Below are 57307 nucleotides of genomic sequence, written 5' to 3'. Positions count from 1 at the left end.
GCGAAGATCGACTTCGCGCTGGAGCTGGGCCAGCTGGTCGAGCTGCGGCTTGAGCGCCAGGACCTTCGCCTTTTGCGCCGTCACTTCAGCCTCGAGGCGTGACGCGTTGCCTTGGCTCGCCGAGGCGCTGCTGCCACCCTGCGAACGTGCCAGCGCGGTCTCACGCGCGAGCTGCTGCTGCAGGACCCTACGGCGTTCGGCGAGCGCGATATAGGTCGGATGCGACGTCCCAAGCTTCTGGCTCGCCGTCGCCAGCGAATCCTCGACACCGTTGAGCTGCGCCTTGATCGAGGTCACCGGGACGCTCTGATCGGCCCGGATGTCCTTGTTACTATCGACCATGCCCGCAGCGGTGCGCGCAGACAGCATCGCGCTCTGCATCGCTTCGAGCTTCATCGTTTCGGAATCGGCGCCTCCGGGCGCCATGACGATCCCGTTTTCACGTTCGTAAGCCGACTTCTTGGCTTCGGCACTGGCCAGCGCCTGCTGCGCCTTTTGTGCCTGATCGACGTACCAATCCGCCGAACGGCCTGCAGCGTCGGTGCGGAAACGGAGGCTGGCATCAATGTACGCCGACCGCAGTGCGCTGACGACGGTACGGGCAATGATCGGATTACCCGCCGTGTACGTGATCTCAAGGATATTGCTTCCCTGGACCAGTTCGGCATCGGTGCCCTCGATAATACCGCGCGCCTTGTACCGCCTGAAGTCCTCGGTGCCGTTCGAGTTCTTCTGATAGTCCTCGACCATCAGCGGGTTGCGTTCCCAGCCGAGCTTGTCGACGACATCACCGGCCACCCGGTAGTCGGTGATCAATTCGATCTGCGTCCGGGTGTACCCGCGCACGAAGCTCGACGCGATGACCTGTCCCGACACCGGATCAGGCTTGATCACGTCCATCAGAATACGTGCAGTCGCCGGATAGCGCGGCTTCAGGATGAAGCACAGCGCGAGAGCCGACGCCAATCCCACGAACAAGGTGATGACTATGATCATCCGGCGCGCCATCAAGATGCGCAGAAATTGAGCGATACTCATCCGACGCTACTCCTGCGCGCGATAATCGACCGATGTTAAAACAACCGCTCCTTGACGATATAAACATCACCCTTGCGTACGGGCTCGTCGATCGCAGCCTTCACTTCCTTACCACCACCCCGGATCAATGCAACTTTGCGTTCCGACCCTGATGAAGTTACGCCGCCGGCGATCGCCAGCGCCTCACGAAGGGTCATGTTCGGCGTGATCGCGAACGAACCCGGGTGGGCAATCTGGCCGTAGACGAAAAACGTATCCGCGTCGGGGACGAACAACGTGTCGCCCGGCGCGAGGATCAGGTTCTTGTCGGGACTGCCACGCACAAGCGCTTCGGTCTCAAGCCGGATTTCCTTGCTGTCGTTGGCGCGGCGCAGATAGATGTACGACGCGCCCTGCTCACGCAGCCAACCGGATTTAAGGAGCATCTCGAGCACGGTATACTGCTTGTCGAGCGGATAGACGCCCGGGGTCGCGACCTTGCCCGCGACGTTCACGGTCTTCGACACATAGGCGCTGACCTCGACGTTGACGAACGGGTCCTTGAAATAGCCGCCCTTGACGAGCTTTTCCTTAATCGTATCGGCGAGCTGGAGCTGCGTCGCGCCCTCTGCCTTGACGGTGCCGATCAACGGCATGACGATCGTCCCGTCTGCCTTGATCCGTGTGGTCACGCCGGCATCGGGCTGGCCATAGACCTGAACCGCGATCGTATCGTTCGGTCCGAGGACATATCCGTTATCCCTCGCCACAACCGGCGCATCCTTCGCCAATGCCGGCGCGCTCGCGGTCAACCACGCAGCGATGAGAGCGAGGCACAAGAGCAATAGGCGACGCATGTTCGGCTCCTTGAGACTAGACATGAACCGAGAGTGTGAGACTGACCCGGGTGCTGTCGTAGTTATACAGTCTTGGATTGGACGAGCGGAATATTTCGCTGACCTGGACGGCAATATCGTAGAGCGGCCTCGGCGTATAATTCATACCGACCCCGACAATCTTCGACGTGTCGCTCACTCGCGCTATTTCTCCCGGTATCGTGAAGGGCTGCTTATAGTTGTTGGCAGTTAACCCCACATTAGCGTGCGTCGAAATTGTGTTGCTCACGTCGTATGTAGCAGACAGCTGGAACGCATCGACGACCCGGAATAGCGCGCCGGACGACGAACTCGACAGCACGCTCCGCGATCCTACCGCCGCGAAGCTCAGCCGCGGCGAGGGATGATAGTTCAGACTGACGTCGTAAGCGGGCGCGCTATACGGCGACTGCCCGCCTTCGGGCCGCGCGGTGAGATAAGACAAGCCGATCGATCCGCTCAATTTCGCGCCGATCGGGCGGGAATAGGTCAGCCCGGCACGGTATGTCTTGACCCCGGTGTTGAGACCAACCGGGGAGATGGTCGAGCCGAGCGGGATCAACCGGTTGGGGTAGTCGATCGTCGAATAGCTGCCGTTGATCTGCAGCTGGCCAGGCCGAAAAACGCCGAGGCCGGCATACAGCGAGTAGACCATCGAATTGCTATTGGCGAAGCTGCGCAACTGCGATCCGTTATCGATCGTCGAACGGACCACACCGCCGCCGAACGACAGCCGTCCGCCAGGCGATCCGCAATTTGCATTCGCGCCGTAGGTCGCGAATATCTGGCGATTGTCGATCAACCGGCCGACGTCGTCGGGCGGGCCATCCACGATCACTGGCAACGTTGGGTCGAGCGGTATCGTCGAGAGATTGTTCGACGAATAAATCCCGTTCTGCCGGCTGCTATAGTTGCCGTTGACGACGGCGGTGCAACGCGAGCCGATGCTCTGGTTCAAAACACCACCGGCACCAAATCGATTGCGATCGAGATAGTGGTTATATTGGAAGAAATCGTGGCCGACGAGACCGGTCAGCGCGATCGTTCCGCGCCCCAGCCGGTGATTATAATCCAGCACACCCGCGGGCGAATAGCGGATGTCGTCGCTATGCCGGTTCGTAGCGCTCAGACTGCGCAGCTGATTGCTGTCGTAGAGCACCTCGCCCGTCGCCGTCGCCGACAGGCCAGCTGGAGCCGACAAGGCATCCGCGAACGCCGGCGTCGCGACAAGAACGGCACCAACCGCGGTGAGCAGCCCAACGCTGTATCTCAAGCTAAAACTCCTGCGACAGTCCATCCACCCGCCGTTCCGGTAGCAGTGCCGCGCCCTACCCGCAACTGCCTCACGATCACCATCCGGGCTTGCACTCCATCGGACAATTTGCGCAAGGAAGGGAAATTACCGGACGTTGTTAAAGTAGTGGTGGCATAGACGGCACGCTGCGGCCCGGCACGGTATCCGGGCTACCGGCGCGGGAGTTAAGACGGACATGGCAACTCTTTTTAAACGCTGGACGCGCGGCGCGGCGCCTGAAGCGGAACTATCGTCCGCTGCTTTTGCCGACGCGGCAGCACGTCAGCGTCCAGCCTTCCTCGACGCTTTATGGCTCGACGATGCGGCGCCGGTCCGCGAGTCAGACCTCCCGCGGTTCTCCGCCATGGCATCCGACGACGTCGAGGGTGTCGGCGAGGAGCCCACGCTTGCCCGGGCGCGGCTCGCACTGCGCGATACGCTCGGCGCATCGCAGCCGGTGACCACACGCGACCGCTTCTCAGGCCGCCACGATGCGCTGACCCAGCTGATCGCGGCGATTGAGCAGCAGCGCGTTCATGTTGTCGTGTACGGCGAGCGCGGCATCGGCAAAACCAGCCTCGCGCACGTCTTTGCCGACACCGCACGCGAGGCGCGCTATATCGTCCTGTACGGCAGCTGCGGGACCGACGGGCGCTTCGACGAGATTTTTCGGGCGTTCGCCGCGAAGATCCCGATGCTTTACCATCGCAGCGTTCTGCCGACGACGGTCGAGGTCGAGCAGGCTCTGAATTTCGACAGCCTGCTGCCCGCGGGCCCGTTCGGCCCGCGCGAAGTCAGCGACCTATTCTCCGATGTCGTCGGTACACGGGTCATTTTGATCCTCGACGAGTACGACCGGATCGCCGATCCGCACTTCCGCCGGGATGTTGCCGAACTGATCAAGAACCTCTCGGATCGGGCAGCGCGGGTGCAGCTCGTCGTGACCGGCGTCGCGTCGAACCTCGATGAGCTGATTGGCTTCGCGCCGTCGATCCGCCGTAACATCATCGGCCTGCCGATGCGTCCGCTCAATCTCGGCGAGGTCGCCGAGATCCTTCACCTCGGGCAGGATGCGGCAGGGCTTTATTTCACCGATGCCGCCGTTCAGATGATTTCGACGATGGCGAACGGATCGCCGTATCTCGTCCGGCTGCTCGGCCATCGCGCCGGGATCGCCGCGCTCGACCAGCGTCGCACGCAGATCGATCCGGCGCACGCCAAGCTCGCGGTCGAGCGCGTCCTGACTGAATGGAACGCGACGCTTCCCCGCCGCATCCAATCGCTGCTCGCCCGCGAAGAGGCGCGTGCGCAGTGGCCGCTGCTCGTCGCGGCGGCCGAAGCCGGAACGTATTCCGACGGCTGGTTCGTCGCCGCGGATGTCGCGGCCGAGATGCCGGGCGGCCCCAGTCCGGCGGCAATCGAAAGCGAACTGCGCAAACTTGCGACCGCGCATGAACTTCTCGAGAGTGAGGTCGTCGGCCCCGAGACGCGGTTCCGTTATCGTTTTCCGGGGGTTGCCTCGCTATTGTTGATGTCGGCGTCGCTGGCGCGGCTCGACGTCTAAGAGATCGGCTGGCGTCGCCCTATTGCAGTGCACCATAGCCCCGACTAGAGCGTTGCGGCGACGCATCGATAGGATGACATGACCGACGCTGGCCCATTCTGCGTGATCAGTGTCGGGAATTGTCTGCCGCTGGCATTGGGCGCCGGACGTTGGGTTTCGGCATGATCGACGGCCCCTTCCCGCGGCTCGGTGTCGTTCTGGTCAACTGGAACCGTTGGTCCGATACGATCGAGTGCCTCGAAACATTACTCCGGTCGACGATCCCGCTCCGGATCGTCGTGGTCGACAATGCGTCGAGCGACGGGTCGTCCGACCGCATCGCCGAGTGGGCGGCAGGCGCGACCCCCGCGAAGGCGCTGTCCCCGGTGTTTGCCGACATGTCGCAGCCGGGATGGCCCAAGCCGATCGTTTTGCGCCGCCTCGACGCCGAGGCGGCTGCTGCGGCGACCCCCGACACCTCGACCATCACGCTGATCGACGCGGGCGGCAATCTCGGCTTTGCCGGCGGCAACAATGTCGGACTGCGGTTCCTGTTTCGCGCCTCCTCGATTCGGCACGTCTGGCTGCTCAATAACGATACTGTCGTCGAGCCTGATGCGGCGATGGCGCTGCTCGCCCGGATGGAGGCAACGCACAAGATCGGCATGTGCGGCACGATCGTCCGCTATTATCATCGCCCCGATGTTGTTCAGGCGCTCAACGGCAGCCGCTTCAACCTGTTCACCGGGCAATCGCGGGGCATCGGCGAGGGCCAGCCGGGGTCGATGCCGTTCGATCCGGCGAAGGTTGCGCGCGAAACCGATTTCGTCCTCGGCGCGTCGCTCGGGGTTTCACGCGCTTTTTTCGAAACCGTCGGGCCGATGACCGAGGATTATTTCCTCTACTTCGAGGAGATTGACTGGGCGGCGCGCAACGCCGGCCGCTTCGCGATCGCCTTCGCCCATGGCGCAGTCGTCTACCATAAGGAGGGCGGATCGATCGGGTCGAGCGCGGTCAAGGGACGGCGGAGCGACGCATCGGACTATTATCTGCTGAGGTCGCGGCTCGGCTTTATCCGACGGCGAGCATTGTGGCTGCTCCCGCTCCACTGGGTGCTCGCGCTTGGCCAGATCGCACGGCGACTCTTGCGCTTGCAGCCGAAAAAGGCATTGGTCCTGTTGCGCGCCCTGCTAGGGCTGCAAATGAAAACCATTTCGAGGGGTTGAGGATGTCGATGAGCGGAAAAACGCGGATTGCGGCAAGTTTGGCGATCGTTGCGCTCGTTGCGGGCTGTAACCGCGGCGGCGAAACGCCCAAGGGCCAGGTCGTCGCGACGGTCAATGGTGACGACATCACGATCCACGAGCTGAACTCGGAACTCTCGCTCGCCCGTCCGCCCGCCGACGTTCCCCGCAAGACCGTCGAGCAGGTCGTCCTTGCGCGCGTCATCGAGCGCAAGATGCTCGCCGACGTCGCCCGCGAGCGCCAGCTCGACAAGAACCCGAACTTCATTCTCGCGCAGCGTCGCGTCGACGACGGCTTGCTCGTCCAGGCGCTGCAGAGCGACATCGCGAAAAAGGTGCCGGTCCCGACGCGCGAAGCCGCCGAGAAGTATATCGAAGCGCACCCTGACCAGTTCGGTCAGCGCAAGCTCTACACGATCGACCAGATCCAGTTCCTGCGTCCCGCCAACATTGCGTCGATCGGGCTCGAGCCCGCCAAGACGATGAGCGATGTCGCCGACGTGCTGACCAAGAACAAGATCGAATTCCGCCGCAACAACGCCGGGATCGATGCGCTCCAGGTCAACCCCGCCCTCGTCGCCGAAATCGGCAAGATCCTCGCCCGCAACCCGAACGAAGTCTTCATGTTCGCCGACCAGCCGCAGGGCGCACCGGCACCGATCATGTACGTCAACAAGGTCACCGACGTGAAGGTCCAGCCGTTCACCGGCGAGCCCGCCATCACCTTCGCGCAGCAGGTCCTCCAGCGCGAGAACATCCAGAAGGCGCTTGTCGACAACCTCGCGACCTTCAAGAAGGCGTCGGATCCGAAGATCAAGTACGCTGCCGGCTATGGTCCGCCGCCGGCACCCAAGGCCGTAGCAGCCCCGGTCACCGGCACCGGGTCGGTTCCCGCCGCCCCGGCACCCGCGCCGGCGTCTTAATCAGCCCATGGCGGGGCAACCATCCCCGCCAACGCGGAGTGTCGTTTTGGACCTTGCCCGGCCCATCCGGCACTTGATGCCCCACTTTGCCGCCAATCGGCTTGGCGGCCAGTCGGTGCTCGCGTTCGGCCTGAAGCTGTGGGGTGCGGTCGCGAGCTTCGGCTTGAACTGGCTGATCGCGCGCCACTTCGGTCCGGCAGGAAGCGGCGAGTTCGGTATCGCGCTGACGACGCTGACGATCACGTCATACTGTGTCCTCGCCGGGCTCGACACGATCGTCGTCCGGTCGGTTGCCGGTGATCTTGCCGAGCATAAGACAGGCGACGCGCGCGGCGTCGTCAAAACCGTCGCAACGGCGGTCGCAATCGCCGGGCCATTGGTCGCCGCGACGCTGTACGTCTTCCGCCAGCCGCTCGCGACGCACATTCTCCACCAGCCCGAGATGGCGACGATGCTCGGCATCATGATCTGGGCGGTCGTGCCGCTGACCCTCCAGCGGATCGCGTCGGCGGCATTGCGCGCGTCTGGCAACGTGATGCTGTCGCAAGTCATCGACGGTCCGGCCGGGACGACGCTCGCTGCGGTCGGCCTCGCGGTCGGCATCGCCGCCGGGATCGCGCAGAGCATATTGCTCCCCGCCGGACTTTACCTGACCGGGGTCCTCGCCGGATCGACAATCGGGTGGGTCGCGTTCCGCCGGATGTCGCACGGCTGGGCCGCGCCGGTCCCGCTCGCAGTCGTGCCGCTGATCGTCGCCGGCCTGCCGATCCTGCTATCGAACCTCAGCCAGCTGTTCACCGAATGGTACACCACGGTATCGCTCGGAGCCCACTGGCCGGTCGAGGTCGTCGGACAGTATCGCGCGGCGTGGCAGTTCGTCATGCTCGCCGGCCTCGTCCAGCTCGCCATGGAGGTGATCATCGGCCCGCGCATCGCCGCCGCCGCCCGCATCGGCGACACCGATGGCATTGCGCGGACCGCGCGGCGGATGGTCGGCCTCGTCCTTGTCCTCGCCGCCCCGCTGTTCATCGTGATCTTCGCCGCCCCCGGGTTCCTCCTCGGCATCTTCGGCCCGCGCTTCGTCGGCGGTGCGCTGGCATTGCAGATCCTCGGTGTCGGGCAGCTTGTCCGCCTTGCCTCTGGGCCGCTCGGGGTCATCCTCGTGATGACGGGCAACCAGCGCTGGGTGCTGGTCTATGCCGGAAGCGCGGTCGTTCTCTGTGTCGGCTTCGCGCTGTGGCTGACCCCGCTCTACGGCGCGGCGGGCGCGGCGGCGGCGACGGCCGCGGCGATCATCGGCCGCAACCTGATCGCGATCGCGGTCGTCCATTTCGTGCTTAGGATTAATCTTTTCCGCAAGCCCGCCGCGTGATCCCCTCCCCCGCACTCGACCGCGTTGCGCGCGGCCAGTTGTGCACCGGCTGCGGCCTGTGCGCGAGCCTCGCCGACGGCGCGATCGAGCTTACCACCGTCGCCCCCGGCTTCACCCGCCCGCGTCAGATCGCCGACATCGCCGCACCAGCCGAAGCCGCGATTGCCGCCGCCTGCCCCGCGCTGGTCATCGACAACCGCCCCGCCGCGCCGCACTACGACGCCTTGTGGGGACCTTGGTTCACGACCGCAACCGGCTACGCGACCGACGCCGCGCTCCGCCACCAGGCATCGTCGGGCGGTGTCATCTCGGCGCTTCTCGTCCACGCCCTCGCGACCGGCATGGTCGACTATGTCGTCGAGACCGGGATGGACGCGCACCGGCCGCTCGCCAACGTCACCGTCACCGGTCGCACCGCGAGCGAGGTCTTCGCCGCAGCGGGATCGCGCTACGCCAGCTCATCGCCGCTCGCGGGGACTGTGGCGCTGCTGGATGCCCCCGGGCGCTTCGCCTTCGTTGGCAAGCCGTGCGACGTCTCGGCGCTGCGCGCACTCGCCCGGATCGACCCGCGCGTAAATGCCAAGGTGCCGCTGATGCTCGCGTTCTTCTGCGCCGGCGTGCCGAGCGGCGATGGGGCGCGGCGCATCCTCAAAGCGATCGACGCGCCCGAAAACGAGGTCACCGCCTTCCGCTACCGCGGCGACGGCTGGCCCGGCAATGCCACCGCGACGCTCACCGATGGCACGACACGGAGCATCAGCTATCACGACAGCTGGGGCAAAATCCTGTCGAAGGAAGTCCAGTTCCGCTGCAAGATCTGCCCCGACGCGGTCGGCGGCGCGGCCGACGTCGCCTGCGCCGATGCTTGGTACGGCGACGAAAAAGGCTATCCCAGCTTTGCCGAGCAGGCGGGGCGAAGCCTTGTGATGACCCGCACCGCGTTCGGCGAGGCGCTGGTCCGCGCCGCCGTCGATGCCGGTGCGATCGTCACCGAGCCGCTCGATCCCGGCGAAATCGTCCGGATGCAGCCGTCGCAGGCGCGGCGGAAGCGCGAGCTGATCGCCCGGCTCGCTGCGGTGAGGGTTGCGGGCCGCCCGGTGCCCCGTTACCGCGGCGTCCGGCTGCTCGCGGCGGCGCGGCAGGCTTCGGTCGTACAGCATGCGCGCGCCTTCGCCGGTCTCGTTCGGCGGCTGGCCCTGCGGCGAACATAGGAGACGACGTGGCGCGACGTGGAATCATACTGGCTGGCGGTTCGGGGACGCGGCTGTATCCGTTGACCAAGCCGGTCAGCAAGCAGCTCATGCCGGTCTACGACAAGCCGATGATCTATTATCCGCTATCGGTGCTGATGCTCGCCGGCATTCGCGAGGTGCTGATCATCACCACCCCCGGCGACGCTACCGCGTTCCGCCACCTGCTCGGCGACGGCTCCGACTGGGGCATGACGATCGCCTATGCGGTCCAGCCGGAGCCGAAGGGCTTGGCGCAGGCGTATCATATCGGTGCCGAGTTTATTGGTGACGAGCCGTCGACGTTAATCCTCGGCGACAACATCTTCTACGGCCACGGCCTGCCCGAACTGCTCCACGCCGCCGACGCGCGGACCGACGGTGCGACGGTGTTCGGCTATTACGTCAAGGACCCGGCGGCGTACGGCGTCGTCTCGTTCGACGCGGAGGGTCGCGCGGCGACGATCGAGGAAAAGCCGGTCGCACCGAAATCGAATTATGCGGTGACCGGGCTGTATTTCTACGACGGCACCGCGGTCGCCCGGGCGCGCGACATCCGCCCGTCGCCGCGCGGTGAGCTCGAGATCACCGATCTCAACCGCGCCTATCTCGACGACGGCAAGCTCGCGGTCGAACTGATGGGGCGCGGCTTCGCGTGGCTCGACACCGGCACGCACGGTTCGCTCCTCGACGCCGGCCTGTACGTCCGGATCGTCGAGGAGCGCCAGGGGCTCAAGATCTGCTGTCCCGAGGAAATCGCGTGGCGGCAGGGCTTCATCGACGCCGAGCAACTCGCCCGGATTGCCGAGCCGCTGCGCAAGAGCGGCTACGGCGAATATCTGCTCGACCAGCTGAAGACCGCTGCATGAAGGTCGTCGACACCCCCCTGCCCGGCGTCAAGCTGATCGAGCCGCGCGTCTTCGGCGACGACCGCGGCTTCTTCCTCGAAAGCTGGAACGCGAAGACTTTCGCCGACGCCGGTCTCGATCTCGAGTTCGTCCAGGACAACCACAGCCGGTCGGCCAAGGGCGTGTTGCGCGGTCTGCATTATCAGCTCGACAATCCGCAGGGGAAACTCGTCCGCGTGACGATCGCGCGGGTGTTCGACGTCGCCGTCGACCTGCGCCGGTCCAGCCCCGATTTCGGGCGCTGGGTCGGCTACGAACTGTCGGCGGAGAACAAGTCGATGCTGTGGGTGCCTCCGGGCTTCGGTCACGGCTTCGTCGTCCTCAGCGACACCGCCGACTTCCTCTACAAGTGCACGACGCTCTACTCCCCGCCCGACGAGCGCGCGATCCGCTGGGACGACCCCGATCTCGCGATCGACTGGCGGCTCGACGGGATAACCCCGTTGCTGTCGGCGAAGGACGCCGTTGCATCGAGCTTCGCCGCTGCCGAGGTGTTCGCATGAGAGCACTGATCGCCGGATCGGGCGGGCAACTCGGTCGCGCTCTTCAGGCGACCGCGCCCGCCGGGGTCACCGTCATCGCCCCGCCCGAAGCCGGCTTCGACATCACCGATGCCGAGGCGGTTCGCGCCGTCGTCGCCGAGGCTCGCCCCGATGTCATCATTAACGCCGCAGCCTATACCGCCGTCGACAAGGCCGAGGCCGACGAAGCCGCCGCGCGCCGGGTCAACGTCAATGCGGTCGGGACGCTCGCCGCCGCCGCGCGGATCGCCGGGGCAGGCTTTGCGCACGTCTCGACCGACTTCGTCTTCGACGGCACCGCGCACCGCCCCTACTCGCCCGACGCTGCGCCGAACCCGCTCGGTGTGTACGGCCGGACCAAGCTCGATGGCGAACTTGCGGCAACCGAGTTCCACGCGAGCCCGCTGATCGTGCGGACGGCTTGGATCTATGCTGCGGTCGGCAACAACTTCGTCGCGACGATGCTGCGCCTGATGCGCGACCGCCCCGAAATCCGCGTGGTCGCCGATCAGATCGGGACGCCGACACACGTCCCGACGCTCGCGCGGACACTGTGGACGCTGATCGCCGGCGGTCACACCGGCACCTTCCACGCGACCGACGCGGGCGTCGCGTCTTGGTACGACTTTGCGGTCGCAATCCACGACGAGGCGCTGGCGCTCGGGCTGCTGACGACGCCGGTCGCGGTGCTGCCGATCCGGACCGAGGATTATCCGACCCCCGCGCGCCGCCCGGCGTTCGGGGTGCTCGACAAGACGACAACATGGGCGATCACGGGGCCGGCGCGGCACTGGCGCGCCGAACTGCGCGACTGCCTCGCGGCGATGAAGGACCCGACATGAAGCTGCTCGTCACCGGCGGGGCCGGCTTCATCGGGGCGAACTTCGTCCATTACTGGCGCGACCGTCACCCCGGCGATACCGTCGTCGTCCTTGATGCGCTGACCTATGCTGGTAACCGCGCGAGTCTCGCCGGGGTCGATGTCGATTTCGTCTCCGGCGATATCCGCGACGAGTCGCTCGTCGAAGGGCTGCTGCGCGAACGGGACATCGACACGCTTGTCCACTTCGCCGCCGAAAGCCACGTCGACCGCTCGATCCACGGCCCCGACGCATTCGTCGACACCAACATCCTCGGCACCCATAGCTTGTTGAAGGCGGCGCGGACCGTCTGGCTTAAGGGCAGCGGCACGCCGCATCGCTTTCACCACGTCTCGACCGACGAAGTCTATGGCACGTTGGCGGCGAATGATGCGGCGTTCAGCGAATCGACGCCGTACGCGCCCAATTCGCCATATTCGGCGACGAAGGCGGCGTCGGACCACCTCGTTCGTGCCTACCACCACACCTACGGCCTGCAGGTGACGACGTCGAACTGCTCGAATAATTACGGCCCGTATCAGTTTCCCGAGAAGCTGATCCCGCTGTTTCTGATCAACGCGCTGCATGGCCGGGCCTTGCCAATCTACGGCGACGGCCAGCAGATCCGCGACTGGCTCCACGTCGAGGACCATTGCCTTGGCATCGACCTCGTCATCGCCAAGGGCCGGGTCGGCGAGACGTATAATGTCGGCGGGGGAGCGGAGCTCGCCAACCTCACCGTGATCGACACGCTTTGCGCCGCGGTCGACGCCGCCTTCGCCGCCGACCCGTCGCTTGCCGCGCGCTTCCCCGACGCCGCCGCGGCTAAGGGCGCGCCGAGTGCAAGCCTCAAGACCACGGTCGCCGATCGCCCCGGCCACGATCGCCGCTACGCAATCGACGCGCGCAAGATCAGCGATGAGCTGGGCTACGCCCCGCAGCGCAGCTTCGCGCAGGGGTTCGCGGCGACGCTCGACTGGTATCTGGCGAACGAAGCCTGGTGGCGGAGCGTGATCGACGGCAGCTACCGCGACTGGGTCGCAACCAACTATAGCGCGCGGTAGAGCGCGAAGCGCGTCAGCCCGAAGTCAGCGTTCGCGCTGCGTTCGGGCTTGTGCGGGTGCTTGTGCGCGCGGCGAAGAGACCACCGCCCGCCGCCCGGCAAGCGGTGGTCTCCTTCTTATTTAGGGGTCGACGCTGTGACCGTGGTCGTCGTCGATGTATTGCCGGCGGCATCGGTGGTCTTCGTAACAGCCGTTTTGTGCGCGACCCGGTGATGGGCACGGTGCCGAGCGTGGTGGTGGACGACAACCACCGGCTTGGTTTCGCTGGTGTGTTCGGAAGTCGTCGTTGTCGTCGACTGGCTGGCCGTCTGCGCCGAGACGAGCGCAGGCGTGCCGAGCATCGCTGCCGCGATCACCAATGTTTTGAAGGTCATATCAGTCTCCCCAGTTCCCGTCGGCGGATTATCCGGCTCGACGCGCGCGAGATGCGCCTCACTATAATAATCCCAACCGTTCGATATGCCAGCGCTCGCGCACTGCGCCTTATCACCGGCTTGGCGTTCGGCGATGGCAGCGTTATCAGCGTAACGGTCAACCTTGGCATCATCGTCACCGCCTTCGTACAGGCGTAATATCTGGTTCTTGCAGGAGCACGGCGATGAGTCGCATCCGTTACTTCAACTTCTGGCTGTTCGTCGTGGCGATGATCGTCGTCGCCCTCGCGACCGGCCCGGTCGTCGGTCCTGCACGCAGTGTCCTGATCGGCTTCGACGCCGGTGCCTTGCTCTGGATCATCCTGACGCTGCGGATGATGTGGGGCAGCAAAACCGACACGATGCGCGCGCGCGCCAAGGAGAATGATCCCGACAGCCATATCCTGCTGGCGATCGCTTTGCTCATCGTCGCGGTCGTGCTGGTCGCAGTGACGGTCGAACTCGTCGGTGTCAGCGGCGGCCACGGCAGCGCGCTCGGCGTCGCCGGCGGCACGCTCTTGATCGTTTGGCTTTTCAGCAACCTCCTGTTTGCGCTGCATTATGCCCATGGCTTTTACGCCCCAGGCGATATCGACGATGAGCCGGGCCGCGGTGACGGGGAAAAGCAGGATAGCGGCGGCCTAGAATTTCCCGGCGACGCGATGCCGAACTACAGCGACTTCGCCTACTTCTCGTTCGTCCTCGGGATGACCTTCCAGGTGTCCGACGTGCAGATCACCTCGCAGTCGATGCGGCGGCTCGCGCTCGGCCATGCGCTCGCTGCGTTCCTGTTCAACATCATCGTCGTCGCGCTCAGCGTCAGCCTGATCGGCAACATGCTGCAAAAGTAGTGAGGTCCGGGGCATGGTGGGCGCGACAGGGTTTGAACCTGTGACCCCACCCGTGTGAAGGGTGTGCTCTACCGCTGAGCTACGCGCCCATGCCGGGGAGCACCGCGTCTAAGAGGCTGGCGGCCCGGTGTAAAGCCGGCAGTGCTCGCCGACGTCAGTTGACCGCTGCCTTGAGCAGTTTGCCGGGAGTAAACTTCGGCTGATTGCTCGCGCCGAGTAACATCGGATCCCCGGTACGCGGATTGCGGCCTGATAATGCCTTGCGGTGGGTGACGTGAAACGTCCCGAAGCCGACCAGCCGGACGTCGTCGCCCGCTCTCAGCGCGACCTGGATCGCTTCGAGGGCAGCGTCGAGGGCCCGTCCCGAATCAACCCGTCCAAGCCCCGTGGATTCAGCAACGAAGGTAACAAGCTCATACTTGTTCATGGTGGTTGCAGTCTCCGGCGGACATCGTGCCCCCTGCCGACCCCCAGTCGATCTTACGCCCTAGCCCTGCCCTCTAGTCAAAAAGAAACCGCGCCGAGTGCGCGGTTTCTCTTTCGAATAGGTGGTTGCCCGCGGTTAGTGACGAATAGCAACACCGTCACCGATAGCGGCCGCAACGGCGGCCGGATCGGGGCGAGCGGCGAGATCGTCGGCCTCATTCCAGATGATCGGCACCAGCGGCGAAACCAGCGCGTGTTCGAGCACCTGATCGGCGTGCGCCACCGGGATAATGCGTAGTCCCTCGGTGACGTTCTTCGGGATCTCAGCGAGATCCTTCTCGTTCTCCGCCGGAATCAGGACCGTGGTGATTCCGCCACGCAAAGCCGCGAGCAGCTTCTCCTTGAGCCCGCCGATCGGCAACACCCGCCCGCGCAACGTGACTTCGCCGGTCATCGCGATATCCTTGCGAATCGAGATACCCGTCAGCGTCGAGACGATCGCGGTGACCATCGCCACGCCCGCGCTTGGCCCGTCCTTGGGAGTCGCGCCTTCGGGAACGTGGATGTGGATTTCTTTCTTCTCGAACAGGCTCGGCTTGATGCCGTAGGTTACTGAGCGTGCCTTGACGAACGACAGCGCCGCCGAGATTGATTCGGTCATGACGTCACCAAGCTTGCCGGTCGTCTTGATTGTCCCCTTGCCGGGCGAAGTGACCGCCTCGATCGTCAGCAACTCACCGCCGACTTCGGTCCAGGCAAGCCCGGTGACCGCGCCGATCTGGTCCTCGATCTCACCGACGCCGAACTTATACTTCCGGACCCCGGCAAACTCGTGGAGGTTGTCCGAGTCGACCGTCACCGACGTCGCCTTGCCCTCAAGGATACGCCGCAACGACTTGCGCGCCAGCTTCGCCAGCTCGCGCTCGAGTGTCCGCACCCCAGCCTCGCGGGTGTGATACCGGATCAGGTCGCGCAACGCCCCATCGGTCACGGCAAACTCGGTCTTCTTGAGACCATGGTTGTCGTACTGCTTCGACAGCAGGTGACGCTTGGCGATCTCGACCTTTTCGTCTTCGGTGTAACCCGCGAGCTGAATGATCTCCATCCGGTCGAGCAGCGGCTGCGGCATGTTGAGTGAGTTCGCCGTCGTCACGAACATCACGTCGGACAGGTCGTAGTCGACCTCGAGATAATGGTCGTTGAACGCCTTGTTCTGCTCAGGGTCGAGCACCTCGAGCAGTGCCGACGACGGATCGCCGCGGAAATCCTGGCCGAGCTTGTCGATTTCATCGAGCAGGAACAGCGGGTTCGATGCGCCAGCCTTCTTGAGGTTCTGGATCACCTTGCCGGGCATCGATCCGATGTATGTCCGGCGGTGGCCGCGGATTTCGGCTTCGTCGCGCATTCCGCCGAGCGACTGGCGGATGAATCCACGACCGGTCGCCTTGGCAATCGAGCGTCCGAGCGAGGTTTTGCCGACGCCCGGAGGGCCGACGAGGCACAGGATCGGACCCTTCAGCTTGCTCGTGCGCGCCTGCACGGCAAGATATTCGATGATCCGGTCCTTGACCTTCTCGAGGCCATAATGGTCACCGTCGAGCACGGCCTGCGCCGCCACGATATCGCGCTTGACCTTGGTCTTCTTGCCCCACGGAAGGCTGAGGACGGTATCGAGATAGTTGCGGACGACAGTCGCCTCGGCGGACATTGGCGACATCGCCTTAAGCTTCTTAAGCTCGCCGATAACCTTTTCGCGTGCTTCCTTGCTCAGCTTGGTCCGGGCGATCTTCTCCTCGATTTCGGCGGTCTCGTCCTTAGGCTCGTCGCCCTCGCCGAGTTCGCGCTGGATCGCCTTCATCTGCTCGTTGAGGTAATATTCGCGCTGGGTCTTCTCCATCTGACGCTTGACGCGCGAGCGGATCTTCTTCTCGACCTGGAGGACGCCCATCTCGCCTTCCATGAAGCTAAAGACGGCTTCGAGGCGCTTGACGACCTCGAACTGGCTGAGCAACGCCTGCTTGTCGGCGATCTTGAGCGTCAGGTTCGCAGCGATCGTATCGGCGAAGCGTCCCGCCTCGTCCATCTGACCGACCTGCACCGCGATTTCGGGCGCGGTCTTCTTGTTGAGCTTCACATAGGCTTCGAACTGCTTGATCGCCGAGCGGACAAGTCCCTCGACGAGCGTTGGGTCACCTATAGTCTCCTCCACATCATCGGCGCGACCGACGAGATACTCACCTGATGTGTCGAGCATCCCTAGTTTGGCGCGCGACTGGCCCTCGACCAAGACCTTGACGGTGCCATCGGGCAACTTCAGCAGCTGAAGGACAGTCGCAAGCGTACCGACGTCGTAGAGGTCACCCTCGCCAGGATCCTCGTCGCCGGGGTTCTTCTGCGAGAGCAGGAAAATCTGCTTGTCGCCACCGTTCATCACGGCTTCGAGCGCCTTCACCGACTTATCTCGGCCGACGAAAAGCGGGACGATCATTTGCGGGAACACGACGATGTCGCGTAACGGAAGGACGGGAAGGGTCTGCATTCGTTCAACTCCACACCGCCCGGTGGCGGACGTTACGATCGTAATCCCGACCGCTCCACACGGATATGGGAGCGCCCTGCCCCCGCATCAATCCACCCGCCTCACTCGCCTAACGTTGTATTACGGCGCCCGGAATAGCAGCCTAACATGACCGAACGATACCGAAAGCGAAGATGACGGTTACCGCGACAATCGGCGCGTCGATTTCGGCGACAGTGTGGCCGAGTTGACGAAAGAAGACGTCGTTCACCTACTGCAAAAATGGCATTTCGCCAGTGGCCGCAGATCACGACCAGCGTTTTGCAGTTAGCAGATATCGCGATCCTTGGTTTCCGGCAGCGCGAATAGCGTCACGACGAAGGCCACTGCAACTACCGCGAACGTATACCACAGGCCACCGAACGGGTCGCCGGTCCGGGCGATGATGAACTGCGAGATCAGCGGCAGGAAGCCGCCGAAGTAGCCCGTTCCGATATGATACGGGATCGACATCGAGGTGTAGCGGATGCGCGCCGGAAACAGCTCCACGAGTACCGCCGCGACGGGACCATAAGTCATCGCCGACAGGATCCCGAGCGCCAGCCCGGTGGCGACGATGAGCAGGTTGTTACGCGGCCCCGGGTTGTCCTTGGTCGGGTAACCTGCTTTGGCGAGCGCTGCCTCGACTGCTGCCTTGTCGAACTGCCCGCCGACGCTGTCGAGGTCGACCGCAATCGTGCCCCCGACCGTAATGCGCAGTGGCAAGCTTCCCGATTCGTGTCGGTGGAAACCGATCCCGCGCGCCGAGAAATACTGCATCGCTTCGCCGCACGCGGTGTCCTGTTTGTGAGCGAAAGGATCATAATGGCAAAGGACCCCGGTCACGGTGATCGGCGCGGCGGCGGAGGCCTTCGCCAGCGTTGGGTTCGCTGCGCTCGAAAGCAGATGGAATAGCGGAAACAGCAACAGCAGGGTCAGGCCGTAGCCGCCGATGATCATCGGCCGGCGCCCCCAGCGGTCGCTCAGGTGTCCGGAAAGTACGAAGAACGGTGCCGAAAGCAACGCAGTGGCACCGCACAACAGCTTTGCGTCGGTCTCGTCAACGAGAGCAGTCTGGTGGAGAAAATACAGCACCGAGAATTGCGCGGTGTACCAAATTACGGTCAACCCGGCGGCGATCCCGAAGAGCGCGACGAACAGCAAGCGGACGTTGCCAGGGGTGCCGAAGGTCTCACGCAGAGGGTTTGCGCTCGTCTTGCCCTTAGCCTTCATTGCCATGAAAATCGGGCTCTCGCGCAACTTGAGCCGGATATAGAGTGATATCGCGAGCAGCGGGAGCGAGACGATGAACGGAATGCGCCAGCCCCACGCTGCGAAGGCATCCTTTCCGACGAGCGCGGTCGTCCCGAGAACGACCATCAGCGACAGGAGAAACCCGCCGACGACCGACGCCTGAATGAAGCTCGTGAAGAAGCCGCGGCGGCCTTTCGGGGCGTGCTCGGCGACGTAGATCGCCGCGCCACCATACTCACCGCCGAGTGCCAGTCCCTGCAAAAGGCGAAGTCCGACGAGCAACGCCGGCGCCCAGATGCCTACTTCAGTGAAGGTCGGCAGGAAGCCGACGAGCGCAGTCGCGATACCCATCAGCGTGATCGTGGCGAGGAAAGTGTGCTTGCGCCCGATACGGTCGCCGAGGACCCCGAAAATTAACGCGCCGATCGGCCGGACGCCAAAGCCGGCACCGAAGGTTGCAAGGCTGAGCAAGAGCCCTGCGGTCGGATTGTCGCTTGGAAAGAACAAACGCCCGAGGAGCGCTGCCAGTGTCCCATAGACGAAGAAATCATACCATTCGAAGATCGTGCCGAGCGACGACGCGACGATGATCAGGCGGTCGCGTTGCGGATGAAAAGCGACATCCCCCGTTCCCGTCGCAAGCTGCGTCGCCATCGCTCAGTGTCTCCCCGCTCCGTCTTACGAAGGCGCGACCGGAACGGCAAGGAACGCAGGCCTATGCAGGCGGATCGGCGATCATCGCGGTAAATCGCGCTTCGGCGACGACCTTGCCGCCGACGGTTGCGCGACCGGCGAACTTGCAGACCGTCGCGCGGCGCTGGATGAACTCGACGTTGAGATCGAGCAGGCAACCGGGTTCCACGGGAGCGCGAAACTTCGCGTCTTCGATCGCCATGAAATAGACTAGCTTGCCGCTGCCCTGCAGGTCCATCGACAGGATGGCAAGGACGCCGGCGGTCTGCGCCAGCGCCTCGACGATGAGAACGCCGGGCATGATCGGACGTCCCGGGAAGTGCCCGGCGAAAAACGGCTCGTTGATCGACACCGCTTTGATCCCGCGAGCCGACCGGTCGCGGACGATGTCCTCGACTCGGTCGACGAGCAGCATCGGGAAGCGATGCGGGATCAGCCCCATTATCGCCTGGACGCCGACCGGTTCCAGCGGCGGAAGCTCGGTCGGCGGCCCGGCGTCGTGCACCGCTATATTACTTCGCGGCCGCAGCGGTCGACACGCGCGGCAGCGCCTTGTCGAGACGCGCGAGGACATCGGCGGTGACGTCGATCGCCGCCGAATGCTGGAGCGTCGCGCCTTCGGCGAGAACGATCGTCGCGTTGCGCTCACGCATCACGGTCGAGATGACCGGCTGCGCGGCGTCGTTGATCTGCTTGAGCACAAGCTGGCGCGACGCCTGGAAGTCGCGATCGCGCTTCTGGAGATCAGCCTCAGCCGCCTGCTGGCGCGACTGCAGATCGCGCGCCTTGGTCTGCCATGCGGTGATCGCGGCGGGAGCAGCGGTCTGCGCAGGCTGCGCCTTCTGCAGCGCTTCGCCCTCGGTGCCGAACTGGGTCCGCAGCGAGGCGAGACGCGCCTGGATGGCATCGGCACGCGTCTTGAGATCGGCAGCGGCCTGCTTGCCGGCAACCGATCCGTTGATGACCTGATCCATGTCGACAATGATCACGACCGGGGGCGGGAGTGCCTGCGCCAGTGCCGCAGTGCCACCAAGCATCGCGGCGAGCAGAATTGCAGTCTTCGAGATGATCTTCATTAGAATTGCGTCCCTACGTTGAATTGGAAGAGTTTGGGCTGATCGCCTTCTTGTTTCAACAACGCCTTGGCGAGGTCGAAGCGGAACGGACCGAACGGTGAGTTCCACGAGACACCCGCGCCGACCGCCAGACGAGGTTTGGCGGAGTTGCCGTAGAAGAACTCCTGGAAGCCGGTCCCACCGGTATTAGCGCTGCAGTTCAGGCTGGCCGGAAGTTGCTTGGCCGTTGCCGGTGGCTGCTGACAGATCAACGTCGGCTGGGCAACCTTGAAGACAGCGCCGACGTCGGTAAAGATCGACGGACGCAGGCCGAGTTCGGCACCGGCAGCACCTAGCGGGATCTGGATCTCGATGCGGCCGCGGTAATACGCCTCACCACCGATCGAGTCGTCGGTGAAGGTCGTCGTATCTGCCGAGACACTTCCATCGGCGTTGAGGGTCTTGCGAACGACGCGCGGACCGACACCGCGGATACCGAACCCGCGCAACTGGCCTTCACCGAGGAAGAAGCGGTCGGTGAGCCGGACAGCCTGGCCGCCGTAGCCGAAGATGTAGCCGCCTTCGCCGCCGACGTTGAGAACGAAGCCGCTGCTGTCGCCGAACAACGGATGATACCAGTCGTAATTGAGCCGAGTCCGAAGATAATTGACGCCGAAGCCGACGCCCGCGAGGTCCTGGCTGAAGACAAAGCGCTGGCCGCGGCTCGGCTTCACCGGATTGTTCACGCTGTTGTAGATCAGGCTGTAGCCGACCGACGATGTCGTGTAGCTGCCGAGCGAATCGCACAGGTAGCGGCCAGCGAGCAGCGGGTCACAGACGCCGTTGGTGTAATACGTCGCCTGGTCGAGCGTGACCTTGTCGAAGGTCAGGCCGTAGCGCAGCGACGCCGCCCAAAACTCGGTGATCGCGAAGCCGAGGCGGAGCTGGCCACCGGTCGTCGTCTGCGAATAGGTCGTGTTGCGTGAATTATCGGCAAGCGTGTTGAACGCGTTGTAATCGCGACGGAATAGGTCGAAACCGAGTGCGAGGTTGCGGCCGAACAGATATGGCTCGGTGAAGCCCGCCTCGATCGACTTCGAGTAGCTCGAGATATTTGCCGAAAGGCGAAGCTCCTGAGCCTTGCCGCGGAAGTTGCGCTGGGTGATTGAGCCCGACAGGATGAAGCGCTCGAGGCTCGAGAAACCCGCCGAGATCTGCAGTTCGCCGGTCGACTTCTCCTGGACGTTCGCCTCGAGGACGACCTTGTCGGGCGTCGATCCGGGCTTCTGCTCGATCTCGAGCTTGTCCTGGAAGAAGCCGAGACCTTGGAGTCGGTCCCGGGTGCGCTTGACCTTAAAGGTGTTGAACGCGTCGCCTTCGGCCAAGCGGAACTCGCGGCGAATGACGTCGTCCTTGGTGCGGACGTTGCCGTTGATGTTGATCTTCTCGACGTAGACGCGCGGTGCTTCCGCGATCTGAAACACGATGTTCATCTCGCGCTTGTCTTTGTCGCGATTGAACTGCGGCCGGATGTCGGCGAATGCATAGCCAAGCAACCCTGCAGTTTCCTGCAGCGTGTCGACGGTATTCTCGATCTTCTGGGCGTTGTACCAGTCGCCCTTCTTCTCGGTCAGCAATTTTTCGAACGTTTCCGCCTTGATGTCGCGGATATCGCTCTCGATCTTGAGGTCGCCGAACTTGTAGCGCTCGCCCTCGTCGACGACGTAAGTGACGATGAAGTCCTTGCGGTCGGGAGTCAGTTCGGCAACCGCCGAAACCACGCGGAAGTCGGCGTACCCCTGGGTCAAGTAGAACTGACGCAGCTTCTGCTGGTCGTAGGCCAAGCGGTCAGGGTCGTACGTGTCGTTCGACGCGAAGATGCGCCACGGGCGCGCCTGTCGCGTCGCCATCGAGTTGCGCAACACGCCGTCCTTGAACTTGGTGTTGCCGAGAATGTTGATCTGCCGGACCTTCGACTTCGATCCTTCACTTATCTCGAAAACGACATCGACGCGGTTCTGGTCGAGCTGGACGATCTTCGGTTCGACTGCGGCAGCGAAGCGCCCGCCGCGACGATAAACTTCGAGGATGCGGCCGACGTCGGCGCGCGCCTTCGAGCGGGTGAAGATCTGGCGCGGGGCAAGGCGAACTTCCTCGCGGACTTTCTCTTCCTTGACCCGCTTCGCGCCCTCGATGAGCACGCGGTTGATCACCGGGTTCTCCTTGACGGTGATCGTCAGCGTGCCGTTGTCGTCTAGAATCGTCGCGTCGGCGAACAACTCGCTCGCGTAAATTTCCTTCAACGCCTTGTCGAGCCGATCGCGGTCATACGCGTCCCCGACGTCGAGGTTGATATACGACCGGACCGTCTCGGGCTCGAGACGCTCGGTCCCCTTGACGATGATCGCGCGAACTGTGCCCGACGTGTTCGGAACAGGGGTCGGAAAATTGTCCGCGGGCGCGGCGACATCGGTTGCCGGAGCAACTTGCGCGACTGCGGCATGGCTCAGTGATGTTCCTGCGAGCAACGCAAGCGTCAGGCGCGCGGCCCGGCTTGGCGCGGTACGACGCGATGCCGGCAGCATCAAACGTTCTTCATTCACGCGAAACCCGCCCTTCACACAGCCCCGTGGCTCCGGTCGCCCTGATGGACCACCGGCAATTCGCCCCCGCGAACCGCACTTTCACCCGAACAGCCCCGAAAGGTGCTGCCAGACACCGACCGCAGCCAGATCGTTCCACGTCAGGAAAACCATCAGCGACAAAAGTGCGGCAAACCCCGACATGAAGGCAAATTCCTGAACCTTCGGTGCCAAGGGTCGCCGACGGACGGCTTCAACCGCGTAGAGGAACAGATGCCCCCCGTCCAGCATCGGAACTGGCAGGAGATTGATGAATCCGAGATTAATCGAGATTAGCGCCATGAACTGCACGAGGTTGGGCAACCCGAGCGCCGCCTGCTGGCCCGAAATCTGCGCGATCTTGATCGGCCCGCCAAGTTCGGTAACGGCGCGACGGCCGGTGACGACATCGACGATACCATCGGCCATCGTCCCGGTAAGCAGCCAGACTTCCTTGATAGCGTAGCCGAGCGCGGCGGGCGGTGCGACCTTGACTACGATCCGCCCCCCGCTACCGACGCCGAGCTGGCCCTGCTGGTAGTGATTGCCGAAGCGGTCGACCTCATCGATGATTTTAGGGCGCACCGTCAGGTGGAGGCGCTTCCCGGCGCGATCGACCTCGGCATCAATGGGAGCGCCGGTGCTCATCGTCACGACGCGAATGACGTCTTCGAAGCGCTCGACCGGCGCGTTGTCGAGCGTGACGATACGGTCCCCTGCGACGAACCCGGCGCGCTCGGCAGGGCTCCCGGCGACGACTTTCGCCACGCGTGCGGGTGTGAAGGCATGCCCGTAGATCGCGAAGAAAGCCGCGAATACAGCGATTGCGAAAGCAAAATTGGTGAGCGGTCCAGCGAGAATAATGATCGCCCGCTGCCACAACGGTTTCGATTGAAACATCACCGCGCGTTCCGCTGGGGTCGCTTCAGTGACATCAGTAGCTTCGCTCGCTGCGTTCATGTCTCCCGCGAATTTGACATACCCGCCGAGCGGCAGCAGTCCAACCTTCCAGCGTGTCCCGCGGCGGTCGGTCCAGCCGACGATCTCGCGCCCGAACCCGATCGAAAAAGCGTCGGCCTTTACCCCGAAGATGCGTCCTGCAAGGTAGTGGCCGAACTCGTGGATGAAGACGAGGACACCGATGACAACGGCGAAGGTTGCAAGCGTGAGGATCAGGCTCGGTTGCGGCATCGTCTCCATCAGCGCATCCTCTCCGCCATGAGCCGCGTCGCCTCGATGCGAGCGCGGGCATCGATCGCCACGACCTCGTCGAGCGACGCGATCGGTGCGGCTTCGAGGCAATCGAGGGTATCCGCGACGATTGCGGCGATATCAAGAAAGCCGATCTGACCGGCGAGAAAGCCCGCGACGGCAACCTCATTTGCGGCGTTGAGCACCGCGGGCGCCGATCCGCCGGTACGAAGCGCCGCCCATGCGAGGCCGAGCGCAGGGAAGCGCTCGAAGTCTGGCGCTTCGAACTCGAGCCGCGCGACGGCCGCGAGGTCGAGCCGCGCGCTCGGCGTCGCCATACGCTCGGGCCACGCGAGACAGTAGGCGATTGGGGTCCGCATATCGGGGGACCCGAGCTGCGCGAGCATCGACCCGTCGATGTATTCGACGAAGCTGTGGACGACTGACTGCGGGTGGACGATGACCTCGAGTTGGTCGGCGGTGACCGGGAACAGATGATGCGCCTCGATCAGCTCGAGTCCCTTGTTCATCAGCGTCGCTGAATCGACCGAGATCTTCGCGCCCATCGACCAGACCGGGTGATTGCATGCCTGCTGCGGGGTCGCCGCACGCATTGTCTCGATCGAGGCGGTGCGGAACGGACCGCCCGATGCCGTCAAGATGACCCGCGTGACGCGCTCGGGCCGCGCATGGTCGAACACTTGGAAAATCGCATTATGCTCGGAATCGACCGGCAGCAGTACCGACCCCGATGCTTTCGCTGCCGCGCGCACAAGATCGCCCGCGCAGACCAAGGTTTCCTTGTTGGCTATGGCGAGCGTCGCGCCCCGCTCGACCGCTGCGAGCGTCGGCGGCAAGCCCGCCGCGCCGACGATCGCCGAGAGGACGACCTCGGCAGGTCGCCGTGCGGCATCGCAGAGCGCGCTTGCGCCTGCCGCGACCTCAATGCCGCTCCCGGCGAGCGCGTCCTTAAGCGCGGCGTAGCAGGTCTCGTCGGCGACGACTGCCAATGCTGCGCCGACGGCACGCGCCGCACTTGCCAACCCGGCGACATCGCGGTGGGCCGTAAGCGCTTCGACCTTCCAATTAGCGGGCGCGCGCTTGATCAGGTCGAGCGTCGACGCCCCGACCGACCCGGTCGCGCCGAGAACGGTAATTCCGCGCGGGCTCATGGTGTAATTCCGCTGATCGCGACGATTGCCGCGGCAAAGACCGCGACCGGCACGAGGCCGTCGATCCGGTCCATCACGCCGCCATGCCCCGGCAGCAAATTTCCTGAGTCCTTGACCCCGGCGCGGCGCTTAAGCCAGCTTTCGAACAAGTCGCCCACGATCGCCACCACCGCGAGAAACGCCGCGATGATGCTGAAGATGACGATCGTCTGAATGTGACTGACGTCGCCGTCGACGGTCGGACCAATCGCCAGCGAGGTCAGGATCGCACCGGTAATAATCGCCGCGATGACCCCTCCGATCGCGCCTGCCCACGTCTTGTTCGGGCTGATCGCTGGCGCGAGCTTGCTACCGCCAATCGCGCGGCCGGTGAAATACGCCCCGATATCGGTCGCCCAGACAACAGCGAGGACCGCAATCGTCAAGGCAATCCCGGTGTTGGGCAGGCCGCGTAGCCAGATCAGCGCGATCATCGGCAGGCCGCAATAGAGCAATCCTGCGGCAAGCCAGAAGGCACGCTGGCGGTCGAAGCTGCGCATAAAGAGGCCGAGCAGCCCGGCGGATGCCGCGAGAACGATGATCGCATCGACTGACGATTGACGCGCGGCGACACCGCCGGTGAACGCGAGCACAATGAGACTTGCCAGGCGAAACCCCCGGCCGATGCCGTGCATGACACACCATTCGGCGCTCATCAGCAGGACTGCGATGGCAACCAGCGCGGTGAAGACAGGCCCGCCGTACCAGACTGCGGCGCAGGCAACGACGATCAGCGCGGCGCCGACGACGATACGGGTTATCAGCCCACCGCCGGCGGTCACGTCAGCGCCCGCCATAACGCCGGTCGCGTGTGCCGAACGCCGTTACCGCCGCAGTCAGCGACGCGGCGTTGAAATCGGGCCAGAGTTCGTCGGTGAAGACGAGTTCGGCGTACGCCGCCTGCCACAGCAGGAAGTTAGACAGCCGCTGCTCGCCGCTGGTACGAATGACGAGATCGGGCGGCGGCAGGTCGACGGTGTCGAGCCGCGCCTCGATCGCCGCAGCATCGATCGCCGCCGGATCGAGCGTGCCCTCGAGCGCCGCCGTCGCGAGTTCGCGCACGACGCGCGTCAGTTCGTCGTGCGACCCGTAATTAAGCGCGAGAACCAGCGTCATCTTCGTATTGTCGCGGGTCAGTTCGGCGGCTTCGCCCAGAAGGGTGACGAGGTCGCCGTTCAGCCCCGACAAGTCGCCAATGAAGCGCATACGGATGCCGTTGCGATGGAGTTCGGCGATTTCGGTGCGGAGATAATGGCGGAGGAGGCCCATGAGGTCGCTCACCTCGTCGGCGGGGCGGCGCCAATTCTCGCTTGAAAAAGCGTACAGCGTCAGAACTTCGATGCCGAGCGTCGGCGCGGTCTCGACTGCACGACGGACCGCCTCAACGCCCTTGCGATGCCCGGCGAGGCGCGGCAAATGACGCTTTTTCGCCCAGCGCCCGTTGCCGTCCATGATGATCGCGACATGCCGCGGCGGTGCCCCCGCGCCCCCGCCAGCTGCTACGGCCCCTGCGTCGCGATTGGCGGGACGCAGGCTCACTTGCCGAGGATTTCCTTTTCCTTCGCGCCCGACACGGCATCCATCTCGCCGGTGATCTTATCGGTGATCTTCTGGACGTCGGTCTCGAGCTTCTTCTGCCCGTCCTGGCTGATGTCGCCCTTCTTCTCGGCGGCCTTGAGGCTCTCCATCCCGTCGCGGCGGACGTTGCGAACAGCGATCTTCGCCTTTTCGGAATATTGCGAAGCGAGCTTGGCGAGTTCCTTGCGGCGCTCCTCGGTTAGATCGGGGATCGGCAGGCGCAGCGTCTGGCCGTCGGTGATCGGGTTGAGCCCGAGACCCGCCGAGCGGATCGCCTTCTCGACCATCTGGACGTTCGACTTGTCCCAGATCTGGACCGACAGCATGCGCGGTTCGGGGGCGGTGACCGTCGCGACCTGCGACAGCGCCATGTTCGAGCCATAGACCTCGACTGTCACCCGGTCGAGCAGCGACGTCGACGCGCGCCCGGTCCGCAGCCCGCCGAGATCGGACCTGAGCGCATCGACCGCCGAGTTCATCCGCCGTTCGAGATCGGCCTTGTGCGCCACTGCATCGAATATCGCCATCGTCTTATCCTTCCCCGCCAACGGTCGTCGACACACCTTCGCCCGCAAGGACCGCAGTCAAGCTGCCCTCGGCGCGGATGTTGAACACGACGATCGGAATGTTGTTGTCGCGGCACAAAGCAACCGCACTTGCATCCATCACCTTTAGATCATCCGCCAGGACCTTGGAAAAGCTAAGCGTTTCATAGCGCTTGGCGGTTGCGACCTGTTTCGGGTCGGCGTCGTAGACACCGTCGACGCTCGTGCCCTTAAATAGCGCGTCACAGCCCATTTCAGCGGCGCGGAGGGCGGCGGCGGTGTCGGTGGTGAAGAACGGATTGCCGGTGCCGGCAGCGAAGATCACCACCCTACCCTTTTCGATGTGTCGCTCGGCACGCCGCCGGATGTATGGCTCGCACACGCTTGCCATCGGAATGGCCGACTGGACCCGAGTATCGACCCCGGCGCGTTCGAGTGCGTTCTGCACCGCGAGTGCGTTCATCACCGTCGCAAGCATGCCCATGTAATCGGCACTCGCGCGATCGAAGCCCTTCGCTGCTGCGGCCAGACCGCGAAAGATGTTGCCGCCGCCGACGACGAGACACAGCTCGTAGCCAGCGTCGCGAGCGCGCTTGACCTCGACCGCGATGCGCGCGGTTTCGGCGGGGTCGATGCCATACTGGCCTGACCCCATCAGCGCTTCGCCCGACAGTTTGAGCAGGATGCGCTTATACGCTGGTCGAGCCATAGGGATCGTCAACTCCGGGAACCGCGGCGACACTAGAGACGGGGCTGGACGCTGCCAACCCCGGCGATCAGGCGCGAGGTTCAGACGGCGACGCGATCCCCGAGGCAGCAGCGACTTCGGCGGCGAAGTCGCTGGTTTCGCGCTCGATACCCTCGCCGAGCTGGAAGCGGACGAATTCGGTGACGGTGATCGGCGTGCCGGCGGTCTTGGCGGCGGCGGCGACGACATCGCCGACCTTCGACTTGCCGTCGATGACGAACACCTGCGTCAGCAGCGCGTTCTCCTGGCGGTACTTCTTGACGCCGCCCTCGATCATCTTCTCGACGATCTCGGCGGGCTTGCCCGAACCGGCGGCCTTCTCGCGGGCGATCGCACGCTCACGCTCGACGACTGCGGGATCGAGGCCGTTCTCGTCGCGCGCCAGCGGGTTGGCGGCGGCGATGTGCATCGCGATCTGGCGGCCGAGCGGCTCAAGAACGTCGGGCGACGCCGACGACTGGAGGCCGACGAGGACGCCGATCTTGCCCATGCCGGTGACCACGGCGTTGTGGACGTACGAAACGACGACGCCTTCGGAGACTTCGACGATCTTTGCGCGGCGCAGCGATTGGTTCTCACCGATCGTCGCGATGTTGTGGAGCAGGACGTCCTTGACGCTCATGCCGTCGCGCTCGGGGTAGAGCGCGCCGAGAAGGACTTCGACATCGTCGCCGTGGGTCGCCGACATGCCGGTGACGGTGCGGACAAAGCTCTGGAACTGGTCATTCTTGGCGACGAAGTCGGTCTCGGAGTTGACCTCGACCGCCGCGCCGCGCTTACCGTTGACCTGAACGCCGACGAGGCCCTCGGCGGCGGTGCGCCCGGCCTTCTTAGCGGCCGAGGCGAGACCCTTGGTGCGGAGCCAATCGACCGCAGCTTCCATCTCGCCGCCGTTTTCGCTCAGCGCCTTCTTGCAGTCCATCATGCCCGCGCCGGTACGGTCGCGCAGGTCCTTGACCATGCTCGCGGTGATGTCGGCCATGGGATGCTCCTTATGCTAGTGGCGTCATCCCCGCGGAAACGGGGGCCCGTCACCCCACCCAGTGGTGGTGACGGGCCCCCGCCTTCGCGGGGATGACGATAGATTTAATCAGCGAATTTAAGCGGTTGCCGTCTCGTGCTCGACCGTCGCGGCAGTCGCGACATCAATCATCTGCGCGGCGACTTCGACATCGGCCGCCGGAGCGACGTGGACACCGACGTCACCAAGCGCTTCGACCATCGTCGTCGGCAGCGGCTCGGCGTGAACCGGAGCAGGCGCGGCGTAGACTTCGACCGGCGGCTCGTCCATCGCGCCAAGGTCGATACCCTGGCTGGCCTGGCGACCCTGGCGGGCGTCGATGATCGTGTCGGCGATCGCGTTGCAATACAGCAGCACGGCGCGGCTGGCGTCGTCGTTACCCGGAACCGGGAAGGCGATGCCGCTCGGATCGGTGTTGGTGTCGAGGATCGCGATGACCGGGATGCCGAGCGTGTTGGCTTCCTTGATCGCGAGGTCTTCCTTGTTGACGTCGATCACGAAGATGATGTCGGGGAGGCCGCCCATGTCGCGGATGCCGCCGAGCGACAGCTCGAACTTATCGCGCTCGCGGGTGAGCTTGAGGACTTCCTTCTTGGTCAGGCCGGCGGTATCGCTCGACAGCTGCTCCTCGAGCATCTTGAAGCGCTTGATCGAGCCCGAGATCGTCTTCCAGTTGGTCAGCATGCCGCCGAGCCAGCGGTGATTGACATAATGCTGGCCCGACCGGCGCGCGGCCTCGGCGACGGGGTCCTGCGCCTGGCGCTTGGTCCCAACGAACAGAACCTTGCCGCCGCTGGCGACGGTGGCGCGGACGAAGTCGAGCGCGCGCGCGAACAGCGGCACGGTCTGCGACAGGTCGATGATGTGGACGCCGTTGCGGTCGCCGAAGATGTAGGGCTTCATCTTCGGGTTCCAGCGGTGGGTCTGGTGGCCGAAGTGGGCACCGACTTCCAAAAGCTGCGCCATCGAGACGACAGGGGTCGCCATAAGTCTTTCTCCTCTATCCGGTTGGACCGCCGCAGGGGGTGTAACGGGCGAGCCCGGCACCGGATGGGTTGCCCCTGCGTGAGTGGTTTCGTGAGGCGTCGTCAAATAGCCGGATGGCGCGCCGAATGCAAGCATTTCGGAAGCGGCTGCCTCGACTGCCTCAACTTCGCCTCACCCGCCCCGCTCCTCGACACGCTCGTCGATCCGGATGCGGACCCAAACGCCGATCAGCGCTTTGCCGCCGACGCGCGGTGGGCGGACGTGGAATTGGAACGCCGCCTGTCGCATCCCGCGCGACAACCCGAGCCCGGGCTGCGAATCACCGAGCTCCTGGCAATCCTCGACGCGGTTTCGCTCGGCGGTACGGCAGGCGATCACCCCCCAGCTTGCGTTCGGCAAATTCCGCGGGAGATAGGTCGACAACTCGGCGTTGGTCGGTTCGGTGACCCACTCGGCGTTATACAGCGGCTCGCCACCGGGGGCACCGTTGGCGCTGTAAAGCGACCCCGCCTCATTGCCTGCGCCGACCTTGCCCGGGCCGACGCCGGTGCCGTCGGTCGCTGATGCCACGTCGTTCTTGTGGTTGGGCAGCGCGGCGATGTCGACCGCCTCCATCAACTCTGTGGTGAACGGCTTTGTCGACGGCTGGTCGGACTTCGGGACCGCGACGAGCGGCTTGGTCACGACGCGGCTCGGCGCCTTGCGCGGCGGCGCCCCGGCGTGCGCGTGCTTCGCCTGGACGACCGGCTTCTTTGCCGGAGTCGGTGCCTGGATTGGCGACAGGGTGAAAGTCTTCGGCCCGGGCGGAGCCTTCGGCGGCTTGGTGTTGAGCGACAACAGCAATAACGCGAGCAGCATGTGGACGAGGATGACGAGGATGACCCCCGTCGCACGCCGACTGAGCTTGGGGCGATCGAACATCGCAAACTTGGGGAAGAACGCCGCACGCATGGCTCGCCGCGCTACCCCGCGCTGCGGTGCGGCACAAGGCGGCGCGAGAGGTTTCGACGAAAAGGCATTCACCGCAGGGGGGTACGCAGGCGCAGCGACAATCCCTTGCCCGTTGGCTAGCAGCGCCCGTCTTCATGCGCGCAATCGACGCCCCCTACCCTCTGACGCCAAACGGTAATATCGGCGTGGCATCGGCTCGTCTTCGCTTGGGGAACTCGACATGGCATGGATGCAGACACGGATTCTCGGGCTGACCGCCATGTTGCTCGCAGCACCGGTGTTCGCCGCGCCTCCGGTCACGACCACCGCGCCGCCGGTGCCTAAGCTGATCGTCGCAATCTCGGTCGACCAGTTCTCCGCAGCGTTGTTCGACCAGTATCGCAGCCGTTTCACGGGCGGGCTCAAGACGATGGCCGACCACGGCGTCGTCTTTGCCAATGGCTACCAGAGCCATGCCGCGACCGAGACCTGCCCCGGCCACTCGACGATCCTGACCGGCCGCCACCCCTCGGCGACCGGCATCGTCGCCAACAGCTGGTACGACAGCGCCGCCAAGGCGCAGGTCTATTGCATGCACGACCCCGCTTCGCCCGTCCCCGGCCGCCCCGACGCGCCGCGCGGTCCCGCCAACCTCAAGGTACCGACGCTCGGCGAGTGGATGAAGGCGGCGAACCCCGCGAGCCGGACCTTCGCGGTGTCGGGCAAGGACCGCGGCGCGATCACGATGGCAGGCCACGGTGCCGAAGGCACCTTCTGGTGGGACGACGCCAACGGCGGCTTCACCACCTATGTCCCCGCCGGATTAAACGAAGCGGCGCGCCTCGCCCCCGTCGCGGCCTATAACGCGGCGCTCGCGGCGAAATGGCTCAAGGCCGCGCCGAAGTGGGTGCCGCTCGATCCGAAGTGCAAGGTCAACCTCGGACCGCGCCGTTATGGCCGGCTGACGGTCGACGACGAACTGCCGCCGCTCGGCTGGATCGCCCCTGCCCCCGGGACCGACTTCTCGAAAGACAGTTATTTCCAGTCGTGGCTGCGCGCGTCGCCGATCTACGACCAGATCGCGATCGACCTCGCGACGCAATTGATCGCGACGCAGAAGCTCGGCCAGGGCGCCGCACCCGACGTCCTCGCGATCAGCCTCAGCGCGACCGATTACGTTGGCCACCGCTACGGGGCCGAAAGCGCCGAGCAATGCGATAACCTCGCGCACCTCGATGCGATGCTCGGAGTGTTCCTCGGCAAGCTCGAGGCGCTCAAGATCCCTGTCCTCGTCGTACTGACCGCCGACCACGGCAGCATCGACGTCGCCGAGCGTGTCGCGGGGCGCGGCTTCCCTGCAGTCCGGGTCAACCCGAAGACGCTGATGACCGAAGTCGGCGCGGCAGTGCAGGCCGATCTCAAGCTCGACGCCAGCCCGCTCGCGGGCGACCCGTACGAGATCACGATCGTTCCGCCTGAAGGGGCGAACGCCAAGCTGATCGAGCGGATCGGCGAGGCCACGATCGCAGAGCTTCGCAAGCGCCCCGAGGTCGTCGAGGTCTACACCAAGGCGCAGGCGCTCGCCGGCCAGCCGCCGAAGGGCAAGCCCGCCGACGAAATGACCCTGCTCGAACGCATCGCCGAATCGACCGATCCGGTCCGCAGCGGCGACATCATGGCGGTACTGCGGCCGTACACCACGCTCGGCGACCCGCAGTCGCTCGGCGACACGATCGCCGGGCATGGGTCGGTATGGAACTACGACCGCCGCGTCCCGATCCTGTTCTGGTGGCCGGGAGCCGCGGGCTTCGAACAGCCGCTGCCGGTCGAAACGGTCGACATCGCGCCGACGCTGGCGGCGGTGGTCGGGGTGAAGACGCCGGTGGTCGATGGCCGGTGCCTCGATCTGGATCGAACCGGGGCGACGACCTGCCGGTAGGACGACTGCCCGGAGCTTATTGTGTCATCCGGCGATGGCACTAACTTCATTGGTCTCTGCGGCGAAGACATGATCTTCGCCGCATAATTTGGAAACCCCGCTAACTCGCCGCCATCAACCGTACCCCGGCGACCCCCCGCAGTCGCTCGACCTTCGCGACGACCTCGTTATCGATCGCAAAATCCATGCCGAGCGACAGGTTCGCGCGGCCGCCGCCGCCGAGCGGGACCAGCGCGACGATCTCGCCTTTGCCCCCTCGCCTGCTCGACACCAGCCCTGCGAGCGCGTCGATCCCTGCCCCCGACAGCTCGACCGTCAGGCGGCAGCGAGACGCCTTCGCCAGCGCGGCGAGCGGCTTGACCCCGCGGATCGTCACGCGCGGCGTGTCCTCGCCCGGCCGCCACATCAACTCGGCGTTGACCAGCACCGCGTCGGCAGCGGCGTGCGCGGCGACGATCTGTGTCTGCGCGGCGTCGTCGAAGCAGCTCGCGACATATTGGCCGCTCGCGTCGGACATCGTAAGCAGCAGGTATTTGTCGCTCTTGCCGTTCTGCGGGGTGCGCCATTTGAGGTCCTCGATCAGCCCCGCCATCGTCGCTGGCAGTCGCCCGCCCCCGGGGGGTGGCTCGACCGTCGCGCACTGGGCATAGGTCTTCGCGCCGTGGGCCGTGAGGATGTGCGCGAAGCCCTCGACCGGGTGGCCCGAGAAGTAAAAGCCGAACGCATCCTTCTCGTGCGCCATCGTCTCGGCAAGGGTCCAGCCCATCCCCGGCGGCACGAGCATCGCCAGCCCGCGGTCGTGACTCTCGCCGAACATCGCGACCTGCGCGCTGTCACGCGCGGCGGCGGCGTTCTGCGCGGTGCCGAGGATCGCCTCGGCGAGGGCATGGACCCCGGCGCGGTTCTTCTCGATGCCGTCGAACGCACCGCCGCCGACGAGCGCTTCGAGCTGGCGCTTGTTCAGCAGCTTCGGGTCGACCCGCCGCGAGAAGTCGGCGAGCCCGCTGAACCGCCCGCCGCGCGCCCGCTCCTCGGCGATCCCGGCCATCGCTTTCTCGCCGACGCTTTTCAGCGCCGCCAGCCCGAAGCGAACGCCGCTGTCCTCGACAGTAAAGTCGGCGTCGCTCGCGTTGATGCACGGCGGCAGGCACGGCACCGCCATCCGCCGCATGTCGTCGACGAAGATCGCCAACCGGTCGGTGTTGGTGATGTCGAACGCCATCGACGCGGCGTAGAATTCGACCGGGTGGTGGGTCTTGAGCCACGCGGTGTGGTAGCTGACGAGCGCGTAAGCGGCAGCGTGGCTCTTGTTGAAACCGTATCCGGCGAACTTGTTGACCAGCTCGAAGATCGCTGCGGCCTGGCGCTTGTCGACGCCGTTCTTTGCCGCGCCGTCGGCGAAGCGCGCCTTTTGCGCCTGCATCTCGGCGGCGATCTTCTTGCCCATCGCGCGGCGCAGCAGGTCGGCCTCGCCAAGGCTGTAGCCGGCGAGGATCTGGGCGATCTGCATCACCTGTTCCTGGTAGATGATGACGCCGTAGGTTTCCTTGAGGACGCCCTCGAGGCTCGGGTGGAGATAGTCCGGCACCTCCTCGCCGTTCTTGCGGCGGCCAAAGCTCGGGATATTCTCCATCGGCCCCGGGCGGTACAGCGCGCCGAGGGCGATGATGTCGGCGAAGCAGTCGGGTCGGACCTGCGTCAGCGCGCGCCGCATGCCCTCGGATTCGAACTGGAACACCCCGACGGTGTCGCCGCGCGCGATCAGCCGGTACGTCTCCTCGTCGTCGAGCGGGAGCCCGGCGAGGTCGAGGACGACGCCTTTCGCCAGCAGCAGTTCGCGCGCGCGTTCGAGCACCGACAGCGTCTTGAGCCCGAGAAAGTCGAACTTGACCAGCCCCGCCTTCTCGACCCACTTCATGTCGAACTGGGTCACCGGCATGTCCGAGCGCGGGTCGCGGTACATCGGCACGAGCTGGCTCAGCGGCCGGTCGCCGATAACGACGCCGGCAGCGTGGGTCGACGAGTGGCGCGGCAGGCCTTCGAGCTTGAGCGCGATCTCGAGCAAATGCGCGACCTTGGGATCGCGGTCGCGCTCGGCCACCAGCTCGGACACGCCGCTGATCGCGCGCGCCAGAGTCCACGGATCGGTCGGATGATTTGGGATCAGCTTGGCGATGCGGTCGATCTGCCCGTACGGCATCTGCAGCACCCGCCCGACGTCCTTGAGGACCGCGCGCGCCTTCAATTTCCCGAAGGTGATGATCTGCGCGACCTGCCCGCGTCCGTAGCGCGTCTGGACGTAGCGGATGACCTCGACGCGGCGGGTTTCGCAGAAGTCGATGTCGAAGTCGGGCATCGACACGCGCTCGGGGTTGAGGAAGCGCTCGAACAGCAGGCCGTGCTGCAACGGGTCGAGGTCGGTGATCGTCAGCGCCCAGGCGACGACCGATCCGGCGCCCGATCCGCGCCCGGGACCAACCGGAATGCCCTGCGCCTTCGCCCATTGGATGAAGTCCGCGACGATCAGGAAGTAGCCCGGAAAGCCCATCCGAGCGATGACGCCCAGCTCGAACACGCAGCGCTCGCGGTACGGGGTCGCCGCGTCGCCGCTGAGGCCGAGCGCCTCGAGCCGCCGGTCGAGCCCCGCTGTCGCCTGATCGGCGAGCGCGGTCACCTCGGCGGCGGGATCGCCCGCGAGGCTCGGCAGGATCGGCTCGCGCGACGGAGCCTTGTACGCGCAGCGCTGGGAAACGACGAGCGTCGTCGCGCACGCCTCGGGCAGATCGGCGAACAGCTCGAGCATCGCCTTCGCTGGCTTGAGCCAATGCTCGGGGTTCGACCGCCGCCGTTCGCTCGTCTCGACATAGGCACCGTCGGCGATGCACAGCATGACGTCGTGCGCGGCGTGGACTTTGGCGTCGATGAAGCGCGACGGATTGGTCGCGACGATCGGCAGGTCGCGGGCATGGGCGAGTTCGACGAGCGCGGCTTCGGCCTTTATCTCGATCGGATCGCCGCTCCGGCTCAACTCGATGTATAGCCGGTCGGGGAATAGCGCGACGAGCGCGTCGGCGTAGGCGTCCGTATCCTGCCCCTCGGCGAGCAGCCGCGCGAGAGCACCCTCGGGCCCCGCCGTCAGCGCGATCAGCCCGGCGGTCCGGCCTTCGAGCCCGGCGAGCGTCAAATGCGGCTCGTCTGCGGCATCGCAGCCGAGATGCGCGTCGCTGACGATCGCGATGAGGTTGTCGTACCCGGTCTTGTCCTGCGCGAGCAGCACCAGCCAGTCGCACGTCATCCGTCCCGCCGGGGTCCGCGAGCCCGGCCGCTCGACCGCGACGAGCGCGCCGATGATCGGCTGGACCCCCTGCCCGCGGCACGCTTCGGAGAACTCCATCGCGCCGAACATGTTGTTGCGGTCGGTCAGCGCGACCGCCGGCAGCTTCATCGTCCGGCACGCCGCCGCGATCGCCTCAGGCGTCATCGCCCCCTCGAGCATCGAATATGCCGACTGGACGCGGAGGTGGACGAACGGAGCGTGGGGCATCGGCAGAGAATAAGACGCGGACGACGATTCGGCTATGGCGCGGCGGCGCGAAGGCCCAGATCGCTGTGGATATCCCCTGAGGGCTCCGTATTCGCTCTAGGCGAGCGGGCCTGCGGCAAAGCCTTCGCGGTCGATCGCGTAGATGACGTGGCGGACGATGCCGGAGGGATAATCGGCGTCGTAGGTGCGATCGGTCAGGCGGCCGCCGATCTTCTCCATCGCGCGACGCGAGCGGATGTTTGCTTCGCCAACGAGGAACAGCGCGCGGTCGAAGTGGCGCAGCGCATGGCCGATCATCAGGCGCTTCAAGTCGGCGTTGGCCGCCCCGCCCCAATAATTGCGGGCGAGGAAGGTCCAGCCGATCTCGACCTCGCCGGGCTCGACGCGTGCGAGATCGTAGCGCGAGAAGCCGATCACCGCGCCCGATACCGGATCAGTCGCGACGAGCCCGCCGCCGCTCGCCAGTCCCTCGTCGAAGAAGCGGCGAAAGACCGGCTCCTGCCAACGGTCGTGGACCGGATGGACCGCCCAGATCAGTGGATCGGAGGCGACGGCGTAGAGCGCGTCCCAGTCGTCGGGCTCGATCGGACGCAGCGCGACGAGTTCACCACGCAGCGTCGGTTGAAGATCGGCGCTCACTGCGGCACCGCAAACACCGCTGCCGACAGTGGCGCGGTGTCGACGCTATCGATGTCGAGCGTCGTCGTATGCGCCGGATTGCCGTCGGTCTCGATCGCGAGAGTCGGCGCGCAGACCCCCGACACGGTCCGGTAGTTGCGCAGCTCGGCGACCTGATGACCGACGACGACCCGCGCGACGCGGTGGCTCGCGCGGTCGATCCACAGGTCGAAGTCCTCGCTCCTATCCGGGCGAACCGTAATGACATCGTAGACCGTTGCGCCGACGGTGCGCGGATCGCTGGCGACCACCGCCGCCGGAAATCGGGTCGGCATGAAATACGCGAAATTGCTCAGATAGGCGTCTCGAACGTGCAGACGGCTCGAGCCCGACGGTGCACCGGAGTCGATCCCGCCGCCGGGCAGCCGCCGCCACGACGTCGTGCCGTCGGTGCCGACATGGCTGACCGGCATGCCGCCGGGTTCGGTCCGCATCGCCATCGCGAGGCTGGTGATCGCGCTCCACTCCTCGTAGCTGCCCTCGGGATGCCCGGCGATCGTGATGCGCCCACGTTCATGCCACCCGGTGAGACGATCCCATGCCGGACCGCCGCACGCGGCACGCGCATCGGCGAGGATCTTCTGTCCGCGCATGACATCGATCGGGATATCCGCCGCGACCGCGCTGGTGCCGACCGCCAGCATCGCTGCCAGTCGCAATAATGCCCGCATAGTCATCCCCGTACCCCCGATTGGCGGCGACCCTAGTCGCCGGCGGCGCGATCGCAAAGCTGCACGCCGATTGCCGCGCCGGACCGCCTTTGCGGCGGCAAAGATGGCCGGCATCCACCGGAACGCCTATCTGCTGGCACGATGGACCTCGACACGCCAGCGATCGTCGCCGCGGTGCTGCCCCACGGCGAGCATGGCGCGGTCGTGCGCTTCCTTACCGAAAGCGACGGGTTGGTCGCCGGCTACGTCCCCGGCGGCCGATCGCGCGCGCTGCGTCCAGCCCTGCAGCCCGGCAACGGCGTTGCAGTCCGGCTGCGCGGTCGTGCGGCGAGCCAACTCGCCAGCGCCGCGGTGGAGCTTGTCCGCGCGCGGACCGTCCTCGCCACCGGACGGGTGTCCGCAGCCGCGCTCGACTGGCTTTGCGCGCTGACCGCGACGGCGTTGAGCGAGGCGACGCCCTCCCCCCGGCTGTACGTCGCGCTCGACGGGCTACTCGACGCGATGACCTTCGCCGAAGACGCGAGCCAGTGGCTACCCGGCGTCGTTCGCTACGAATTGCTGCTCCTCGCCGAACTCGGCTTCGGCCTCGACCTGACGGCGTGCGTCGCGACCGGCGCGACGACCGATCTTGCGTTCGTTTCGCCCAAGTCGTCGCAAGCAGTCAGCCGTGGCGCGGGGTCGCCCTACGCGACGAAGCTCCTGCCGCTCCCGGCATTCCTGCTCGGCAACCACCCCGCGAGCGCTGCCGATCTCGCCGACGGGCTGCGCACGACCGGGTGGTTTCTCGAACGCGATGTCCTCATCGGGCGAGCCGCCAGCCTCATCCCCGCACGTCAGCGTTTCGTCGGGATGGCGTAGGGGGTTTACGCACAGGTCAACGCGGTCTAGCAGCGCGGCACCGGGGGGCTATCGATCGATCAAGGACCCCGAATGAACCGAAGCTTTATCGTCGCCGCTCTCGTTACCGCCAGCGGCGCCGCCCCTGCGATCGCGGGGGGCTTCTACCTTCAGGAACAGTCGCCGCTCGCGGTCGGACGTGCGTTCGCCGGTGAGGCCGCCGCCGCCGACTCCGCCGCGACGGTCTTCTACAATCCCGCCGGGATGACCAACCTGCCCGGTGTCAGCGTCGATGCCGGCGGCCATTTGCTGTTCGTCCAGTCGAGCCAGACCAACCGTGGCAGCACGCGCTCGGCAGCGGGCAACCAGGGCAGCTTCCCCACCGGCGGCGGCAACGGCGGCAACCCGTTCGACCAGCCGGTGATCATCCCGTCGGGCTATTTCTCGGCGCAGATCGAGGGCTCGCGGCTGTGGCTCGGCCTCGGCATCAGCGCGCCGTTCGGGGTCAAGGTGGTCTACGACAACGGCTGGTTCGGCCGCTACGATTCGATCCGCTCCGACGTCGAGAGCCTCAACATCCAGCCGACCGCGGCGTACAAGCTGACCGACCGCATCTCGATCGGTGGCGGCTTCGACATCCAGCGGATGACCGCGAAGCTGTCGAGCGCATTGCCCAACGTCTCGCCGCTCCTCCCCGACGGCCTGCTTGAGATCCGCGGGCAGGACATGGCGTTCGGCTGGAATGCCGGCGTCAGCGTCGACCTCGGCGCGGTCCGGCTCGGCGCGCACTACCGCAGCCACATCGACCACCAGCTTTCGGGCGTCGCGGCGATCAGCGGCCTGCTCGGCCCGCTCGCGGCGAGCAACGGCGGCACGCGCGGTTTTGCGCCGCTCAGCACCCCCGACATCGCCAGCGTCGGCGCGACCTTCGGTACCGGCAAGCTGCGCCTCCTCGCCGGGGGCAGCTTCTACAAGTGGAGCCGCTTCAAGAACATCAACGTCAACACGCCGACCGGAGTGACGTTCCTGTCGAGCGCGCAGAACTATCGCGACACGTACAGCGTCAGCGCCGGCGCCGAATATGCGCTGTCGAAGAAGCTGACGCTCCGCGCCGGTACGATGTACGACCAGACGCCGACCCGCGACGCCTACCGCACGACCCGCGTTCCCGACGGTGACCGGATCTGGGCGACGACCGGCGTCACTGCCCAGCTGACCAAGGCGGTCGCGGTCAACATGTCGTATGCGCACATCTTCGTGAAGAGCGAGGCGGTCAACCGGACCGACCCCTTGTTCGCCGGGAGCCCTGCGGTGACGACGATCAACACGCTGTCGACCAACCAGGGCCACGCCAACGAGATCGCATCGAGCATCTCGCTGCGGTTCTGACGCTTTCGGTCTGACTCTAGCCATGGCGCGAGCGAACCCGTATCGCTCGCGCCATGCTCGAAGACCCAAGAATTCTCGATACCCCGTTCGCCGACGCGCTCAGCGAACGCTACCTCGTCTACGCGCTGTCGACGATCACCGCGCGGTCGCTCCCCGATGTCCGCGACGGGCTCAAGCCGGTCCACCGGCGCATCCTGTGGGGGATGCGGCTGCTCAAGCTCGATCCCGCGACGGGCTACAAGAAATGCGCGCGGATCGTCGGCGACGTCATGGGCAAGTACCACCCGCACGGCGACGCCTCGATTTACGACGCGCTGGTGCGGCTCAGCCAGTCGTTCGCGCTCCGCTACCCGCTGATCGACGGACAGGGCAATTTCGGCAACATCGACGGCGATAACGCCGCGGCGATGCGCTACACCGAGGCGCGGCTGACGATCGCCGCCGCCGACCTGATGGACGGCCTCGACGAGAACAGCGTCGCCTTCCGCGAGACGTATAACGGCGAGGAGGAAGAACCCGAGGTCTTCCCGGCCGCCTTCCCCAACCTGCTGGCGAACGGCGCGAGCGGCATCGCGGTCGGCATGGCGACATCGATCCCGCCGCACAATGTTGCCGAGATAGCCGATGCCGCGACGGTGCTGCTCGACAATCCTGAGGCTTCGATCGACGAGTTGATGCAACACCTCAAGGGTCCGGACTTTCCGACGGGCGGAGTCGTCGTCGAACCAGCATCGGCGATCACCCAGGCGTATGCCACCGGGCGCGGCAGCTTCCGCCTGCGCGCGCGCTGGTCGGTCGAGCCGGCGGGTAACGGGACGTGGGTCATCGCAGTCACCGAGATCCCGTATCAGGTCCAGAAGGGCAAATTGATCGAAGACATCGCCACGCTGATCAACGACAAGAAATTGCCGATCCTCACCGACGTCCGCGACGAGTCCGACACCGCGATCCGCCTGATCCTCGAACCGCGGTCGCGCAACGTCGACCCTGGCGTGCTGATGGAAAGCCTGTTCAAGCTGACCGATCTCGAGACGCGGTTTCCGTTGAATCTCAACGTGCTCGACCGCGATCACGTCCCGCGCGTGATGCCATTGAAGGCGGTGCTTCAGGCGTATCTCGACCATCAGATCGAGGTCACCGCCAATCGTACGACCTTTCGGCTGACGAAGATCGACGACCGGCTCGAACTCCTTGACGGCTATCTCAAGGCGTATCTGTCGATCGACGAGGTGATCCGCATCATCCGAGAGGAGGACGAGCCGAAGGCCGAACTGATCCGGCGGTTCGATCTCAACGAGCGGCAAGCCGAGGCGATCCTCAACCTCCGGCTGCGCGCGCTGCGGCGGCTCGAAGAAATCGAGATCACCAAGGAACACAAGGCGTTGTCGGCAGAGGCGAGCAAGCTGCGCGCACTCCTCGACAGCCCCAAGGCGCAGGCGAAGCGCCTCCGCGACGACCTCGCCAAGCTGCGCAAGCGCTACGGACCCGAGACTGAACTCGGGCGGCGGCTGACCGAGATCGGCACCGCGCCGGTGGTGTCGATGATCCCGCTCGAGGCGATGATCGACCGCGAGCCGCTGACGGTGATCGTCTCGGCGAAGGGCTGGATCCGCGCGATGAAGGGTCATGTCGACCTCACCGCGCCCGACCTGCTCAAGTTCAAGGAGGGGGACGGGCCCGCCTTCGCCTTCCACGCCCACACCACCGACCGCATCGTCATCGCGGCGGCAACCGGGCGGTTCTATACACTTGGCGCCGATCGCTTGCCCGGCGGGCGAGGCTTTGGCGAGCCGGTGCGGCTGATGATCGACCTCGACGGGGCGGCGGCGATCGTCGCGCTGTTCGTCCACCGGCCGGGCGAGCGGCTGTTGCTCGCGGCGTCGGACGGGCGCGGGTTCATCGTCACCGGCGACGATTTGCTCGCGGAGACACGGAAAGGGCGCCAGGTGATGACGCCGCGCGCCGGGGCGAACCTCAAGATCGTGCGGCCGATCCCGGCCGACGACGATCACCTCGGCGTCGTCGGCGACAACCGCAAGCTGTTGATTATCAAGCTCGACGACGTGCCCGTCATGGCGCGCGGGCAAGGCGTGGCGCTGCAGAAATACCGTGATGGCGGGGTCGCCGACATCACCAGTTTCAAGCGCGCCGATGGCCTGTCGTGGGCGATGGGCGGATCGGGGACGCGGACGCGGACCGAGGCCGATGTCGGGCCGTGGGTCGGGCCGCGCGGCGGGATTGGGCGGATGCCGCCGCAGGGTTTCCCGCGCGACAACAAGTTCGCTTAAGCCGCCAACACCCTGGAAACGATGGGGTCGATGTCGGCAGGGAAGCCGGCGGCGATCCACTCGCGCTCGACTTCGCCGAGGCGGCGGCTGACTTCGGGGCCGGGCGGCAGTCCACGCGCGATCAGGTGGCGTCCCGAAACCGGCAGCACGGGCTTCGACCATGCCGTAATGAAGTCGGGCAAGTCGTTGTTATCCGACAGGATGCCGCGATCGATCGCGCTGTCGATGCCGTCGCGATACGCCATCTCGCCAAGGCTTCTGCCCCGGTCGGCGGTCAGCACCAGCCGCTTGCGCTCGACCTTCGACAGCCGCAGCCGCGTCGCGATGTCGTCGAGCAGCATCGCATCGACCGGCAGCAGCGCCGCCAGACGCCGCACGAACCCCGGCCGCACGCCCGCCGCACGCTCACCCGCACAGGTCCGCACCAATTGCGCAAGTCGCGCTCGCTCGATCTCGGGCAAAACCGGCGCGAGGATGGCGTGATCGAGCATCACCGCGAGCGTCGGTGCCGGATCGTCGGTGACGAGCAGCTTCGCCATCTCGTCGCGGACGCGCTCGCGCGACAGCGCCATCAGGTCGTTGGCGCGGGCGGTACACGCCGCCAGCCCGTCGGCGTCGATAGTCACCGCAAAGCGCGCCGAGAAGCGGAAGAAGCGGAGGATGCGCAGATGGTCCTCGGCGATCCGGTCGAGCGCGACGCCGATGAAGCGGACGCGCCGCGCCGCCAGATCGTCGAGGCCGCCGAAGAAATCGTCGATCTCGCCGCTGACCGGGTTGGCGTAGAGCGCATTGATCGTGAAGTCGCGGCGGGCGGCGTCGGCGCGCCAGTCGGCGGTGAAGGCGACCGTCGCATGGCGGCCGTCGGTGGCGACGTCGCGGCGCAGCGTCGTCACCTCGGCATGAAAGCCGTTGGCGACTGCGGTGACGGTGCCGTGGGCGATGCCGGTCGGAACCGCCTTGAGCCCCGCGGCCTCGAGCCGGGCGAGAACATTGGCGGGTTCGAAGACCGTCGCGAAATCGATGTCGCTGACCTTAAGCCCAAGCAGGCTGTCGCGGACCGCGCCACCGACCAGCCGCGTCGACCCGCCGGCGACGTCGAGCGCGGCGGCGATCGCCCGCGCGCCCTTGCCGACGAGCCACGGCTGCGGCCCGAGCGTCACGGCGAACGCCGTCATGCCAGCCGCCGTGACAGGTTGACGATCATCGCCGCGGTCGCCCCCCAGATCTCGTGCGTCTCCCAGCTAATGACATAATAAGACCGCAGCCGTCCCTGCCATTCGCTCTGGCGGAGCTGGTGGTTCACCGGATCGAGGACAAAATCGAGCGGCACCTCGAAGATCGACGCGACCTCGCCGGCGGCGGGAACGAGCGGCAGGTTAGGCGCGATCAGTCCGATCACCGGGACGATGTGATACCCCGTCCCCGTCGAATAGGTGTCGGTCATCCCGATGACGTCGACCGCATGCGGCGGCAGCGCGACCTCCTCGTGCGCCTCGCGCAGCGCGGCGGCGGTCGGGTCGGCGTCGCCGGGGTCGATCCGCCCGCCGGGAAATGCGATCTGGCCCGCGTGACGGCGCAGCGTGTCGGTCCGCCTTGTCAGCAGGATGGTCGGGCGGTCGTGGGTTACGACCCCGATCAGCACCGCTGCGGGGGTCAGCGCCGCTGGCGCCTCGATCTCGTTGCCGGGAAAGTCCCAGTCGCCGCGGCGGCCCTCCCCGGGTCCGGTGGCGCGGGCGAGCCGCTCGCGCAGCGTCATGCGGCGAACGGAAAGAAGACGCCGCCGCTCCACAGCCCCGGCGGGGTCGCGTCCTCGGCGAGTGCCCAGTCGGCGAGGTCGTAGAAGGTCGCGCGGTTGACCAGCGCATCCAACCCGCCGCGAACATGGACGTACGGGCGCGGGGTGCCGTCGTCCGCCGCCTCGACGCGGAGCAGGTTGCCGGGACCGGCGACGACGTGGTCGCCGGTGTTGAGGCGAAAGGCGAGCGTGCGCCCCTGCCCCTCCCCTTCGCTCGTCACCGCGACCGCGACGAACGGCGCGTCGTCGACGACGATGTCGAGCTTCTCGCCGGGGGTGACGAGGACGTAGCCGCCGTCGGCCTCGCGCCGCAGGATCGTCGAGAACAGCCGGACGAGTTCGACGCGGCCGATCGGCGTGCCGCCGTGAAACCAAGTCCCGTCGGCGGCGATCCGCATGTCGCTGTCGCCACAATGCGCCGGATTCCATTGATCGACCGGCGGCAGCTTGCGCTCGCCGAGCAGGGTCGCGATCTCGGCGAGCGTCGGAGCGGTTTCGGTCGGCATCGATTATCCTGTTGCGAAACGGCCTATAGTCGGCGGCGGCGCTTTGAACGAGTCGGGTCGATGTCGCGGCTCAACCCTGCAGCATTACGCACTCATCCCCGGAGCCGCGAGCGCCGAGGCGTTGACCGCGCGGACGGTGGCGATCTTCGGCAGGACGATCGATCCGGTCTGGCGGAGGAGCAGCCGGTGCCGGTCGACAGGGCCCGGCAGCTGCCAGTCCCCGGTGGCGGCGGCGTCGAAGCCGAACGGCCCGTAATAGCTCGCGTCGCCGATCAACAGGATCGGATCGAAGCCATGCGCGTCGGCGACCGCAAGCGACGCCGCAAGCAATCTCCGCCCAAGCCCGAGCGTGCGGGCGTCTGCCGCCACCGCGACCGGGCCAAGCAGAGTCAGCGGTGTCACGGCGTCGCCGGTGACGAGTTCGATCGGCCAGTATTGGATCGACCCGAGAAGCCGCCCGCCGTCGCGCGCAACTAGGCTGACCCCGGCGATCGGCTCGGCCCCTGCGCGGAGGAGCGACGCGGTACGGGCGTGGCGGCCGGGGCCGAAGGCGGCGTCGAGCAGCGAGTCGATGTCGGGCGTGTCAGCGGTGGTAGCGGCGGAGATATCCATTGGGGTGCGAAGCGCCGGAGGGAGATCGATCGCCGGATCGGGCCGGGCCTGCCTTCCCTCCCCTTCCGAGGGGAGGGGCACGTTGCTGGCGTCCTGCACTCCGACGCCGGTCAGCGATAAAATGTCCGTCTGCGTCATCCTCACCTAACGCGCCAACGCCGCCTTGAGCGCCGGCGCGACGAGCGGCATCCACACGCTCGGCTCGCCCAGCGTCGCATGCCCGCTCGTCGCCGCCGATGCTGGCACCGTGATCCGGGTGAAGCGCGCGGGCAGCGGCGGGCGCTCGGCCACCGGATAGAGGATGTCGTCGGCGAAGTTGAGTTCGACGACCTTGGCCGTCACCCGCTCGATCCCGGCGGCAGGGGAATAATTCCGCACGGCGTCGAGCTGGAAGGCGAAATCGACCGAGTCGGGCGCACCGTCCAGCCGCGCGTCGATCAGATGCTGCAGGGTCGGCGCATCAGGGGCGAGCTTGGTCAGGAGCGCCGCGGGGACGGTGGCAACGAGGATGATTCCCGTCGCAACCCGCGCTCCGCTGCCACCCGGAAGCGGGCTGACGAGCAGGGCGTCGCGCGCGGCGAGCCGCCAGACAAGGTTGCGCCCGGCGACGGCAGTCGGCCATCCGCCCATCGCGACGAGCGTGTCGATCTCGTTCGGGTACGCCTCTGCCCACGTCCAGCCGAGCATCGCCCCCATCGACGTGCCGACAACCGCGCGGACCTTGGTCACCTTGAGTTCGGCGAGGACCGTGCGGACGCCCTTGACCATGTCGCCATAGTCGTAATGTGGAAAATTGACCCCGAGACTGTCGCTCGGCTTGGTCGACGAGCCGATGCCGATCGTGTCGGGAAGGATGACATAGGTCCGCGTAATGTCGAATGGCGCACCCGGTCCGAATAACAGCGCCGCTTTCGGGCCGAGGAACGCCGCCCCCGAGCCGCCGGTGCCGTGGAGCAGGACGACGGCGTTGTCGATGCTGCCATCGGATCCCTTATGCGGGCTGCCGAGCGTCCGGTAGCCGAGCTTGAGCGGGGCCGACCGCCCGCCGGAAAAATCGAATTGGCGGACACGGAGATGCTCGACGGGGACGCTCGCGGGAACGGTGAAGTCGACCGGCGCCGCGGCGATCACGATCGGGGCCAGCGCCACGACCACGGCGATCAGGGCGCGTTTCAATGAACCGGCTCCGCCATCAGCTCGACCAGCACCCCGCCCATGTCGCGCGGGTGGACGAAGATCACCGGCACGCCGTGGGCACCGATCCGCGGCTCGCCAGTGCCGAGTACGGTTGCACCCTTCGCGCGCATTGCATCGCGTGCGGCGATGATGTCGGGCACTTCGAAGCACACGTGATGCTGACCGCCAGCAGGGTTCTTGGCGAGGAAACCGTGGATCGGCGAGGCATCGCCATAAGGCTCGATCAGCTCGATCTGGCTATTCGGCAGGTCGACGAAACAGACCCAGACGCCCTGTTCGGGGAGCGCGAACCGCTCACCGATTCGCGTCGCGCCGAGCAGATCGCGATAGACCGCGATGCTCTTTTCGATCGACGGCGTCGCGATGCCGACATGGTTGAGGCGTCCGATCATCGCTGGCTCCCAAGGCGCAACGCACGATAGCTTGCCTTTATCGCGCTGCAATGCGGTAAGTCGCGCTGGTTAGCGAGAGGTAAGCGATGCGAGCTTTGGCGGCGGCACTGGTTGCGATGACGGCGGTCCCGGCGGCGGCAGCCGACCCGATGGCAGCGGCGGCGATGCTCCGCGACCGCGCGCTGATAGCGAACCCGGCATATTCGATCGTTGCCGGGCTAACGACCGAGATCGGGCCACGCCTCGCGGCGACGCCCCCCGAAGCGCGGGCACGCGACTGGGTCGCGGCGCGGATGACCGCGCTCGGCCTGACCAATGTCCACATCCAGACCTACGCCGTCCCGCATTGGGAGCGCGGGATCGAAACCGCCACGACGATCGGGACGAACCCGCAGCGGCTGGTCCTGACCGCGCTCGGTGCGAGCGGCGCAACTCCGGTGGCGGGGATCGACGCCGACGTCGTTCGGTTCGCGGACCTCGACGCGCTCAGGGCGGCACCGGCAGGCAGCCTGACCGGCAAGATCGTCTACATCGACCATGCGATGAAGGCCGCGCAGGACGGGTCGAGCTACGGCGCCTTTAATGCGATTCGAACCGCCGGGCCGGCGATCGCAGCAAGCAAAGGCGCTGCCGCCTATCTCCACCGCTCGCTCGCGACCGGACCGGCGCGGCTGCCGCATACCGGCGTGACGCGTTGGCCCGATGGCGTAACCCCAATCGCCGCCGCCGCGCTCAGCGTCCCCGATGCGATGCAGTTGACGCGGATGATCGCGAGCGGCCCGGTCCGCCTCCACCTCGTGCTGACACCGAAGCGCTTTGCCCCCGGCGTCTCGGGCAACGTCATCGGCGAGATCACCGGGACCGAGCTGCCGCACGAGGTCGTCCTCGTCGGCGGGCACCTCGACAGCTGGGATCTCGGCACCGGCGCGATCGACGACGCCGCAGGCGTGGCGATCACGCTCGCCGCCGCGAACACGATCGTTGCCGCGATTAAGGACGGCACCCTGCCCCCGCCGCGACGGACAATCCGCGTCGTCGCGTTCGGCGACGAGGAGAGCGCGGGCCCGTTGGGCGGGGCGACCTACCTCACGGGCTATCCCGCCGATACCGTCGTCGTCACCGCCGAATCTGATTTCGGTGCCGATCGCGTCTGGTCGCTGCGGGCAAAGACCGGCAACCCCACCGCAGTCGCCGCACTGGCACGGGTACTCGCCCCGCTCGGCATCGCCGCGTCGCCGCTGCCCGCGCAAGGCGGAACCGACGTCGAGGCGGCGGGCGAGGCTGGCGCGGCAGTGGTCGACCTCGCGCAGGACGGCACGCGATATTTCGACCTCCACCACAGCGCCGACGACACGCTCGACAAGATCGATCCGGCGCAGATGACGCAGAACGTCGCGGCGTGGTCGGCGATGCTGTGGTGGGCGGCGAACACCAGCGGCGAGCTTCGCCCCAAGCCCGGTGGTGCTGCCCCGGCCGGTGCCCCGTGATCGCCGCGACTGGCCCAATCGTTGAAATCCCGTTAAACGCAGCCGCGGGTTAGGGGAAACGCGGTGCAGCTGACCGACGTCGGCATCATCAGTCATTTGATTGCGTGCGTCGGCTTCAGCGCGCTCGCGCTGAGCGTGCTGATGCGCCCGCAGCGCGACGGTGCCAGCAGCTGGCTCGTCATCGCCGCGCTGGTCACCGCCGCATGGGCGGGCGACTTCGTCCTGTCGGCGCGGCTCGGCGGCGGGTATGCGCTGCTGCTCTCGCCGATGGAGACGTTGCGCACCGCGTCGTGGATCGGCTTCCTCGTCGCACTGCTGCGGACGTCGTGGGCGCTCGACGACCGGCTGAGCTCGTCATTCATCATCGCTAGCGCGATCGGCTTCGTCACTGCGATGCAGTTCGGCCTCGATTTCGTCGACATCGTCGGTAGCCACGGCGGGTCGCTGCATGCACGCCCGGTTATCGCCGCGCTCTTCGTCGTCGGACGGCTGACCGTCGCGATCAGCGGCCTCGTCCTGATCCACAACCTGTACGTCAACGCCGAACCCGGCAGCCGCATCGGCATCCGCTTGCTGTGCATCGGGCTGGCGGGGTTCTTCGTCTACGACCTCAACCTCTACACGCTGCGTTTCCTGCTCGGCAGCATGTCGTCCGACCTGTTCAATATCCGCGGCGCGGTCGATGCGATCGTCGTGCCGCTCCTGTTGCTGTCGGCGCGACAGGCGTGGGTCGCCCGGGTCCAGGTGTCGCGGCAGGTCGTATTCCATACGATGTCGATGTCGATCATCGGCGGGTATCTGATCATCATGGCGCTGACCGCCTACGGCCTGCGGCTCGTCGGCGGCGACTGGGGGCGGCTGCTCCAGATCACCTTCCTTTTCGCGACGATCATCCTTGGGTCGACCGTCTTCGTCCTGCCGCGCTACCGGGCGATGCTGCGGATCCAGATTTCGAAGCATTTCTTCGCCTACCGCTATGATTACCGGACCGAGTGGCTGCGCTTCATCCAGACCGTGTCGGGGGTCGATGCCGACAAGGGCCGCCTGCCCGAGCGCGTTGTCGAGGCGGTGTGCACCGTCGTCGATTCGCCCGGCGGAGCGCTGTTCGCTCCCGGCGACGACGGCAAGTTCGATGTCCTGGCGCAGTGGCACTACAAGGGCTTCGTGCCGAGCGCGGTCGCGGTCGATGGCGACCTGGCGACGTTCCTGACGGTCCGCCAGCGGATCGTCGATCTCGACGAATTGCGCGATGGTGAGGGCGATTATGACGGCCTCGTCCTCCCGCCCTGGGCAGCGGGCGACCGGCGCGCGTGGCTGATCGTGCCGTTGCTTTATCTCGACTCGCTCAAGGGCTTTATCGTCGTCGAGCGGACCGTCGTTGCGCGGACTCTCAACTGGGAAGATTTCGAGCTATTGCGGACGCTTGGCCGCCAGTCGGCGAGCTATATCGCCGAGGCCTCGACCCAGGCAGAACTCGACGAGGCCGGCAAGTTCGACGAGTTCAATCGCCGTTTCGCCTTCATCATGCACGACATCAAGAACCTCGTCAGCCAGCTCAGCCTCGTCGCGCGCAACGCCGAGCGCCATGCTGACAACCCGGCGTTCCGCGCCGACATGGTCGCGACGCTCCAGGGGTCGGTCGGCAAGATGAACGATTTGCTCGCCCGCCTCGCCCAGCGCACGTCGGGTCGCGCCGAACATGGCGAGGCGGTCGACCTCGCGCTCCTCCTTGCCGAGATCGTTTCGGTCAAATCGCGCCAGCACGCGGCGCTCGAGCTTGCGCAGGCGCGCGAACAGCTGTTCGTCACCGCCGACCCGGTTCGCCTCGAGCAGCTGTTCGGCCACCTGATCCAGAACGCGATCGAGGCAAGCCAGCCCGGTGCGGCGATCCAGGTCGACCTGCGGCAAGATGCGGCGACGGCGGTGATCGAGATTGCCGACCACGGCTCGGGCATGTCGCCGGCCTTTGTCCGCAACGAGCTGTTCAAGCCGTTCCGTTCGACCAAGGCGGGCGGTTTCGGCATCGGGGCTTATGAGGCGCGCGAGCTCGTCCGCGCCGCTGGCGGCCGCCTCGATGTCACGAGCCGCGAGGGCGAAGGGAGCATTTTCACCATCCGACTGCCCCTCGCGCTGTTGATCGCGGCGTCGCAATCGCGGACAGGGGTCGAGAGCCCGATGAGGATAAGTGCTTGAATAGTCCGATTGCGTCACGGAAATTACTGGTGGTCGAGGACGACGAGGGGCTGCAGCGGCAATTACGCTGGAGCTATGAGGATTATGACGTCGTTACCGCCGGCGATCGCGCCACCGCGCTCGACGCGGTCGAGGAACATTCGCCCGCCGTCGTTACGCTCGACCTCGGCCTGCCGCCCGATCCCGACGGCACCAGCGAGGGTTTCGCCACGCTTGACGCGATCCTCCGGATCAAGCCCGGGACGAAGGTGATCGTCGCCTCCGGGCATGGTGCCCGGGCGAGCGGCCTCCGCGCGATCGCGAGCGGGGCGTTCGATTTCTACGCAAAGCCGATCGACATCGACGAGCTCGGCATGATCGTCCGGCGCGCGTATCACGTCCACGACCTCGAGGCCGAAAACCGGCGGCTGACCGCGGCACAGGCCGGCGGCGACGTTCTCGGCGGCATCATCACCGGCGCTCCCGAGATGCTCAAGGTCGCGCGAATGATCGAGCGCGTCGCCACCGCCGACGTCACTGTGATGCTGCTCGGCGCGAGCGGAACCGGCAAAGAACTGCTCGCGCGCGGCCTTCACGAGGCGAGCCTGCGCAAGGGCAAGCCGTTCGTCGCCATCAACTGCGCCGCGATCCCCGAGAACCTGCTCGAATCCGAACTCTTCGGCTATGAAAAGGGCGCGTACACCGGCGCCGCCAAGACCACCGAGGGGAAGATCGAGCTCGCCGAGGGCGGCACCTTGTTCCTCGACGAGATCGGCGACGTGCCGCTCCCGCTCCAGGTCAAACTGCTCCGCTTCCTCCAGGAGCGCGTGATCGAGCGGATTGGCGGACGACGCGCGATCCCGGTCGATGTCCGCATCGTCTGCGCGACCCACCAGGACCTCGAGGCGATGATCATCGCCGGGCGTTTCCGCGAGGACCTCTACTACCGCCTCGCCGAGATCATCGTCCGCATCCCGTCGCTCGCCGCGCGCCACGGCGACGCGACATTGCTCGCGCACCACTTCCTCGCCAAGTTCGGGCGCGAGCACGGGCGGACGTTCAAGGGCTTCACCCCTGCCGCGCTGACCGCGCTCAACGACTGGCACTGGCCGGGCAACGTCCGCGAGCTCGAGAACAAGCTCAAGCGCGCGGTGATCATGGCCGAAAATCCGCTCCTCGACGCCGCCGATCTCGATCTTGGCGGCAAGGACGTGGCGTCGCTCAATCTCAAGCTGGTCCGCGAAGACGCCGACCGCAAGGCGATCCGCCTCGCGCTTGCACGGACCGAGGGCAATCTGTCGACGACGAGCAAGCTCCTCGGCATCAGTCGCCCGACGCTGTACGACCTGCTCAAGCAGTATGCGATCGAGTCGTAAGCGTCACCGCGCTTGCGCTTCCCTCCACGGCCCCCTAAACCGCGCCTTCGGTCGGAGCGTGGCGCAGCCTGGTAGCGCACTTCGCTGGGGGTGAAGGGGTCGCAGGTTCGAATCCTGTCGCTCCGACCAGTCTTCCCTTCACTATCTCCCCTCCCCGCTCACTCGTGCGGCGCGTCGATCGAATAAACGATGTGGCGGAGGAGCGGGTGGCCGTCGGGCAGTTCGGGGTGGTCGAAGTCGAGATCCTCGCGGCGAACCATGCCGAGCCGCTCCATCAGCCCCCACGACCGCGTGTTGCGCGGCACCGTCATCGCCACCACCGACGTCAGCTCGCGCTCGACGAAGGCGACGTGCAGCGCCGCGCGCGCGGCTTCGAGCGCATAGCCCATGCCCCAGTCGTTGCGGCCGAGCCGCCAGCCAATCTCGAACTCGCCGTGGATCGGGCTGCTGATCGTCACCGGCTGAATTCCGGTGAAGCCGATGAAGCGGTTGGTCGACAACGTCTCGATCGCCCAGAAGCCGAGGCCGGTGGCTTTGATCGCCGCGCTCTGGCGGGTGATGATCGCGTCGCTCTCGTTGCGGAACAGCAACGCCGGGAAATGCGCCATCACCCGCGGATCGGCGTTCATCGCCGCGAACGGCGCATGATCCGCATCGTCCCACTGACGGAGACGCAGGCGCGCGGTGACGAGGCGGCCTTTGGTGTCACGGACGGGCGGGGCTTCGATCATGGCACCATCGCTTCGCTTAGGGGAACAGGGGGGCGGCACTCAATCCGGCAGTTTCGGGCAAGCCGAGCATGACGTTCATGTTCTGGATCGCCTGCCCCGACGATCCCTTCACGAGATTGTCGATCGCGACGATGACGATCACGCGTCCGGGTATGCGGTCGGCGAAGACGTTGAGCACGACATGGTTCGACCCGCGCACCATCCGCGTCGCCGGGCCGACGCCTTCGGGGAGGAGATGGACGAATGCTTCGGCCGCATACCGCTTGTCGAGTGCGGCGCGGAGGTCGGCGACGGGGTGCGCGGTCTCGACGATCATCGTGACCAACTCGCCGCGGTTCATCGGGATCAGATGCGGGGTAAAGCTGATCATCACCGGCGACGCGGCGCGCAGCGATAGCTCCTGCTCGATCTCGGGCATGTGGCGATGGCGGCCGATCGCGTACGGCGCGACCGCCTCCGCGACTTCCGCAAACAGATTGGCCTCCTTGAGCGACCGCCCTGCCCCGCTCACCCCCGACAGCGCGTTGACGGTGATCCGCTCGGGCGAAATCAGGTCCATCAGCGGCAGCAGGCCGAGCAGGACTGCGGTCGGGTAACAGCCCGGGCAGGCGACGATATCGGCTCCCGGCAGGTCGTCGCGGGCGAACTCGGTCAGGCCGTACAGTGCACCCGGCAGCAGATCGGGGGCGGGATGCGCGTTGCCGTACCAGTCGGCATAGGTCGCCGCGTCCTTCAGCCGAAAATCCGCCGACAGGTCGACGATCCGCGGCCCGCTGATCCCGCTCAGCAACTCGGCCGAGGCCGCGTGCGGCAGGCAGCCGAAGACGACGTCGACCCCGGCGAGATCGACATCCTCGGCCTTGACCAATCGGGGCAGCGCCGGGAACATCGCGAAGTGCGGCCAGACCTCGGCCATCGATTGGCCGGCCTTGGCGTTTGCCGACAGCGCGGCGATCTCGATATTCGGATGCGATAGCGCCAGACGTACGAGATCGGCCCCGGTGTATCCCGAGGCCCCGAGCACGGCGATGCTGACTTTCGACATGGTGTCGGGTTAAGCCACGCTTCAGCCGGTCGCAAGCACGATGCGGCCGCCGACAGGAGATGTGACCGATGCTGCTTCTTGCCCTGACCGTCTTCAGCACCCTAGGCACCCGGCCGCCGGTGACCGTTCCGCGCTGCCAGACGGCGGCGACCACCGTCGCGTTCGACCAATGCCTCGGCCGTGAGCGCGATACATCACTCCGCACCCTCGAACGCTACCGGCTTGCCGCCCGGGCGAGGATTGCCCGCGAGAACCCCGAGAACGGCCGCCTGCTCGGCGACTTCGACGCGGCGCAGACGGCGTGGGTCGCCTACGAGAAGGCCGAGTGCGGCGCGGTGTACACGCTATGGCAGAGCGGCACGATCCGCGGCGCGATGAGCCTGCGCTGCGAACTTCGCCTGACGCAGCTCCGGACGCACCAGCTGTGGTCGACGTGGCTCGTCGACGAGAACGGCCCCGCCCCCCAGCTGCCCGAGCCGGTCGTCGAGGCGGGCTCCTAACGCGGAGGCCGGTCGTTCGGCGGACCGTCGTCGTCGGGCTCGTTTGGCGGCGGGCCGAGCCGCCAGTGGTGGTCGTCGAACTGGACCTCGCTGACCTTGCGGCCGCTCGCGTCGCGGGCCGGGCGGTAGCGAAAGCGCTCCATGACGAGGCGGCACGTCGTCGAGTCGAGCAGCGCGCTCCCGCTCGACCTGACGATACGGCAGTCGGTGATCCGCCCGTCGGGGCTGATGACGTAGCGCGTCGTCAGGTCGCCCTGGATACCGGCGTCGCGGGCTTCACGGGGATAGTCGCGGTCGCGGATATCGCCGCGCAGGTATTCGGCATGCGATCCACCGCCGCCGTCGCCGGTGCCGCTCGACCCGCTGCCGGTGCCGGTTCCCTGCCCGCCGCTTCCCGATCCTGGGCCGGGGACGGGAGCGGCACCGGCGCTTGGGTCGGCTCCTATTCCCGGCAGCGGCGCGGCGATGATCAGCGGCGGGCGCTCGATCTTGATCGCGGGAGGCGGTGCTACGACCGGGGTCGCGCGTGCCCGAAGCGCGGGGGGTGCAGCGGCGGCGCGCGGCCGCGGTGCGCGGGCATGCTGGGGCACTGGCCGGGGCTTCGGCGGCGGCGGCGCGACGGGTTCAGGCGGCACGTCGAACACCTTCAGCGTCTCAGCAAGGCGCGGCACCGGCGCGACCCCGAGCCCGACGATCAGCGCGTAGCCGAGCAGAAGCTGGAGCGCGACCGCAAGCGTCGCGGGGATGATCCGGTCGGAGTTGAAGGCGGGCATAATACGAAGGTAACGCCCGATGGCGCGGTTCGTCGCGCGACGGGTGCTTCAGGGTTAGCAACTCGCTGCCGGACCGGTGTCAGGAATTAACCAGCTCCGTCACGGAAGTCCACGAAGTCCACACGAAAGCGGGTACGATTCAGCCCCTTATGAGCCGGATTGGTACTTTCGACCGGCAGGCTTATCCATCGCTTTAGGAGCCCGATCGTAACCGAGCGACTCGCTCGATTTGAGGTCGACGGCGCTACCCGAGCAGCCGCGCGACATCGCGCGCGAAGTAGGTCAGCACCCCCGAGCATCCCGCGCGCTTGAACGCGGTCAGCGTCTCGATCATCGCCTTGTCACGGTCGAGGACGCCAGCGGCGACCGCCGCCTCCATCATCGCGTATTCGCCACTGACTTGATACGCGAAGACAGGGACCTCGAAACGGTCCTTCACGCGACGCACGATGTCGAGATAGGGCAGGCCGGGCTTGACCATGACGCTGTCGGCGCCCTCCGCAAGGTCGAGCGCGACTTCACGCATCGCCTCGTCGGAATTGGCGAAGTCCATCTGGTAGGTCTTCTTGTCGCCCTTGAGGTAGCCCCCCGACCCGACCGCATCGCGGAACGGACCGTAGAACGCACTCGCGTATTTCGCCGCATAGGCCATGATCTGGACGTCGTGGAAGCCTTCGGCCTCGAGCGCGTCGCGGATCGCGCCGACCCGCCCGTCCATCATGTCCGACGGCGCGATGATGTCGGCCCCGGCGCGCGCCAGCGTCAGCGCCTGCCCGACGAGGACTTCGACCGAGGTGTCGTTGACGATCCGGTGCTGGGCATCGAGCAGCCCGTCGTGGCCGTGGCTGGTGTACGGATCGAGCGCGACATCGGTCAGGACGCCGATCGCGGCGCCCGAATCCCTGATCGCCTTGACGGCCCGGCACATCAGATTGTCGGGGTTGAGCGCCTCGGCTCCGTCGTCGCTGCGCGCGCTCGCGGGGGTGTTCGGGAACAGCGCGAGGCACGGGATGCCGAGCGCCGCGGCCTCGCGCGCCGCCGCGCCGATCAGGTCGACCGAGAGGCGATCGACCCCCGGCATTGTCCGTACCGGCTCGCGATTGTTGGTGCCGTCGGTGACGAACAGCGGCCAGATCAGGTCGGCGGGCGACAGGGTCGTCTCGGCAACCATCGCGCGCGACCAGGCATAGGCGCGGCTGCGGCGGGGACGAAGGGCGGGATAGCGGGCATGGGTCATATCGGACGATTAGCGCGCGCCGAGTGGCGTGTCCAAGGGTCAGGCTGAGTGAGCCGCCGTGTCGCTTTCAGACCGTTGTCATGCGCCAATCATACCCTTCGCCGAGCCGTCGCCGCCGCACTGCCACTCCGACCAGACCGAAGCCGGCGACAAGGAATGCCCACGACGACGGTTCGGGGGTCGAACTCGCGATCGAGTCGGGTTGCCATGTGCCGCCCCACATTGCCGGACTCTCGCCGAAATCGAAGCTCCAGCTGTGGTTCGAAATCGTGTGGCCATCGGGATCGCCGAGATGGCTGAGAAAAAAGCCGGTCGGGTGGCCGTGGACGAAATCGACCGATCCCGCCGTATATTCGTTCGCCGGGTCGAGGGATGAGGCTTCGTCGGCCGTGCTTACCGTCCAGTCGAACGACGAATAGACGTCGGAAATCATCATCGGGGTCATCGTGTAGGTACCGGTGAACGAGTTGGACGGCGCGGGAGGATAACCGTCCGCCGGGTCGCCGGCCGCTGTGCCGAGATGGATGTCGACGTCGACAACGACCGCCTTGCCGATGGCAGGACCGAACTGGCCCGAGGCAGGATCGGACACCTAATAGGTCACGACGCCCGTACCGTGAAACGACAGGTCGGGGATCGCCGCGGTCACAGGCGCTGCTGCGATGGCAACGAGTGCTGCGCCGATCACAAAAATGTGCATCGCGGGATCCGATTCGAGCCTGCCCGAATTGGTACGTCTGCAAAGACCATTGCGCAAGCGGTACGGTTGCGGCAGCGGGACGCGCGGGTTATCCGAAGGCAATGACCGCTCCCCTGCTTGTCTTCGATTCGGGTGTCGGCGGCCTGTCGGTTCTCGCGCCGATCCGCGCGCTATTGCCGGGCGTTCCAGTCGTTTACGCCGCCGACAACGCGGGCTTTCCCTACGGCACCAAGACCGAGGCCGAGATTGCAAGCCGAGTTCCGGCGCTGCTCGGGCGGCTGGTCGAGCGCTACCGCCCCCGGCTCGTGGTCATCGCGTGCAACACCGCCTCGACAATCGCGCTCGCCCCCGTCCGCGCCGCACTCGACCTTCCCGTCGTTGGCACTGTTCCCGCGATCAAGCCCGCCGCCGAGGCGAGCCGCAGCCGCGTCATTGGCGTGCTTGGCACGGCGGCGACGGTCCGCCAGCCGTACGTCGACCGGCTGTCGGCCGAGTTCGCCGCCGATT

At 66.1% G+C, this 57307-nt stretch carries 52 protein-coding genes and 2 tRNA genes (2 of these 54 only partly in view); 20 read left to right on the top strand and 34 right to left on the bottom strand.

Annotated features, from left to right (window positions below):
- From KZX46_RS15385 to KZX46_RS15375, 3 genes are all read right to left on the bottom strand, one after another.
- Nucleotides 1-996 carry the 5' portion of a chain length determinant protein gene (locus KZX46_RS15385; RefSeq protein ID WP_219774709.1) on the bottom strand. 366 nt of this gene lie to the left of the window's left edge, so the window shows 996 of its 1362 coding nt (coding positions 1-996); its start codon is at nt 994-996; the stop codon falls past the left edge of the window.
- Between the two features lie 77 nt (nt 997-1073).
- Nucleotides 1074-1874, bottom strand: coding sequence for a polysaccharide biosynthesis/export family protein (locus KZX46_RS15380; protein ID WP_216707671.1), 801 nt, complete (start codon nt 1872-1874; stop codon nt 1074-1076).
- Between the two features lie 16 nt (nt 1875-1890).
- Complete coding sequence (locus tag KZX46_RS15375; protein WP_219774708.1) at nt 1891-3165, bottom strand: outer membrane beta-barrel protein; 1275 nt, start codon at nt 3163-3165, stop codon at nt 1891-1893.
- A 217-nt stretch (nt 3166-3382) separates the two neighbouring features.
- Between KZX46_RS15375 and KZX46_RS15370 the strand changes: the two genes are divergently transcribed.
- From KZX46_RS15370 to rfbB, 9 genes are all read left to right on the top strand, one after another.
- Nucleotides 3383-4750 carry an ATP-binding protein gene (locus tag KZX46_RS15370; protein WP_219774707.1) on the top strand — a complete coding sequence of 456 codons (1368 nt, stop codon included), beginning with the start codon at nt 3383-3385 and terminating at the stop codon, nt 4748-4750.
- A gap of 161 nt (nt 4751-4911) precedes the next feature.
- Nucleotides 4912-5955 (top strand): glycosyltransferase family 2 protein, encoded by a 1044-nt coding sequence (locus tag KZX46_RS15365; RefSeq protein WP_219774706.1) that lies wholly within the window; start codon nt 4912-4914, stop codon nt 5953-5955.
- Nucleotides 5956-5963: 8 nt separating this feature from the next.
- Nucleotides 5964-6896: a hypothetical protein gene (locus tag KZX46_RS15360; RefSeq protein WP_216707667.1), complete on the top strand. Its 933-nt coding sequence runs from the start codon at nt 5964-5966 to the stop codon at nt 6894-6896.
- A gap of 76 nt (nt 6897-6972) precedes the next feature.
- Nucleotides 6973-8268, top strand: a complete 1296-nt coding sequence (locus KZX46_RS15355) for a lipopolysaccharide biosynthesis protein (RefSeq protein WP_219774705.1) — start codon at nt 6973-6975, stop codon at nt 8266-8268.
- Complete coding sequence (locus KZX46_RS15350; RefSeq protein ID WP_226895991.1) at nt 8265-9479, top strand: Coenzyme F420 hydrogenase/dehydrogenase, beta subunit C-terminal domain; 1215 nt, start codon at nt 8265-8267, stop codon at nt 9477-9479. Before KZX46_RS15355 ends, KZX46_RS15350 begins: the two co-directional genes overlap by 4 nt.
- 8 nt (nt 9480-9487) lie before the next feature.
- On the top strand, nt 9488-10366 hold the full coding sequence (rfbA, locus tag KZX46_RS15345; RefSeq protein ID WP_226895990.1) for a glucose-1-phosphate thymidylyltransferase RfbA: 879 nt from the start codon (nt 9488-9490) through the stop codon (nt 10364-10366).
- On the top strand, nt 10363-10908 hold the full coding sequence (gene rfbC / locus KZX46_RS15340) for a dTDP-4-dehydrorhamnose 3,5-epimerase (RefSeq protein WP_219774704.1): 546 nt from the start codon (nt 10363-10365) through the stop codon (nt 10906-10908). The genes rfbA and rfbC overlap by 4 nt, the downstream gene beginning before the upstream one ends.
- Entirely contained in the window at nt 10905-11768 is an 864-nt protein-coding gene (gene rfbD, locus KZX46_RS15335) for a dTDP-4-dehydrorhamnose reductase (protein ID WP_219774703.1), read from the top strand. The genes rfbC and rfbD overlap by 4 nt, the downstream gene beginning before the upstream one ends.
- Complete coding sequence (gene rfbB / locus KZX46_RS15330; protein ID WP_219774702.1) at nt 11765-12850, top strand: dTDP-glucose 4,6-dehydratase; 1086 nt, start codon at nt 11765-11767, stop codon at nt 12848-12850. Before rfbD ends, rfbB begins: the two co-directional genes overlap by 4 nt.
- A 116-nt stretch (nt 12851-12966) precedes the next feature.
- Here the strand turns inward: rfbB and KZX46_RS15325 are convergent, their stop codons facing one another.
- Complete coding sequence (locus KZX46_RS15325) at nt 12967-13224, bottom strand: hypothetical protein (RefSeq protein WP_219774701.1); 258 nt, start codon at nt 13222-13224, stop codon at nt 12967-12969.
- A gap of 224 nt (nt 13225-13448) precedes the next feature.
- On the opposite strand from KZX46_RS15325, the gene KZX46_RS15320 reads away from it, so the two are divergent.
- Nucleotides 13449-14114 (top strand): DUF1345 domain-containing protein, encoded by a 666-nt coding sequence (locus tag KZX46_RS15320; protein WP_216707661.1) that lies wholly within the window; start codon nt 13449-13451, stop codon nt 14112-14114.
- A 14-nt stretch (nt 14115-14128) separates the two neighbouring features.
- Here KZX46_RS15320 and KZX46_RS15315 read toward each other — a convergent pair.
- From KZX46_RS15315 to KZX46_RS15240, 16 genes are all read right to left on the bottom strand, one after another.
- Nucleotides 14129-14203: transfer RNA gene (locus tag KZX46_RS15315), tRNA-Val, on the bottom strand.
- A 65-nt stretch (nt 14204-14268) separates the two neighbouring features.
- The gene (locus tag KZX46_RS15310; RefSeq protein WP_219774700.1) at nt 14269-14541 is read right to left on the bottom strand and encodes an HU family DNA-binding protein; all 273 of its coding nucleotides are present in this window, start codon (nt 14539-14541) and stop codon (nt 14269-14271) included.
- Nucleotides 14542-14676: 135 nt separating this feature from the next.
- Nucleotides 14677-17079 (bottom strand): endopeptidase La, encoded by a 2403-nt coding sequence (gene lon, locus KZX46_RS15305; protein WP_219774699.1) that lies wholly within the window; start codon nt 17077-17079, stop codon nt 14677-14679.
- Nucleotides 17080-17385: 306 nt separating this feature from the next.
- Nucleotides 17386-19005: an MFS transporter gene (locus KZX46_RS15300; RefSeq protein ID WP_219774698.1), complete on the bottom strand. Its 1620-nt coding sequence runs from the start codon at nt 19003-19005 to the stop codon at nt 17386-17388.
- 61 nt (nt 19006-19066) lie between these two features.
- Nucleotides 19067-19486: a 3-hydroxyacyl-ACP dehydratase FabZ gene (gene fabZ / locus KZX46_RS15295; RefSeq protein ID WP_226896293.1), complete on the bottom strand. Its 420-nt coding sequence runs from the start codon at nt 19484-19486 to the stop codon at nt 19067-19069.
- 70 nt (nt 19487-19556) lie between these two features.
- Nucleotides 19557-20120 (bottom strand): OmpH family outer membrane protein, encoded by a 564-nt coding sequence (locus KZX46_RS15290; RefSeq protein WP_216707656.1) that lies wholly within the window; start codon nt 20118-20120, stop codon nt 19557-19559.
- Complete coding sequence (bamA, locus tag KZX46_RS15285) at nt 20120-22684, bottom strand: outer membrane protein assembly factor BamA (protein ID WP_219774696.1); 2565 nt, start codon at nt 22682-22684, stop codon at nt 20120-20122. The genes KZX46_RS15290 and bamA overlap by 1 nt, the downstream gene beginning before the upstream one ends.
- Before the next feature lie 99 nt (nt 22685-22783).
- Nucleotides 22784-23920: an RIP metalloprotease RseP gene (gene rseP / locus KZX46_RS15280; protein ID WP_226895989.1), complete on the bottom strand. Its 1137-nt coding sequence runs from the start codon at nt 23918-23920 to the stop codon at nt 22784-22786.
- The gene (locus KZX46_RS15275) at nt 23920-25083 is read right to left on the bottom strand and encodes a 1-deoxy-D-xylulose-5-phosphate reductoisomerase (protein WP_219774695.1); all 1164 of its coding nucleotides are present in this window, start codon (nt 25081-25083) and stop codon (nt 23920-23922) included. The genes rseP and KZX46_RS15275 overlap by 1 nt, the downstream gene beginning before the upstream one ends.
- Nucleotides 25080-25904 (bottom strand): CDP-archaeol synthase, encoded by an 825-nt coding sequence (locus tag KZX46_RS15270; RefSeq protein WP_226895988.1) that lies wholly within the window; start codon nt 25902-25904, stop codon nt 25080-25082. The genes KZX46_RS15275 and KZX46_RS15270 overlap by 4 nt, the downstream gene beginning before the upstream one ends.
- Before the next feature lies 1 nt (nt 25905).
- A complete protein-coding gene (locus tag KZX46_RS15265) occupies nt 25906-26574 on the bottom strand; it encodes an isoprenyl transferase (RefSeq protein ID WP_255615566.1) in 669 nt (222 codons plus the stop codon).
- 83 nt (nt 26575-26657) lie between these two features.
- The gene (frr, locus tag KZX46_RS15260; protein WP_219774693.1) at nt 26658-27227 is read right to left on the bottom strand and encodes a ribosome recycling factor; all 570 of its coding nucleotides are present in this window, start codon (nt 27225-27227) and stop codon (nt 26658-26660) included.
- A gap of 4 nt (nt 27228-27231) precedes the next feature.
- Complete coding sequence (gene pyrH, locus KZX46_RS15255; RefSeq protein ID WP_216707651.1) at nt 27232-27954, bottom strand: UMP kinase; 723 nt, start codon at nt 27952-27954, stop codon at nt 27232-27234.
- A gap of 67 nt (nt 27955-28021) precedes the next feature.
- A complete protein-coding gene (gene tsf / locus KZX46_RS15250; protein ID WP_219774692.1) occupies nt 28022-28975 on the bottom strand; it encodes a translation elongation factor Ts in 954 nt (317 codons plus the stop codon).
- A 117-nt stretch (nt 28976-29092) separates the two neighbouring features.
- A complete protein-coding gene (gene rpsB / locus KZX46_RS15245; protein WP_219774691.1) occupies nt 29093-30001 on the bottom strand; it encodes a 30S ribosomal protein S2 in 909 nt (302 codons plus the stop codon).
- Nucleotides 30002-30172: 171 nt separating this feature from the next.
- Nucleotides 30173-30952, bottom strand: a complete 780-nt coding sequence (locus KZX46_RS15240; RefSeq protein WP_219774690.1) for a hypothetical protein — start codon at nt 30950-30952, stop codon at nt 30173-30175.
- A 220-nt stretch (nt 30953-31172) separates the two neighbouring features.
- Here KZX46_RS15240 and KZX46_RS15235 point away from each other — a divergent pair, with 220 nt between their 5' ends.
- Nucleotides 31173-32870, top strand: a complete 1698-nt coding sequence (locus tag KZX46_RS15235) for an alkaline phosphatase family protein (protein WP_226895986.1) — start codon at nt 31173-31175, stop codon at nt 32868-32870.
- Between the two features lie 100 nt (nt 32871-32970).
- Here the strand turns inward: KZX46_RS15235 and dnaE are convergent, their stop codons facing one another.
- The 3 genes from dnaE to KZX46_RS15220 all read right to left on the bottom strand — a co-directional run bounded on the left by dnaE (nt 32971) and on the right by KZX46_RS15220 (nt 37763).
- Nucleotides 32971-36414, bottom strand: a complete 3444-nt coding sequence (gene dnaE / locus KZX46_RS15230) for a DNA polymerase III subunit alpha (RefSeq protein ID WP_219774689.1) — start codon at nt 36412-36414, stop codon at nt 32971-32973.
- Between the two features lie 96 nt (nt 36415-36510).
- Nucleotides 36511-37053, bottom strand: a complete 543-nt coding sequence (locus KZX46_RS15225; RefSeq protein ID WP_219774688.1) for a GNAT family N-acetyltransferase — start codon at nt 37051-37053, stop codon at nt 36511-36513.
- On the bottom strand, nt 37050-37763 hold the full coding sequence (locus KZX46_RS15220) for a hypothetical protein (protein ID WP_219774687.1): 714 nt from the start codon (nt 37761-37763) through the stop codon (nt 37050-37052). Before KZX46_RS15220 ends, KZX46_RS15225 begins: the two co-directional genes overlap by 4 nt.
- Before the next feature lie 141 nt (nt 37764-37904).
- Here KZX46_RS15220 and recO point away from each other — a divergent pair, with 141 nt between their 5' ends.
- The 3 genes from recO to parC all read left to right on the top strand — a co-directional run bounded on the left by recO (nt 37905) and on the right by parC (nt 42277).
- The gene (gene recO, locus KZX46_RS15215) at nt 37905-38621 is read left to right on the top strand and encodes a DNA repair protein RecO (protein WP_219774686.1); all 717 of its coding nucleotides are present in this window, start codon (nt 37905-37907) and stop codon (nt 38619-38621) included.
- A 72-nt stretch (nt 38622-38693) separates the two neighbouring features.
- Nucleotides 38694-39989 carry an OmpP1/FadL family transporter gene (locus tag KZX46_RS15210; protein ID WP_219774685.1) on the top strand — a complete coding sequence of 432 codons (1296 nt, stop codon included), beginning with the start codon at nt 38694-38696 and terminating at the stop codon, nt 39987-39989.
- A gap of 53 nt (nt 39990-40042) precedes the next feature.
- Nucleotides 40043-42277, top strand: a complete 2235-nt coding sequence (gene parC, locus KZX46_RS15205; RefSeq protein WP_219774684.1) for a DNA topoisomerase IV subunit A — start codon at nt 40043-40045, stop codon at nt 42275-42277.
- Here the strand turns inward: parC and KZX46_RS15200 are convergent.
- The 6 genes from KZX46_RS15200 to mce all read right to left on the bottom strand — a co-directional run bounded on the left by KZX46_RS15200 (nt 42274) and on the right by mce (nt 46779).
- Entirely contained in the window at nt 42274-43452 is a 1179-nt protein-coding gene (locus KZX46_RS15200) for a CCA tRNA nucleotidyltransferase (RefSeq protein ID WP_219774683.1), read from the bottom strand. The two genes, parC and KZX46_RS15200, sit on opposite strands and share 4 nt — an antisense overlap.
- Entirely contained in the window at nt 43449-44033 is a 585-nt protein-coding gene (locus tag KZX46_RS15195) for a CoA pyrophosphatase (RefSeq protein ID WP_219774682.1), read from the bottom strand. The genes KZX46_RS15200 and KZX46_RS15195 overlap by 4 nt, the downstream gene beginning before the upstream one ends.
- Nucleotides 44030-44578, bottom strand: coding sequence for a DUF1285 domain-containing protein (locus KZX46_RS15190; RefSeq protein ID WP_219774681.1), 549 nt, complete (start codon nt 44576-44578; stop codon nt 44030-44032). Before KZX46_RS15190 ends, KZX46_RS15195 begins: the two co-directional genes overlap by 4 nt.
- A gap of 84 nt (nt 44579-44662) precedes the next feature.
- Nucleotides 44663-45271: a GNAT family N-acetyltransferase gene (locus KZX46_RS15185; RefSeq protein WP_226895985.1), complete on the bottom strand. Its 609-nt coding sequence runs from the start codon at nt 45269-45271 to the stop codon at nt 44663-44665.
- A 63-nt stretch (nt 45272-45334) separates the two neighbouring features.
- Entirely contained in the window at nt 45335-46366 is a 1032-nt protein-coding gene (locus KZX46_RS15180) for an alpha/beta fold hydrolase (protein WP_219774680.1), read from the bottom strand.
- Entirely contained in the window at nt 46363-46779 is a 417-nt protein-coding gene (gene mce / locus KZX46_RS15175) for a methylmalonyl-CoA epimerase (protein ID WP_219774679.1), read from the bottom strand. The genes KZX46_RS15180 and mce overlap by 4 nt, the downstream gene beginning before the upstream one ends.
- A gap of 86 nt (nt 46780-46865) precedes the next feature.
- Here mce and KZX46_RS15170 point away from each other — a divergent pair, with 86 nt between their 5' ends.
- The 4 genes from KZX46_RS15170 to KZX46_RS15155 all read left to right on the top strand — a co-directional run bounded on the left by KZX46_RS15170 (nt 46866) and on the right by KZX46_RS15155 (nt 51943).
- Nucleotides 46866-48266, top strand: coding sequence for a M28 family peptidase (locus KZX46_RS15170; RefSeq protein WP_219774678.1), 1401 nt, complete (start codon nt 46866-46868; stop codon nt 48264-48266).
- A 63-nt stretch (nt 48267-48329) separates the two neighbouring features.
- The gene (gene prsK, locus KZX46_RS15165; RefSeq protein ID WP_216707635.1) at nt 48330-50459 is read left to right on the top strand and encodes an XrtA/PEP-CTERM system histidine kinase PrsK; all 2130 of its coding nucleotides are present in this window, start codon (nt 48330-48332) and stop codon (nt 50457-50459) included.
- Nucleotides 50456-51814, top strand: a complete 1359-nt coding sequence (gene prsR / locus KZX46_RS15160) for a PEP-CTERM-box response regulator transcription factor (RefSeq protein WP_370647459.1) — start codon at nt 50456-50458, stop codon at nt 51812-51814. Before prsK ends, prsR begins: the two co-directional genes overlap by 4 nt.
- A gap of 52 nt (nt 51815-51866) precedes the next feature.
- A tRNA-Pro gene (locus KZX46_RS15155) sits at nt 51867-51943 on the top strand.
- A gap of 29 nt (nt 51944-51972) precedes the next feature.
- Here the strand turns inward: KZX46_RS15155 and KZX46_RS15150 are convergent.
- Both KZX46_RS15150 and argC read right to left on the bottom strand, forming a co-directional pair.
- A complete protein-coding gene (locus tag KZX46_RS15150) occupies nt 51973-52545 on the bottom strand; it encodes a GNAT family N-acetyltransferase (protein WP_216707634.1) in 573 nt (190 codons plus the stop codon).
- Nucleotides 52546-52561: 16 nt separating this feature from the next.
- Entirely contained in the window at nt 52562-53590 is a 1029-nt protein-coding gene (argC, locus tag KZX46_RS15145) for an N-acetyl-gamma-glutamyl-phosphate reductase (protein ID WP_219774677.1), read from the bottom strand.
- A gap of 68 nt (nt 53591-53658) precedes the next feature.
- Between argC and KZX46_RS15140 the strand changes: the two genes are divergently transcribed.
- Nucleotides 53659-54090, top strand: coding sequence for a lysozyme inhibitor LprI family protein (locus KZX46_RS15140; protein WP_219774676.1), 432 nt, complete (start codon nt 53659-53661; stop codon nt 54088-54090).
- Here the strand turns inward: KZX46_RS15140 and KZX46_RS23320 are convergent.
- From KZX46_RS23320 to KZX46_RS15125, 3 genes are all read right to left on the bottom strand, one after another.
- Nucleotides 54087-54863: an energy transducer TonB gene (locus KZX46_RS23320; protein ID WP_219774675.1), complete on the bottom strand. Its 777-nt coding sequence runs from the start codon at nt 54861-54863 to the stop codon at nt 54087-54089. The two genes, KZX46_RS15140 and KZX46_RS23320, sit on opposite strands and share 4 nt — an antisense overlap.
- A gap of 244 nt (nt 54864-55107) precedes the next feature.
- Complete coding sequence (gene hemB, locus KZX46_RS15130; protein ID WP_219774674.1) at nt 55108-56100, bottom strand: porphobilinogen synthase; 993 nt, start codon at nt 56098-56100, stop codon at nt 55108-55110.
- Between the two features lie 67 nt (nt 56101-56167).
- Nucleotides 56168-56692, bottom strand: coding sequence for a PEPxxWA-CTERM sorting domain-containing protein (locus KZX46_RS15125; RefSeq protein WP_226895984.1), 525 nt, complete (start codon nt 56690-56692; stop codon nt 56168-56170).
- Nucleotides 56693-56901: 209 nt separating this feature from the next.
- Here KZX46_RS15125 and murI point away from each other — a divergent pair, with 209 nt between their 5' ends.
- Nucleotides 56902-57307, top strand: partial view of a glutamate racemase gene (gene murI / locus KZX46_RS15120; RefSeq protein WP_219774673.1) — the beginning only. It continues 419 nt past the right edge of the window; the window shows 406 of its 825 coding nt (coding positions 1-406); its start codon is at nt 56902-56904; its stop codon lies beyond the right edge, outside the window.

This window comes from Polymorphobacter sp. PAMC 29334 (assembly GCF_019431245.1).
Lineage (GTDB): Bacteria > Pseudomonadota > Alphaproteobacteria > Sphingomonadales > Sphingomonadaceae > Polymorphobacter_B > Polymorphobacter_B megasporae.
Note: the sequence above shows the minus strand (reverse complement) of the source record. Positions and strands in the feature narration are given on the sequence as shown.

Excerpts from the sequence above, each read along its gene's own strand:
- KZX46_RS15380 (WP_216707671.1), bottom strand. The coding sequence starts at position 1,874 with ATGCGTCGCCTATTGCTCTTGTGCCTCGCTCTCATCGCTGCGTGGTTG.
- KZX46_RS15370 (WP_219774707.1), top strand. The coding sequence starts at position 3,383 with ATGGCAACTCTTTTTAAACGCTGGACGCGCGGCGCGGCGCCTGAAGCG.
- KZX46_RS15365 (WP_219774706.1), top strand. The coding sequence starts at position 4,912 with ATGATCGACGGCCCCTTCCCGCGGCTCGGTGTCGTTCTGGTCAACTGG.
- KZX46_RS15360 (WP_216707667.1), top strand. The coding sequence starts at position 5,964 with ATGAGCGGAAAAACGCGGATTGCGGCAAGTTTGGCGATCGTTGCGCTC.
- KZX46_RS15355 (WP_219774705.1), top strand. The coding sequence starts at position 6,973 with ATGCCCCACTTTGCCGCCAATCGGCTTGGCGGCCAGTCGGTGCTCGCG.
- rfbC (WP_219774704.1), top strand. The coding sequence starts at position 10,363 with ATGAAGGTCGTCGACACCCCCCTGCCCGGCGTCAAGCTGATCGAGCCG.
- rfbD (WP_219774703.1), top strand. The coding sequence starts at position 10,905 with ATGAGAGCACTGATCGCCGGATCGGGCGGGCAACTCGGTCGCGCTCTT.
- rfbB (WP_219774702.1), top strand. The coding sequence starts at position 11,765 with ATGAAGCTGCTCGTCACCGGCGGGGCCGGCTTCATCGGGGCGAACTTC.
- KZX46_RS15325 (WP_219774701.1), bottom strand. The coding sequence starts at position 13,224 with ATGACCTTCAAAACATTGGTGATCGCGGCAGCGATGCTCGGCACGCCT.
- KZX46_RS15320 (WP_216707661.1), top strand. The coding sequence starts at position 13,449 with ATGAGTCGCATCCGTTACTTCAACTTCTGGCTGTTCGTCGTGGCGATG.
- KZX46_RS15310 (WP_219774700.1), bottom strand. The coding sequence starts at position 14,541 with ATGAACAAGTATGAGCTTGTTACCTTCGTTGCTGAATCCACGGGGCTT.
- lon (WP_219774699.1), bottom strand. The coding sequence starts at position 17,079 with ATGCAGACCCTTCCCGTCCTTCCGTTACGCGACATCGTCGTGTTCCCG.
- KZX46_RS15300 (WP_219774698.1), bottom strand. The coding sequence starts at position 19,005 with ATGGCGACGCAGCTTGCGACGGGAACGGGGGATGTCGCTTTTCATCCG.
- fabZ (WP_226896293.1), bottom strand. The coding sequence starts at position 19,486 with ATGGGGCTGATCCCGCATCGCTTCCCGATGCTGCTCGTCGACCGAGTC.
- KZX46_RS15290 (WP_216707656.1), bottom strand. The coding sequence starts at position 20,120 with ATGAAGATCATCTCGAAGACTGCAATTCTGCTCGCCGCGATGCTTGGT.
- bamA (WP_219774696.1), bottom strand. The coding sequence starts at position 22,684 with ATGCTGCCGGCATCGCGTCGTACCGCGCCAAGCCGGGCCGCGCGCCTG.
- rseP (WP_226895989.1), bottom strand. The coding sequence starts at position 23,920 with ATGGAGACGATGCCGCAACCGAGCCTGATCCTCACGCTTGCAACCTTC.
- KZX46_RS15275 (WP_219774695.1), bottom strand. The coding sequence starts at position 25,083 with ATGAGCCCGCGCGGAATTACCGTTCTCGGCGCGACCGGGTCGGTCGGG.
- KZX46_RS15265 (WP_255615566.1), bottom strand. The coding sequence starts at position 26,574 with ATGGACGGCAACGGGCGCTGGGCGAAAAAGCGTCATTTGCCGCGCCTC.
- frr (WP_219774693.1), bottom strand. The coding sequence starts at position 27,227 with ATGGCGATATTCGATGCAGTGGCGCACAAGGCCGATCTCGAACGGCGG.
- pyrH (WP_216707651.1), bottom strand. The coding sequence starts at position 27,954 with ATGGCTCGACCAGCGTATAAGCGCATCCTGCTCAAACTGTCGGGCGAA.
- tsf (WP_219774692.1), bottom strand. The coding sequence starts at position 28,975 with ATGGCCGACATCACCGCGAGCATGGTCAAGGACCTGCGCGACCGTACC.
- rpsB (WP_219774691.1), bottom strand. The coding sequence starts at position 30,001 with ATGGCGACCCCTGTCGTCTCGATGGCGCAGCTTTTGGAAGTCGGTGCC.
- KZX46_RS15240 (WP_219774690.1), bottom strand. The coding sequence starts at position 30,952 with ATGCGTGCGGCGTTCTTCCCCAAGTTTGCGATGTTCGATCGCCCCAAG.
- KZX46_RS15235 (WP_226895986.1), top strand. The coding sequence starts at position 31,173 with ATGGCATGGATGCAGACACGGATTCTCGGGCTGACCGCCATGTTGCTC.
- dnaE (WP_219774689.1), bottom strand. The coding sequence starts at position 36,414 with ATGCCCCACGCTCCGTTCGTCCACCTCCGCGTCCAGTCGGCATATTCG.
- KZX46_RS15220 (WP_219774687.1), bottom strand. The coding sequence starts at position 37,763 with ATGCGGGCATTATTGCGACTGGCAGCGATGCTGGCGGTCGGCACCAGC.
- recO (WP_219774686.1), top strand. The coding sequence starts at position 37,905 with ATGGACCTCGACACGCCAGCGATCGTCGCCGCGGTGCTGCCCCACGGC.
- KZX46_RS15210 (WP_219774685.1), top strand. The coding sequence starts at position 38,694 with ATGAACCGAAGCTTTATCGTCGCCGCTCTCGTTACCGCCAGCGGCGCC.
- parC (WP_219774684.1), top strand. The coding sequence starts at position 40,043 with ATGCTCGAAGACCCAAGAATTCTCGATACCCCGTTCGCCGACGCGCTC.
- KZX46_RS15200 (WP_219774683.1), bottom strand. The coding sequence starts at position 43,452 with ATGACGGCGTTCGCCGTGACGCTCGGGCCGCAGCCGTGGCTCGTCGGC.
- KZX46_RS15195 (WP_219774682.1), bottom strand. The coding sequence starts at position 44,033 with ATGACGCTGCGCGAGCGGCTCGCCCGCGCCACCGGACCCGGGGAGGGC.
- KZX46_RS15190 (WP_219774681.1), bottom strand. The coding sequence starts at position 44,578 with ATGCCGACCGAAACCGCTCCGACGCTCGCCGAGATCGCGACCCTGCTC.
- mce (WP_219774679.1), bottom strand. The coding sequence starts at position 46,779 with ATGATCGGACGCCTCAACCATGTCGGCATCGCGACGCCGTCGATCGAA.
- KZX46_RS15170 (WP_219774678.1), top strand. The coding sequence starts at position 46,866 with ATGCGAGCTTTGGCGGCGGCACTGGTTGCGATGACGGCGGTCCCGGCG.
- KZX46_RS15150 (WP_216707634.1), bottom strand. The coding sequence starts at position 52,545 with ATGATCGAAGCCCCGCCCGTCCGTGACACCAAAGGCCGCCTCGTCACC.
- argC (WP_219774677.1), bottom strand. The coding sequence starts at position 53,590 with ATGTCGAAAGTCAGCATCGCCGTGCTCGGGGCCTCGGGATACACCGGG.
- KZX46_RS15140 (WP_219774676.1), top strand. The coding sequence starts at position 53,659 with ATGCTGCTTCTTGCCCTGACCGTCTTCAGCACCCTAGGCACCCGGCCG.
- KZX46_RS23320 (WP_219774675.1), bottom strand. The coding sequence starts at position 54,863 with ATGCCCGCCTTCAACTCCGACCGGATCATCCCCGCGACGCTTGCGGTC.
- hemB (WP_219774674.1), bottom strand. The coding sequence starts at position 56,100 with ATGACCCATGCCCGCTATCCCGCCCTTCGTCCCCGCCGCAGCCGCGCC.